53 protein-coding genes (1 of these 53 cut by a window edge) are annotated in these 57,671 nt (G+C 33.1%); 40 read left to right on the top strand and 13 right to left on the bottom strand.

The genetic code is table 11. The annotated features are described in order from the left end of the window. On the top strand, nt 1-291 hold the final stretch of the coding sequence (locus tag AABD74_RS16020) for a zinc dependent phospholipase C family protein (protein WP_232678273.1). It extends 708 nt beyond the left edge of the window; 291 of the gene's 999 nt are visible here — the last part of the coding sequence; its start codon lies beyond the left edge, outside the window; its stop codon occupies nt 289-291. 384 nt (nt 292-675) lie between these two features. Further along, a complete protein-coding gene (locus tag AABD74_RS16025; protein ID WP_406843547.1) occupies nt 676-1,761 on the top strand; it encodes an IS110 family transposase in 1,086 nt (361 codons plus the stop codon). A 323-nt stretch (nt 1,762-2,084) separates the two neighbouring features. On the opposite strand, the gene AABD74_RS16030 is transcribed toward AABD74_RS16025, so the two are convergent. Continuing rightward, nucleotides 2,085-4,175 (bottom strand): LTA synthase family protein, encoded by a 2,091-nt coding sequence (locus AABD74_RS16030; protein ID WP_406843548.1) that lies wholly within the window; start codon nt 4,173-4,175, stop codon nt 2,085-2,087. A 202-nt stretch (nt 4,176-4,377) separates the two neighbouring features. Here AABD74_RS16030 and AABD74_RS16035 point away from each other — a divergent pair, with 202 nt between their 5' ends. The 10 genes from AABD74_RS16035 (at nt 4,378) to hisIE (ending at nt 14,836) form a co-directional block, all read left to right on the top strand. After that, on the top strand, nt 4,378-5,043 hold the full coding sequence (locus tag AABD74_RS16035; RefSeq protein ID WP_232678260.1) for a response regulator transcription factor: 666 nt from the start codon (nt 4,378-4,380) through the stop codon (nt 5,041-5,043). Next, entirely contained in the window at nt 5,044-6,450 is a 1,407-nt protein-coding gene (locus AABD74_RS16040) for a sensor histidine kinase (protein ID WP_406843549.1), read from the top strand. Nucleotides 6,451-6,754: 304 nt separating this feature from the next. Beyond that, on the top strand, nt 6,755-7,612 hold the full coding sequence (gene hisG / locus AABD74_RS16045; RefSeq protein WP_053471449.1) for an ATP phosphoribosyltransferase: 858 nt from the start codon (nt 6,755-6,757) through the stop codon (nt 7,610-7,612). Nucleotides 7,613-7,812: 200 nt separating this feature from the next. Beyond that, nucleotides 7,813-9,096 carry a histidinol dehydrogenase gene (gene hisD / locus AABD74_RS16050; protein WP_232678240.1) on the top strand — a complete coding sequence of 428 codons (1,284 nt, stop codon included), beginning with the start codon at nt 7,813-7,815 and terminating at the stop codon, nt 9,094-9,096. A 116-nt stretch (nt 9,097-9,212) separates the two neighbouring features. Continuing rightward, complete coding sequence (gene hisC / locus AABD74_RS16055; RefSeq protein ID WP_406843550.1) at nt 9,213-10,262, top strand: histidinol-phosphate transaminase; 1,050 nt, start codon at nt 9,213-9,215, stop codon at nt 10,260-10,262. Between the two features lie 385 nt (nt 10,263-10,647). After that, nucleotides 10,648-11,784 carry a bifunctional histidinol-phosphatase/imidazoleglycerol-phosphate dehydratase HisB gene (gene hisB / locus AABD74_RS16060; RefSeq protein ID WP_406843551.1) on the top strand — a complete coding sequence of 379 codons (1,137 nt, stop codon included), beginning with the start codon at nt 10,648-10,650 and terminating at the stop codon, nt 11,782-11,784. 68 nt (nt 11,785-11,852) lie between these two features. After that, nucleotides 11,853-12,434: an imidazole glycerol phosphate synthase subunit HisH gene (gene hisH / locus AABD74_RS16065; protein ID WP_232678226.1), complete on the top strand. Its 582-nt coding sequence runs from the start codon at nt 11,853-11,855 to the stop codon at nt 12,432-12,434. Between the two features lie 108 nt (nt 12,435-12,542). Beyond that, nucleotides 12,543-13,268, top strand: a complete 726-nt coding sequence (hisA, locus tag AABD74_RS16070) for a 1-(5-phosphoribosyl)-5-[(5-phosphoribosylamino)methylideneamino]imidazole-4-carboxamide isomerase (protein ID WP_406843552.1) — start codon at nt 12,543-12,545, stop codon at nt 13,266-13,268. Between the two features lie 104 nt (nt 13,269-13,372). After that, the gene (gene hisF, locus AABD74_RS16075) at nt 13,373-14,128 is read left to right on the top strand and encodes an imidazole glycerol phosphate synthase subunit HisF (protein ID WP_406843553.1); all 756 of its coding nucleotides are present in this window, start codon (nt 13,373-13,375) and stop codon (nt 14,126-14,128) included. A gap of 111 nt (nt 14,129-14,239) precedes the next feature. Then, nucleotides 14,240-14,836, top strand: a complete 597-nt coding sequence (hisIE, locus tag AABD74_RS16080; RefSeq protein ID WP_232678211.1) for a bifunctional phosphoribosyl-AMP cyclohydrolase/phosphoribosyl-ATP diphosphatase HisIE — start codon at nt 14,240-14,242, stop codon at nt 14,834-14,836. Nucleotides 14,837-15,013: 177 nt separating this feature from the next. Here the strand turns inward: hisIE and AABD74_RS16085 are convergent, their stop codons facing one another. Further along, on the bottom strand, nt 15,014-15,712 hold the full coding sequence (locus AABD74_RS16085; RefSeq protein ID WP_406843554.1) for a carbohydrate-binding family 9-like protein: 699 nt from the start codon (nt 15,710-15,712) through the stop codon (nt 15,014-15,016). Nucleotides 15,713-15,827: 115 nt separating this feature from the next. Between AABD74_RS16085 and AABD74_RS16090 the strand changes: the two genes are divergently transcribed. Next, complete coding sequence (locus AABD74_RS16090) at nt 15,828-17,483, top strand: M1 family metallopeptidase (protein WP_406843555.1); 1,656 nt, start codon at nt 15,828-15,830, stop codon at nt 17,481-17,483. A 147-nt stretch (nt 17,484-17,630) separates the two neighbouring features. After that, nucleotides 17,631-19,286 carry a M1 family metallopeptidase gene (locus AABD74_RS16095; RefSeq protein WP_406843556.1) on the top strand — a complete coding sequence of 552 codons (1,656 nt, stop codon included), beginning with the start codon at nt 17,631-17,633 and terminating at the stop codon, nt 19,284-19,286. 287 nt (nt 19,287-19,573) lie between these two features. On the opposite strand, the gene AABD74_RS16100 is transcribed toward AABD74_RS16095, so the two are convergent. Then, entirely contained in the window at nt 19,574-21,118 is a 1,545-nt protein-coding gene (locus AABD74_RS16100) for a hypothetical protein (protein ID WP_073481254.1), read from the bottom strand. A gap of 155 nt (nt 21,119-21,273) precedes the next feature. On the opposite strand from AABD74_RS16100, the gene AABD74_RS16105 reads away from it, so the two are divergent. The 7 genes from AABD74_RS16105 to acs all read left to right on the top strand — a co-directional run bounded on the left by AABD74_RS16105 (nt 21,274) and on the right by acs (nt 32,153). Continuing rightward, a complete protein-coding gene (locus AABD74_RS16105) occupies nt 21,274-22,449 on the top strand; it encodes a 2-isopropylmalate synthase (RefSeq protein ID WP_073482969.1) in 1,176 nt (391 codons plus the stop codon). Between the two features lie 241 nt (nt 22,450-22,690). Beyond that, nucleotides 22,691-23,809 (top strand): 3-isopropylmalate dehydrogenase, encoded by a 1,119-nt coding sequence (gene leuB, locus AABD74_RS16110; RefSeq protein WP_232678194.1) that lies wholly within the window; start codon nt 22,691-22,693, stop codon nt 23,807-23,809. Nucleotides 23,810-24,078: 269 nt separating this feature from the next. Next, nucleotides 24,079-25,752, top strand: a complete 1,674-nt coding sequence (ilvD, locus tag AABD74_RS16115) for a dihydroxy-acid dehydratase (protein ID WP_232678192.1) — start codon at nt 24,079-24,081, stop codon at nt 25,750-25,752. A 120-nt stretch (nt 25,753-25,872) separates the two neighbouring features. Then, on the top strand, nt 25,873-27,567 hold the full coding sequence (gene ilvB, locus AABD74_RS16120; protein WP_406843557.1) for a biosynthetic-type acetolactate synthase large subunit: 1,695 nt from the start codon (nt 25,873-25,875) through the stop codon (nt 27,565-27,567). A 93-nt stretch (nt 27,568-27,660) separates the two neighbouring features. Further along, on the top strand, nt 27,661-28,182 hold the full coding sequence (gene ilvN, locus AABD74_RS16125; RefSeq protein WP_232678188.1) for an acetolactate synthase small subunit: 522 nt from the start codon (nt 27,661-27,663) through the stop codon (nt 28,180-28,182). Nucleotides 28,183-28,269: 87 nt separating this feature from the next. Continuing rightward, complete coding sequence (ilvC, locus tag AABD74_RS16130) at nt 28,270-29,739, top strand: ketol-acid reductoisomerase (protein ID WP_232678186.1); 1,470 nt, start codon at nt 28,270-28,272, stop codon at nt 29,737-29,739. Between the two features lie 503 nt (nt 29,740-30,242). Further along, nucleotides 30,243-32,153 carry an acetate--CoA ligase gene (gene acs, locus AABD74_RS16135; protein ID WP_232678184.1) on the top strand — a complete coding sequence of 637 codons (1,911 nt, stop codon included), beginning with the start codon at nt 30,243-30,245 and terminating at the stop codon, nt 32,151-32,153. Between the two features lie 291 nt (nt 32,154-32,444). On the opposite strand, the gene AABD74_RS16140 is transcribed toward acs, so the two are convergent. Together AABD74_RS16140 and AABD74_RS16145 are read right to left on the bottom strand one after the other, a co-directional pair. Further along, complete coding sequence (locus tag AABD74_RS16140) at nt 32,445-33,041, bottom strand: PolC-type DNA polymerase III (protein WP_232678167.1); 597 nt, start codon at nt 33,039-33,041, stop codon at nt 32,445-32,447. 3 nt (nt 33,042-33,044) lie between these two features. Further along, nucleotides 33,045-34,958: a DUF294 nucleotidyltransferase-like domain-containing protein gene (locus tag AABD74_RS16145; RefSeq protein WP_406843558.1), complete on the bottom strand. Its 1,914-nt coding sequence runs from the start codon at nt 34,956-34,958 to the stop codon at nt 33,045-33,047. A 337-nt stretch (nt 34,959-35,295) separates the two neighbouring features. Between AABD74_RS16145 and AABD74_RS16150 the strand changes: the two genes are divergently transcribed. The 12 genes from AABD74_RS16150 to AABD74_RS16205 all read left to right on the top strand — a co-directional run bounded on the left by AABD74_RS16150 (nt 35,296) and on the right by AABD74_RS16205 (nt 42,000). After that, nucleotides 35,296-36,504 carry a protein rep gene (locus AABD74_RS16150; protein WP_406843559.1) on the top strand — a complete coding sequence of 403 codons (1,209 nt, stop codon included), beginning with the start codon at nt 35,296-35,298 and terminating at the stop codon, nt 36,502-36,504. Further along, nucleotides 36,501-36,860 (top strand): hypothetical protein, encoded by a 360-nt coding sequence (locus tag AABD74_RS16155; RefSeq protein ID WP_406843560.1) that lies wholly within the window; start codon nt 36,501-36,503, stop codon nt 36,858-36,860. The genes AABD74_RS16150 and AABD74_RS16155 overlap by 4 nt, the downstream gene beginning before the upstream one ends. 286 nt (nt 36,861-37,146) lie before the next feature. Beyond that, entirely contained in the window at nt 37,147-37,347 is a 201-nt protein-coding gene (locus tag AABD74_RS16160) for a hypothetical protein (RefSeq protein WP_406843561.1), read from the top strand. Nucleotides 37,348-37,396: 49 nt separating this feature from the next. Continuing rightward, complete coding sequence (locus AABD74_RS16165; protein WP_406843562.1) at nt 37,397-37,564, top strand: hypothetical protein; 168 nt, start codon at nt 37,397-37,399, stop codon at nt 37,562-37,564. A 119-nt stretch (nt 37,565-37,683) separates the two neighbouring features. Then, the gene (locus AABD74_RS16170; protein ID WP_406843563.1) at nt 37,684-38,406 is read left to right on the top strand and encodes a hypothetical protein; all 723 of its coding nucleotides are present in this window, start codon (nt 37,684-37,686) and stop codon (nt 38,404-38,406) included. Nucleotides 38,407-38,409: 3 nt separating this feature from the next. Beyond that, the gene (locus tag AABD74_RS16175) at nt 38,410-38,928 is read left to right on the top strand and encodes a hypothetical protein (RefSeq protein ID WP_406843564.1); all 519 of its coding nucleotides are present in this window, start codon (nt 38,410-38,412) and stop codon (nt 38,926-38,928) included. 120 nt (nt 38,929-39,048) lie between these two features. Then, nucleotides 39,049-39,264, top strand: coding sequence for a hypothetical protein (locus tag AABD74_RS16180; protein WP_406843565.1), 216 nt, complete (start codon nt 39,049-39,051; stop codon nt 39,262-39,264). A 29-nt stretch (nt 39,265-39,293) separates the two neighbouring features. Continuing rightward, entirely contained in the window at nt 39,294-39,464 is a 171-nt protein-coding gene (locus tag AABD74_RS16185; protein WP_406843566.1) for a hypothetical protein, read from the top strand. After that, on the top strand, nt 39,445-40,005 hold the full coding sequence (locus tag AABD74_RS16190) for a hypothetical protein (protein ID WP_406843567.1): 561 nt from the start codon (nt 39,445-39,447) through the stop codon (nt 40,003-40,005). The genes AABD74_RS16185 and AABD74_RS16190 overlap by 20 nt, the downstream gene beginning before the upstream one ends. Before the next feature lie 122 nt (nt 40,006-40,127). After that, complete coding sequence (locus tag AABD74_RS16195) at nt 40,128-40,694, top strand: hypothetical protein (RefSeq protein WP_406843568.1); 567 nt, start codon at nt 40,128-40,130, stop codon at nt 40,692-40,694. Nucleotides 40,695-40,710: 16 nt separating this feature from the next. Then, nucleotides 40,711-41,316: a hypothetical protein gene (locus AABD74_RS16200; RefSeq protein ID WP_406843569.1), complete on the top strand. Its 606-nt coding sequence runs from the start codon at nt 40,711-40,713 to the stop codon at nt 41,314-41,316. A gap of 480 nt (nt 41,317-41,796) precedes the next feature. Beyond that, nucleotides 41,797-42,000 (top strand): hypothetical protein, encoded by a 204-nt coding sequence (locus AABD74_RS16205; RefSeq protein WP_406843570.1) that lies wholly within the window; start codon nt 41,797-41,799, stop codon nt 41,998-42,000. 301 nt (nt 42,001-42,301) lie between these two features. On the opposite strand, the gene AABD74_RS16210 is transcribed toward AABD74_RS16205, so the two are convergent. Further along, on the bottom strand, nt 42,302-42,718 hold the full coding sequence (locus tag AABD74_RS16210; RefSeq protein WP_232678125.1) for a hypothetical protein: 417 nt from the start codon (nt 42,716-42,718) through the stop codon (nt 42,302-42,304). Nucleotides 42,719-42,835: 117 nt separating this feature from the next. Here AABD74_RS16210 and AABD74_RS16215 point away from each other — a divergent pair, with 117 nt between their 5' ends. Next, a complete protein-coding gene (locus AABD74_RS16215; RefSeq protein WP_406843571.1) occupies nt 42,836-44,065 on the top strand; it encodes a multidrug effflux MFS transporter in 1,230 nt (409 codons plus the stop codon). Between the two features lie 422 nt (nt 44,066-44,487). Here AABD74_RS16215 and AABD74_RS16220 read toward each other — a convergent pair whose 3' ends face one another. From AABD74_RS16220 to AABD74_RS16240, 5 genes are all read right to left on the bottom strand, one after another. Next, nucleotides 44,488-45,756, bottom strand: coding sequence for an NAD(P)/FAD-dependent oxidoreductase (locus AABD74_RS16220; protein ID WP_406843572.1), 1,269 nt, complete (start codon nt 45,754-45,756; stop codon nt 44,488-44,490). A gap of 124 nt (nt 45,757-45,880) precedes the next feature. Next, complete coding sequence (locus AABD74_RS16225) at nt 45,881-46,405, bottom strand: GNAT family N-acetyltransferase (RefSeq protein WP_406843573.1); 525 nt, start codon at nt 46,403-46,405, stop codon at nt 45,881-45,883. Between the two features lie 78 nt (nt 46,406-46,483). Then, complete coding sequence (locus AABD74_RS16230) at nt 46,484-47,818, bottom strand: DEAD/DEAH box helicase (RefSeq protein ID WP_406843574.1); 1,335 nt, start codon at nt 47,816-47,818, stop codon at nt 46,484-46,486. A gap of 169 nt (nt 47,819-47,987) precedes the next feature. Beyond that, nucleotides 47,988-49,526: a DEAD/DEAH box helicase gene (locus tag AABD74_RS16235; protein WP_232678113.1), complete on the bottom strand. Its 1,539-nt coding sequence runs from the start codon at nt 49,524-49,526 to the stop codon at nt 47,988-47,990. Nucleotides 49,527-49,634: 108 nt separating this feature from the next. After that, nucleotides 49,635-50,168, bottom strand: a complete 534-nt coding sequence (locus tag AABD74_RS16240) for a DUF6155 family protein (protein ID WP_406843575.1) — start codon at nt 50,166-50,168, stop codon at nt 49,635-49,637. Nucleotides 50,169-50,271: 103 nt separating this feature from the next. Here AABD74_RS16240 and AABD74_RS16245 point away from each other — a divergent pair, with 103 nt between their 5' ends. Then, nucleotides 50,272-50,565, top strand: a complete 294-nt coding sequence (locus AABD74_RS16245) for a DUF3817 domain-containing protein (RefSeq protein WP_056209352.1) — start codon at nt 50,272-50,274, stop codon at nt 50,563-50,565. Further along, complete coding sequence (locus AABD74_RS16250) at nt 50,558-51,817, top strand: mechanosensitive ion channel family protein (RefSeq protein ID WP_232678104.1); 1,260 nt, start codon at nt 50,558-50,560, stop codon at nt 51,815-51,817. The genes AABD74_RS16245 and AABD74_RS16250 overlap by 8 nt, the downstream gene beginning before the upstream one ends. A gap of 217 nt (nt 51,818-52,034) precedes the next feature. On the opposite strand, the gene AABD74_RS16255 is transcribed toward AABD74_RS16250, so the two are convergent. Further along, complete coding sequence (locus tag AABD74_RS16255) at nt 52,035-52,463, bottom strand: hypothetical protein (RefSeq protein WP_406843576.1); 429 nt, start codon at nt 52,461-52,463, stop codon at nt 52,035-52,037. 251 nt (nt 52,464-52,714) lie between these two features. On the opposite strand from AABD74_RS16255, the gene AABD74_RS16260 reads away from it, so the two are divergent. From AABD74_RS16260 to AABD74_RS16275, 4 genes are all read left to right on the top strand, one after another. Further along, nucleotides 52,715-53,119: a glyoxalase gene (locus AABD74_RS16260; protein ID WP_406843577.1), complete on the top strand. Its 405-nt coding sequence runs from the start codon at nt 52,715-52,717 to the stop codon at nt 53,117-53,119. Between the two features lie 8 nt (nt 53,120-53,127). After that, complete coding sequence (locus AABD74_RS16265; protein WP_406843578.1) at nt 53,128-53,637, top strand: hypothetical protein; 510 nt, start codon at nt 53,128-53,130, stop codon at nt 53,635-53,637. A 10-nt stretch (nt 53,638-53,647) separates the two neighbouring features. Then, a complete protein-coding gene (locus AABD74_RS16270) occupies nt 53,648-54,226 on the top strand; it encodes a Crp/Fnr family transcriptional regulator (RefSeq protein ID WP_406843579.1) in 579 nt (192 codons plus the stop codon). Nucleotides 54,227-54,405: 179 nt separating this feature from the next. Beyond that, the gene (locus AABD74_RS16275; protein ID WP_406843580.1) at nt 54,406-55,377 is read left to right on the top strand and encodes a zinc-binding alcohol dehydrogenase family protein; all 972 of its coding nucleotides are present in this window, start codon (nt 54,406-54,408) and stop codon (nt 55,375-55,377) included. A 99-nt stretch (nt 55,378-55,476) separates the two neighbouring features. Here AABD74_RS16275 and AABD74_RS16280 read toward each other — a convergent pair whose 3' ends face one another. Continuing rightward, nucleotides 55,477-57,453 carry a thiamine pyrophosphate-dependent enzyme gene (locus AABD74_RS16280; protein WP_406843581.1) on the bottom strand — a complete coding sequence of 659 codons (1,977 nt, stop codon included), beginning with the start codon at nt 57,451-57,453 and terminating at the stop codon, nt 55,477-55,479. Nucleotides 57,454-57,671 lie beyond the last annotated feature (218 nt).

Below are 57,671 nucleotides of genomic sequence, written 5' to 3' on the forward strand. Positions count from 1 at the left end.
ATGGATGTAGATGGAAAAGTGATAAAAAGCAAATACAATACTCCAATTTTCTCTGATGAATATGCAAAGAAACTAAATGATCAGCTAAACGGAATGGTGGAAAACCAAATGAAAAAAGCCATTACTGCAACTGCAAGTTTTTGGTACACAGCATGGGTAAATGCCGGAAAACCAGATCTAAGCGATTTAGATTCACCAGAGGTTACACAAAGAAATAACCAGGCTTTAAAAGATGATTTGAAATTGTTTCAAAAAGGAGATTTATTTGGAATGAAGAATCAGAATGATTAAATAAGAGAGTTTCCAGTCTCGGTTTTCAGTTTTCAGATTTGAAAATTATATTTTAAAAAGCCTTAAATTCATTTAGAATTTGAGGCTTTTTCTTTGTGAACCCTGCGTAAACCTTTGCGTTCTCCTATGTTTGTCAAGTTAATTTACGATGAGTGATCGTTATGTTTAAATTTGCAATAATTAAGTGAAAAGGAATGAGAGTCCATTGGCGCCTAAATAGTTCAAGAAACATATTCTCGCAAAGAAATTACCTCATTCTTTTTTATCTTTTAGAGTCTGAACAGAATGTAAGGAATTATGCAATGCTTAATATCCAGAATATCCAATCAGGAGAAAAGACGAGGGAAGATTCATCACTTTATAATTAAATTTAAAAAGACAAAGATGAGTAAAGCAGTAAAACAAGTAGCAGGAATTGATGTAGCCCAAAAAGAATTAGTGGTTACCTTAGGTCGTCTTTTAGATGATTTTACTATAGAATTATTTGCCTACAGGATATTTAGGAATAACGATTTAGGCTTTAAGTCGCTGGTTGAATGGACAAATTCACTCACTGACAATCAAATCCCTGTTCGATATGTAATGGAAGCCACAGGTGTGTATCATCAGAAATTTGCCTATTATTTATCTGACAATAACCATGAAGCAAGTATTGTGCTGCCTAATAAAATCAGCAATTATATGCGGACTTTGGAGTTAAAAACTATTACAGATAAAAGCTGCTCACAAGCAATAGCCCAATTTGGGTTAGAGAGAAAATTGGATATTTGGAGCAGGCCAAAAGCTGTTTATAGGGAATTGCAGCAGCTAACCCGCGAAAGAGATCAAATAGTACAGGAAAGAAGCATTATTAAAAATCAAATGCATGCCGAAAATGCAGAAGCGGAGCCAAATCAAAAAAGTATGCAGCGAATGCAGTCAAGAATAGGATTTTTAAATTCACAGGAAAAGGAAATCAAAGAAGACATTGCAGGTCTAATAGCTGCAGATCTTAACTTAAAGCAGACCATCGATAAAATCACTTCAATACCTGGAGTTGGAGAATTGACCGCAGTGATTGTTTTGGCAGAAACAAATGGATTTGAACTCATTAGGAATAAATCACAATTAACAAGTTATGCAGGACTTGATGTAAAGGAGAAGCAATCAGGAACCTCAATAAAAGGAAAGCCCAGAATATCAAAAAAGGGAAATCGAAATTTAAGAAAAGCCATGCATCTTCCAGCATTAACTGCAGTAAAATGGGACGATAACTTTAAAGATATATACGCACGACTGGCATCTAAGCATGGCATTAAAATGAAAGCATTGGTAAGCATTCAAAGAAAAATACTAGAACTTATCTATGTTTTATTCAAAAACCAAACTCTTTACAATAAAAACTATACAACAAAAAATAGCGTGAAAACACAAATGGCTTTACACGCTATAGAGACTAGCTCAAAGACTGTCTTGAAAAAACAAAACTAATAAAAATTAAGATTTTAATTTGGAAATCAACACAGAATCTTTGCGGTTAATCAAGTTTTGGAATTAAATTTTGACTCAGATTATAGATTGTAGATTTAGATTGTGTAGACGCACTGCTGTGCGTCTCTACGATTAATTGATGTCGATCAATTCATGTCAATATATTTTATGCACAACGATTATGTAGAGACGCACAGCAGTGCGTCTACGTCCAGTATTTCACGCCGAATATAAAAACCTGTTTAAATTCGCCAAATCGGTGTGCCATTAACTGCAATTTTTAAATTGGAATTTGGAATTTAAAAAATTGAGATTTAAAAACTTTATCTCTGGTATTTCTTCTCCTTCAACAAAAACGAAGCAGATTGATAATAAGAAATCGTTTCATTAACCAAATCCATTTTGTGCTTTTTTAGCGGTGTTTCATCATACTCAATTTGAAATTCAGATGAAACACTATCTTTTGGATCTAATTTTAATGCAAATTGTTTTACCTCTTGTTTAGGCGATAAAATAGTTAAAACATTATCCTTTATCAAACCCAAATCCTGATAAGTAGCAATAAAAGCCCTTGGTTTATAGGAAGGTTTTAAAACATCCTGTCCGAAAAATTTACTGTCATAATCAAAATGCAATAATCCAAAAAGTGTTGGCATAAGATCAATTTGCGACATTAATTTACTGCATTTTTCAGGTTTTTCATTCGGCATATAAATAAAAGCCGGAATTCTGTATTTTTCAAGCGGAAGTTCTGTCTTTCCTGCACTCGAAGCACAATGATCGGCTACAATAACAAAAACTGTATTGTTGAACCAAGGCTGTTTTCGGGCCATATCAAAGAATTTTTTGAGAGCATAATCAGTATATTTTACACCGCCGTCACGAGATTTAATATCGCCTGGAATATCAATTTTATTATTTGGGTACGTAAAAGGCCTATGATTACTTACAGTCATAATATGATTAAAGAAAGGTTTGTTCTGCCTTGCTTCAGTATTCATAATTTTAATTGCTTTGTTGTACATATCCTCATCGCAGACACCCCAAACGTTTGAAAATGTTATTTCTTCTGGAGAAAAACTAGATTTATCTACAATTTGATAACCATTACCAGAATAGAAATCCTGCATATTATCAAAAAAAGCATCTCCGCCGTACATGAATTTTACATTGTATCCCTTTTGTTTGAATATAGCTCCGGTAGAAAATTTATTTTTATTGTCTTCTCGTTTTACAACACTTTCTCCTGCAGTTGGCGGAAGACATAAGGTAACAGCTTCAAGTCCGCGGACAGTTCGGTTTCCGGCAGCATACAAATTGGTAAACTGCAGGCTTTTTTGAGACAAACTGTCTAAAAATGGTGTTATATTTCCATGATTACCATAAGTTTTCATAAAATCGGCACTTAGGCTTTCAATCGTAATTAAAACCACATTTTTATGACTCTCCAGAGAATCACTGGATATTTTTTGAATTGTATTTTCTCCGGTAATAGTTGGAAGTTGTTTTTTCAAAATACTAAAAGCTTCCTGGTTAGACAGTGTTTTATAAAATTTAAAATAATCTAACTTATTGTTTTGAAAAGCTAAATAGAACTTATACAATCCATTAGACTGCAATTCGTTTACAAATACATTTTTAGAGTTTTCGGTCTTTGCCAAAGCAGGAATCGCAAAAAGCGAAATAGCAAATAAGAGCCAGTAAACTGCAGAAATTTTTACTTTTTCAGTAAAAGTCGGAATCTCATTAATGTAATCCTTAGAATTTTTTACAATAAAATAAGTAACAATACCGCTTATTAGAAATAAAGCCGAAAATAAAGGAATTACAGGATAAGACTGCATAATATTTCCGATAACTTCATTGGTGTAAATCAGGTAATTAACAGCAATGAAATTATATTTTACGCCAAATTCATTCCAAAAGAAATATTCACTTAATCCGTTTTGCAGAATTAGTAAAACATATAGAAAAACGACAAATGAAAAGAGCCAAAATCTAAGTCTCGCTCTGTATTTTGGCAGTAAAAGAAAAATTGTAAATAAAATTGTTTTTAAACCTATAAAAACCAAAACAATTCTGGGTAAAGCACCTCCGTATTCATCAAAAATGCTTTTTCCTGAAGCCGCATAGAGAAATAACGCAGTTAACAATCCTGAAATAATATAACCGTAAGGTTTACTATATTTGGATTCTGAAAGGAAAATGAGATACAGCCATAGAAAAACACCTGCAATCAGGAAAACAAAACAATCTGAAATTAATCCTAAACCAAAAATTTTCAAACTTTCTAAAAAATTAAATGAGCTTTGCGTTATTGGATGAAAAATCAATACAATTCTCAATATAAAACTTACAGAAAAATAGAAAATGGCCAGATTATAAAACGGAGAAATTTTTTTGCAGGAAGTCATGGTATTTTATTTTCTGCAAAATTAATTTCGATTAATTAACAATAGATGAAGTTACGCTTTTACCTTACTTAGTCTATACTTAATGTTTGCTTAAGGTTATTTTTTTTAACTTATTGTTGTGATTTTTAGTGGTTTCTAAGCTTTAAAAGCTATATCTTTGAAATATAAAAGAGACATTAATGTTGTATCAAAATAATACCATATGCATATTTTAATTGTTGAAGACGAGTTAGGAATCGTTCAGTTTTTAGAACAGGGACTGCGGGAAGAAGGGTATAAAATTACAACCGCAAATGATGGTTCAAAAGCTTTTGAACTAACTCAGAATCATAAATTTGATTTGATTTTGCTTGATTGGATGATTCCTAAAATCAATGGTTTAGACTTATGTAAAGCAATCAGGATCAAGGATCAAAAAACACCAATAATTTTTTTAACAGCAAAAGATACAGTTCGGGAAACTATAGAAGGCCTGAAGGCAGGTGCAAATGATTATATTAAAAAGCCTTTTAGTTTTGAGGAATTGGTTGAAAGAATTAAAATTCATTTTAGAAACAAGGGCGGAAGCGAAGCCCTTTCATTGGGAACTATTAAAATTGACCTTTCTAAACATATAGTTTTAAAAAATGATGAAGAGATAGCCTTGACACAAAGAGAATTTGAATTGTTGACCTATTTAATACAAAATAAAGGAAAAGTATGTACACGAAATCAGATTTTAAAAGACGTCTGGGATATTAACTTTGAATACGATACAGGCGTAATTGATGTTTTTATGAATGCTATTCGTAAAAAGCTCAAATTAAAAATTGAAGAAGACTATATTAAAACCATCCGAAGTGTAGGTTATATTGCTAATGACTTATAAATGAACCAGCTTTCCTTTAAAAACAGAATTGCCTTAAACTATATTATAACCACGGGTTTATTGATTTTAGTAGTTTTTTCGGTTATATATTCTATTGTAAAACATACCGTTTACAGCCACATTGACGAAAATATTAAAGTCGAAATTCAGAACCATTTAAAAGAGATTAAAGTTGAAAATGGCAAAGTAATCCTTATTGATGAAGAAGAATGGGAAGAGCGTGAACACAATACTGTTGATGTAAATCCTGTATTTGTTGAATTTTTAGATTTGAATAAAGGAATCATTGAAAAAGCACCTAATCTAAAAACACAAACACTTGATTTTCATGATTCTGTTGGGAATTACGAGTTGTTTGATACCAAAATGGGAGATCACGCCATTCGACAAATTCAGGTTGAATTAAATATTCAGAATAAAAAAATTGGCTATATCATTATCGCAATGTCGCTGGCCGATTCTAAAATGGTATTAAACAATTTGTTTGATATCATGTTTTTGTCCTTTTTAGCGATTTTAATATTGTTATTCTTTTTAGCCAGATTTTTTGCAGGCAGAAGTATTAAGCCAATAAACGCCATAATAAATACTTCAAAAATTATTACAAAAGATAACCTGAAAGCGCGTATTCCGCTGCCTAAAACACGAGACGAGTTGTATACGCTTTCAAAAACCATCAATAATTTATTAAACCGAATTGAAGATGCCATTGAACGTGAAAAACAATTCACCTCAGATGCTTCACATGAACTAAGAACACCGCTTACAGTTATTAAAGGAACACTTGAAGTACTTATACGTAAACCCAGAGATAATAAAGAATACGAGGATAAAATAAACTATTGTATAAACGAAGTCGATCATTTAAATATGCTCGTAGATCAGCTTCTGACAATGGCCAGATTCGATAACCAAAAACAACATATAAATGCAGAAAATGTTTATTTAAATGCTATAATTTTAGATGTTTTAACCCTGAATTCAGAGAAAATAAAAGGTAAAAAACTCGATGTGAAATTTGATGCCGGAACAGATTTTTACATTCAGTCAGACAATTTTTTAATTATAACCATTCTTAGAAATATTATTTCAAATGCTGTTAAGTATACAAATTCTGCTGGAGAAGTTTCGATTTTACTTTTTAAAGAAGGCGATAAAATAATCTGCAAAATTTCAGATAGCGGAATAGGTATTGCAAAAGAAGATTTAGAAACAATATTTAATCCTTTTTTTAGATCTAATTACACCGAACATCCTGAAATTAAAGGCGTTGGTTTAGGTTTGTCAATTGTAAAAAGAATTACCGAACTGCTTAATATTAAATTTAAAATCGAAAGTCAGATAGGAGTAGGGACAACAGTAATTTTAGCTTTCAATAAGGATTTAGAAAACGTTTTCGTAAATTGAAAATTTTCAATAAAAACAGCTCTCCATATTTTTTTTAACAATAAACTATCGTTAAGTTATATTAAAAATTGCTTTTTTATGAAATTAACTAGTATATTTGCAACCGAATCAAAGAATTATAAAACAAACCAAACAATGATTTCAAATCAATTACATCATCATCATTTTCATTATTGCTCTCAAGCGATGTGTTAATGGTATGCATGTAAATCATCATATTTTAAAACCCGTTTGAGTACATCAAGCGGGTTTTTTAATTCCAATTCTTTGTACTCAAACTATTAATCAGCAAAAAAACTAAAAAATGAGTACTTTAAAAATTGCAATTCAAAAATCTGGTCGTTTAAACGAAGACAGCATTCAAATCCTTAAAGACTGTGGTATTTCAATCAACAATGGAATCGATCAGTTAAAAGCCGAAGCTTCAAACTTTCCTCTTGAAGTTTTGTATCTAAGAAATTCTGACATTCCTCAGTATTTGATTGACGGAGTAGTAGATTTAGCCATCGTTGGCGACAATCTTTTAGTAGAAAAAGGAAAAGAAATTGAAGTTGTACAGCGATTAGGATTCTCAAAATGCAAAGTTTCTGTTGCTGTTCCTAAAACCTTTGAATACAATTCTATACAGGATTTAGCAGGTTTAAGGATTGCAACATCTTACCCAAATACAGTTAACGAATATTTCAATTCTTTCGGGTTAACAGTAGATATTCACCAAATTTCTGGTTCTGTAGAAATCGCACCAAACATTGGTCTTGCCGATGCAATTGTAGATATCGTTTCAAGCGGAAGCACTTTATTCAAAAACAATCTAAAAGAAGTTGAAGTGATCCTGAAAAGTGAAGCAGTTTTGGCTGTTTCGCCAAAAGTTTCACCGGAAATTCAAAAACACATCGATACTTTAAAATTCAGAATACAATCGGTTTTAAGAGCGAGAAATTCAAAATACATCTTGATGAACATTCCAAATGAGAAAATCGATGCAGTTGGAAAAATTCTTCCGGTTTTAAGAAGTTTAACCGTTCTGCCATTAGCGCAGGAAGGCTGGAGCAGTGTACACTCTGTAATTGACAAAGACACTTTTTGGGACGTAATCGATCAATTAAAAGAAGTTGGGGCCGAAGGAATTTTAGTTTGCCCAATTGAGAAAATGGTTCTTTAATATGCTTTGCACGCTGTAGGCTTTAGGCAATAGGCTTTAAGCTTTAAAAAATATTAAATTCCAATTCTCGACAACAGCTTTGCGAACTTATCGTTTTCTAAGCCAAAGAACAGAAAAAACCTTGCGAACTTTGCGGTAAAATAAACACAACGTTAATAAAGCCTAAAGCCTGCTGCTTAAAGCTTAAAGCAAAAAATAAAATGAATAAAATAGACAATCCAAAACCAGATACCTGGTCTGAAATATTAAAAAGACCAACCCAAACGATTGATGATATTGAAGTTACGGTAAAAGAAATCTTCAGAGAAGTTCAGAAAAAAGGAGATGAAGCCGTAGCAAAATATACTTCGATTTTTGACGGAATTACATTAGATAATTATCAAGTTTCTGCAGAAGAAATTAAAGAAGCAATTGAATTGATTCCGAATGAATTAAAAGAAGCAATTCAACTGGCAAAAGACAATATCTACAAGTTTCACAGCGCTCAAAAAACAGAAAGAATAGAAGTTGAAACTATTGAAGGTGTAAATTGCTGGCAGGAAAAAAGACCAATTCAAAAAATTGGATTATATATTCCGGGCGGAACGGCACCTTTATTTTCAACAGTATTAATGCTGGCCGTTCCTGCTGAAATTGCAGGCTGTAAAGAAATTGTATTATGCTCGCCTCCGGATAAAACAGGAAAAATAAATCCGGCAATTTTGTACGCTGCTAATTTATGCGGCGTAACTAAAATATTAAAAGTAGGCGGAATTCAGGCAATCGCAGGAATGACCTTTGGAACAAAATCGATTCCAAAAGTGTATAAGATTTTCGGACCTGGGAATCAGTTTGTAACTGTGGCAAAACAATTGGCAACACAATTTGGAGTTGCAATCGATATGCCGGCCGGCCCATCAGAATTGTTAATTGTAGCCGATGATACAGCAGTTCCAGCCTTTGTAGCTTCAGATTTATTGTCTCAGGCAGAACACGGAACAGACAGTCAGGTAATTTTAGTTTCGACTTCAAGAAAATTAATTGACCAAGTTGAAAAAGAAATTCAATCGCAAATTGAAGTACTTCCAAGAAAAGCCATCGCCATAAAAGCAATCGAAAATTCGAAATTAATTTATGTCGAAACTGATCAAATCGCATTAGATTTAATCAACGAATATGGCCCGGAACACTTTATTATCTGTTCTGAATATGATGATTTCTACTGTAACGGAATCGTAAATGCAGGTTCAGTTTTTATTGGAAATTATACGCCGGAAAGTGCCGGAGATTACGCATCTGGAACTAATCACACGCTGCCGACAAACGGTTATGCTAAAAATTACAGCGGTGTAAACCTTGATAGTTTTATGAAATCGATGACTTTTCAAAAAATATCAGAAAAAGGAATTCAAAACATTGGAAAAGCGATTGAAATTATGGCTGAAGCCGAAGGTTTACAAGCGCATAAAAATGCAGTAACGCTAAGATTACAATCATTAAAATAGAGGGTAATCCTGCAAGGTTTTCAAAACCTTGCAGGTTTAAATTTGATCCTGATTATAAAAGCTAAACAATAATACCTACAAGGTTTTGAAAACCTTGCAGGAGCAAAACTTAGAAAATGAATACTTTCGATATAAATACAATTACACGTGAAAACGTAAAATCTTTAAAACCGTATTCGTCTGCAAGAGATGAGTTTGAAGATTTTGATACCGCCGAAATGATTTTTTTAGATGCCAATGAAAATCCGTTTCAAAATGGCGTAAACCGCTATCCGGACCCACAGCAGAATTCAGTTAAGGCAATTTTGGCTAAAAATAACAATACAAAGCAAAGTCAGATTTTGTTAGGAAACGGAAGCGACGAAGTTTTGGATTTGATTTTCAGAGCTTTTTGCGAACCAAAAACAGATAATATTATCACTTTACCGCCAACATACGGAATGTACAGTGTTTTGGCGAATATAAATGCAATTGAAAACAGAGAAATTCTGCTGACAAATGATTTTCAGCCACAAGTTGAAAAGATTCTGGAAGCTGTAGATGAAAACACAAAAATCATCTTTTTATGTTCTCCAAATAATCCAACCGGAAATTCTTTTTCTGATGAAAGTGTGGTAAAACTGCTTAAAAATTTTAATGGATTAGTGGTTATTGACGAAGCCTATATTGACTTTTCGGAGAAAGAAAGCTGGTTAATTGAAATTGACGAATATCCAAATTTGATTATTACACAAACACTTTCAAAAGCGTATGGTTTAGCTGGAATTCGTTTAGGAATCTGTTATGCGTCAGAAGCTGTTATTTCGGTTTTAAACAAAATAAAGCCGCCATATAACGTAAACGAACTGACACAGAAAAGAGCTAAAGAACGTTTAAAAGATTCTGAAAAAATAAAACAGGAAATATCTTCTATTGTTGAGCAGAGAGAAGAATTACTTAAAGTTTTGCTTGAAGTTAATTTTGTAGAAAAAGTGTATCCAACAGAAGCTAATTTTATTCTAGCAAAAGTGGATGACGCGAACAAAAGATACAATCAATTAATTGAAAAAGGAATCGTAATTCGAAACAGAACAACACAGCCTTTATGTGAAAACTGCCTTCGTTTTACAATTGGGACAAAAGAAGAAAATGCTGTTGTAATTAGAGAATTAAAGTTGTTGAAGTAAAAAAGATATAGGCCACAGATTACACAGATTAAACGGATTATTTTTGTTGGATTTATTATGATGATTCTTAGTAAGTATAGTCCCTACGGGACAAATATTCATTTGGAGTTTTTTTACCGATATCTAACTCCTAACGGAGTTCTTTTAAAAGATTAAATATTTCTAATTCTTTAATCGAATTATCTCGTAGAGATTAAATGTCGGTAGAAAAAAGAATTAATACCATCAACAATTGTCCCGTAGGGACTACACCAATGTGGATGAAATTAAATTTTTAAATTAGTGAAAATTAGTGACTCGAGCGATAGCGAACAGGCGAAGCAAATTCGTGACAAAAGAAAAATCCATTTAATCCTTTTAATCTGTGGCAGAAAAAATATAAACCATGAAAAAAGTACTTTTTATCGATCGTGACGGAACGATTGTTTTAGAACCTGAAAATTACCAATTAGACAGTTTAGATAAACTGGAGTTTTACCCGAAAGCCTTTCAATATCTGGCTAAAATCGCCAATGAATTAGATTATGAACTGGCAATGGTAACCAATCAGGACGGATTAGGAACAGATAGTTTTCCTGAAAATACGTTTTGGCCAACGCAGAATTTTATCTTAAAAGCTTTTGAAAACGAAGGCGTTGTATTTGATGAAATCTTTGTTGACAGAACTTTCCCAGAAGAAAATGCACCAACACGCAAACCAAGAACTGGATTGTTGACCAAATATTTAAATAATCCTGAATATGATTTAGAAAATTCTTTTGTTTTAGGAGATCGTTTAACCGATGTTGAATTGGCTAAAAATCTTGGTGCAAAAGCCATTTTTATGAATGACACGGATGGAGTAGGAAGTAATGAAATTTCGTCTAAACGAGAGGAATTGAACGAAACGATTGTTTTGCAGACTATGGATTGGAAAAAAATCTATGAGTTTTTGAAACTAGAAGCACGTTCAGCATCGATAACCCGTAAAACAAACGAAACGGATATTTACATCAATCTAAATCTTGACGGAACTGGAAAAAGTAAAATAGAAACCGGAATTGCTTTTTTTGATCATATGTTAGATCAAATTTCGCGTCACGGCCAAATGGATTTAGAAATTCTGGTAAAAGGCGATTTAGAAGTAGATGAACACCACACGATTGAAGATACTGCAATTGCTTTAGGAGAAGTTTTTGCAAAAGCATTAGGAAATAAATTAGGAATTGAACGTTACGGGTTCTGCCTTCCAATGGACGATTGTTTAGCGCAGGTTGCAATTGATTTTGGCGGAAGAAACTGGTTAGTTTGGGAAACTGAATTTAAACGCGAAATGGTGGGTAAAATGCCAACTGAAATGTTCTATCATTTCTTTAAATCATTTTCTGACGGAGCAAAAGCCAATTTAAATATCAAAGCAGAAGGAATTAACGAACATCATAAAATCGAAGCCATTTTTAAAGCTTTCGCAAAAGCCATAAAAGTAGCCGTAAAAAGAGATACCGAAAAAATGATTTTACCTTCGACGAAAGGAATGTTGTAAAACGCTATAAGCTATAGGCAATAGGCAATAAGCCTAAAGCTTACGGCTTAAAGCTTAAAGCTTTTTTAATGAAAATAGTAATTATAAATTACGGAGCAGGAAATATTCAGAGCATTATGTTTGCTATTGAAAGATTGGGTTTTAAAGCTGTTTTAAGTAATAATCCAGAAGAAATTCAGGCGGCAGATAAAGTGATTTTTCCTGGAGTTGGCGAAGCAAGTTCAGCAATGACGAAACTTCGTGAAAGCGGTTTAGACAGTTTGATTCCGAATTTGAAACAGCCTGTTTTAGGAATTTGTCTTGGAATGCAGTTGATGTGCAATTCATCTGAAGAAGGAAATACAAAAGGTTTAGGAATTTTTGATGTTGATGTTGTAAAGTTTTCAAATCAGGTAAAAGTGCCGCAAATGGGCTGGAATCAGATTTATAACTTAAAATCAGATTTATTTGCAGACATTCCAGAAAATGAATTTATGTATCTGGTTCACAGTTTTTATGCTCCAAACTGTGCAGAAGCCATTGCAACAACAAATTACGATTTAGAATATGCATCGGCTTTACAAAAAGATAATTTTTACGGAACTCAGTTTCACCCGGAGAAAAGCGGTGCAGTTGGGGAGAAGATTTTAGAGAATTTCTTAAAAATGTAAATTTTAAAATTTCAAATTCCAATTGCAATATCAAAAATCAATTTCAATCAAAATATCAGTTTAGAAAATAATCTAAAATCTAAACTCTTAAATCTAAAATATCAAAACATGAGAATAATACCAGCCATAGATATCATTGACGGAAAATGTGTTCGTTTATCAAAAGGTGATTATGATACCAAAATAATTTACAACGAAAATCCGCTTGAAGTGGCAAAGTCATTTGAAGCGCACGGAATTGAATATCTGCATTTAGTAGATTTAGACGGTGCAAAATCTAGCAAAATTGTCAATTATAAAATATTGGAACAAATTGCAATGCAAACAGGCTTAAAAATTGATTTCGGCGGTGGATTAAAATCGGATGATGATTTGAGAATTGCTTTTGAAAGTGGTGCAAATCAAATTACTGGCGGAAGTATTGCGGTAAAAAACAGAACCATTTTCGAAAAATGGATTTCAGAATATGGTTCAGATAAAATTATTTTAGGAGCTGACGCAAAAGATAAAAAAATCGCAGTTTCAGGCTGGTTAGAAGATTCAAATGAAGATTTGATTCCGTTTATTCAGGATTATCAAACTAAAGGAATTCAGTATGTTATTTGTACCGATATTGCCAAAGACGGAATGCTTGAAGGCCCAAGTTTTGATCTTTACGGGAAAATTTTAGAAGAAGCAAAAGGAGTAAAACTAATAGCTTCGGGAGGAATTTCAACTTTTGATGAATTACCAAAATTAGCCGAATTAGGCTGTGAAGGAACAATCATCGGAAAAGCGATTTACGAAGGAAGAATTACATTAAAGCAACTTGAAAATTATATTTTAAATAAATAAGATTATTTCGCAAAGAAGCACGAAGTAAAACACAAAGATTCACTAAAAAAAATCTTTGCGAATCTCTGCGCTATCTTTGTGAATCTCTGTGAAACAACAAAAAAATGTTAGCAAAAAGAATCATACCCTGCTTAGATATAAAAAACGGAAGAACCGTAAAAGGCGTTAACTTTGTTGACTTGCGTGATGCAGGAGATCCTGTAGAACTAGCAGAAATTTACTCAGCAGAAGGAGCAGATGAATTGGTTTTTCTGGATATTTCGGCAACCGAAGAACGACGTAAAACGCTGGTTAATATGGTACGAAGTGTGGCGGAAAAAATCAATATTCCGTTTACCGTTGGCGGCGGGATTTCGTCTGTTGAAGATGTTGAAATTCTGCTAAATAATGGTGCAGATAAAGTTTCGATAAATTCATCGGCAGTAAAAAATCCGCAGTTAATTAATGATTTGGCGCAGAAATTCGGAAGCCAATGCGTTGTAGTCGCAATTGATGCCAAACAAATTGACGGACAATGGATTGTGCATTTAGTAGGCGGAAAAGTACCAACAGAACTAAATTTATTCGATTGGGCTGTGGAAGTTGCAGAACGCGGTGCCGGCGAAATATTATTCACCTCAATGGATAACGACGGAACTAAAAACGGTTTTGCAAACGAAGCTTTAGCTAAATTATCAACCTTAATCAATATTCCGATAATTGCTTCTGGCGGTGCGGGAAATATACAGCATTTCGTAGATTCATTTAAAGAAGGAAAAGCAGATGCGGCTTTGGCTGCGAGCGTTTTTCACTTTAAAGAAATTGAGATTAAGACTTTGAAAGAAGAGCTTAGGAGTAACGGTATTGAAGTTAGACTTTAAAAGAAGCAAGAAACAAGAACAAAGAGATTAAATCTATAATAATAAGATTTCAGAGAATCAAAATCTAAAATCTAAAATCTAAAATCTAAAATCTAAAATCTAAAATCTAAAATGGAAATTGATATAAAAAGCGCACACGGATTGATTCCGGCGATAATTCAGGATTCAGAAACAAAAAATGTTTTGATGCTGGGTTATATGAACGAAGAATCGCTTCAAAAAACAATAGAAACACAAAAAGTAACATTCTTTAGCCGATCCAAACAAAGACTTTGGACAAAAGGTGAGGAGAGTGGCAATTTTTTAAATTTGGTAAGTATTAAAAATGACTGCGACGGAGATACACTTTTAATTCAGGCAAAACCTGTTGGGCCAACCTGTCACACGGGTGCAGATACTTGCTGGCAGGAGGAAAACAAGGAAAATTATGGTTTCATTTCTCATTTAGAAAACACAATCAAAATCCGTAGAGAAAATGCCGATTCGGAGAAGAGTTATGTTGCTTCATTATTCGAAAAAGGAATCAATAAAATTGCTCAAAAAGTAGGCGAAGAAGCGGTAGAAGTTGTCATCGAAGCAAAAGATGATAATGATGATTTATTCCTTAGCGAAAGCGCTGATTTGCTTTTTCATTATCTGATTTTATTGCAGGCAAAAGGTTTTCAGTTGAATGATGTTGTTGATGTTTTGAAGAAGCGCCAAAAGTAACACAAAGTTTGTCATTTCGAGGAACGAGAAATCGCACTAGAAATTCCGCAAAGCATATCTCCAATCTTTGTCGATTACCTAGTGCGATTTCTCGTTCCTCGAAATGACAAAAAAATCCGTATAAATCCGCGCTTTCGCATAGCGAATCCGTGTCATCTGTGTGCCATCTCGCAACACTCACTCCATAAACTCAAAAACCGCAAATTCTTCCGGGTGATGAAATCCAAACCTTAAACTTTTATAATCCTGTAATGCAAGATATTCGGTTGTGTTACCGTAATCAATTCTAAAAGTATTAGCTTTCCATTTTGTACCAATTTTTGGCTTTAAGAAATTTCCGTTTTCAATTTTTTCCAAGCTCGTAAAAGGGATTTTAATTTCGGTATCAAAACCTTCAGGAGTTATTTTGCTGACAGCTTCTAATCCTTCTATATCAAAATTCATTGTCGTTTTCCAGCCTCCGCATTCAGGAGAAATACATTTTATAAGCATATCATAATTGGTAGAAAAAGCATTTACACCAATTTCAAGATAATTTTTTCCGTCACCATCCGGATCAATAAATACTTCAATTAAATCATCAGCTTCATATATTTTAGAATCTTTTTTCTGAGACTTTCCAACTATTTTCGAATCTACGGAACGATAAGCGATATAAAGGTTTTCATCATTCCACGAAAGTGAAACCATTGTATTTTGTGTTGCTTTTTCGCTTGAATTATGAACTACAAACGGACCTAAAAAAGGTGTTTTCCAATCGGTTAAATCTCCGTCAATCGTTATTTTCTCGCTTGTTTTATGAACAGGAAATGTCTGGGAATAATTATTTAGTGAATACAGGAATGTCAAAAGATATAAAAAAGAACAATATTTCATAAAACTGGTAAATTTTAGCTAAAATAAAAAAACAATACTGTATTGGAATACAAATCTGTAACAAAAAATAAAAATTTATACTAATATTATAACTAATTCAAAAACTTAATTTATAATGAAAAAATACGTTGGAAGTGTTATAATAGCTTTTCTAATTGGTTTTGCTGCCAATGCTCAAGGACTTATGAATAAGTCTGAAACGGTTTTTACACATCAGGATACTTTACGCGGAAGCATTACAAAAGAAAGAGCCTGGTGGGATTTAAAATATTATCATCTGGATATAAAAGTAAATCCTGCAGATAGAACAATATCAGGTTCAAATACGGTTCGTTATACTGTTTTAACGGAGAATAGTAAAATGCAGATCGATTTGCAGGAACCTATGAACATTACGAAAGTAATGCAAAACGGAAAAGAATTAAAATTTGAAAGAGACGGAAATGCGTTTTTCATTACTTTAACTGAAAATCAAAAAGTTGGCGAAACTAAGGAAATTATAATTTCTTTTGGCGGAGTGCCTAAAGAAGCTGTTAGACCGCCGTGGGACGGAGGAATTACATGGCAGAAAGATAAAAACGGAAAAGATTTCATTGCTTCATCTTGTCAAGGTTTAGGCGCGAGTGTTTGGTGGCCTTGTAAAGATCATATGTATGATGAAGTGGAAAATATGTTGATCAGCGTGAATGTTCCGGGACATTTGACTGATGTTTCTAACGGAAGATTACAAAGCGTTAAAAAACAAAAAGACGGAACGAAAACCTTTAATTGGTATGTTTCGAATCCAATTAATAATTATGGAGTAAATATTAATATTGGAGATTACGTTAATTTCTCTGAAAAGTTTAAAGGAGAAAAAGGCGATTTAGACTGTAATTATTATGTTTTGAGAGATAACCTTGAAATTGCTAAAAAACACTTTCAGGATGCACCAAAAATGCTGAAAGCTTTTGAAAACTGGTTTGGACCTTATCCGTTTTACGAAGACAGCTATAAATTAGTTGAAGTTCCGTATTTAGGGATGGAACATCAAAGTTCTGTGACTTACGGAAATGACTATCAAAATGGTTATAAGGGAAACGATCTAAGCGGAACAGGCTGGGGATTAAAATTTGATTATATTATTATTCATGAATCCGGACATGAGTGGTTTGCCAACAATATAACATATAAAGACATTGCAGATATGTGGATTCATGAGAGTTTTACAACTTATTCTGAATCACTTTTTATTGAGTATTATTACGGAAAAGACGCCGCAAACGAATATATAAGAGGGATTAGAAAAGTGATTACCAATAAAAAACCAATTATTGGTTATTATGATGTAAATGTTGAAGGATCTGGCGACATGTATCCAAAAGGCGCGAATATAATTCACACCATTCGTCAGGTTATAAACGATGATGCAAAATTCAAATCGATTTTGAGAGGAATGAATAAAACTTTTTACCATCAAACAGTTACTACAAAGCAAATTGAAGATTATATAAGTAAAGAATCCGGAATCAATTTTAGTTCGGTTTTTGATCAATATTTAAGAACGGCTCAGGTTCCAACTTTTGAATATTATATTAAAAATCAAAAATTGGTTTATCACTGGATCAATTGTGTAGAGAATTTTGATCTTCCTTTAAAAGTTACTTTAAACGGTGTTGAAACATGGTTAAAACCAACAACAGACTGGAAAGCAGAAAATGTAAAGGATGATAAATCAACTTTGGCTGTTGATAAAAATTTTTACGTGACAGAATTTAATATCACCAACTAAACTTCGGAAATAATTAAAATTGAAACCCAATAAATTGGATAGTTTATTGGGTTTGTTTTTTGATGAAGAAATCATAAAATTTTAGAAATCTTAATTCGAATGTTTACATTTGTTACAGATTGATTTCAAAATAATACCATTTTACTAATGAAAAATTACTTCGGAAGCATTTTTACTGCTTTTTTAATTGGTTTTACTGCCAATGCCCAGGGACTTCTTAATAAAGGAGAAACAGTTTTTACACATCAGGATACTTTACGCGGAAGCATTACAAAAGAAAGAGCCTGGTGGGATTTAAAATACTATCATCTTGATGTAAAAGTTAATCCTAAAGAAAAAGCCATTTCGGGTTCTAACACAGTTCGTTATACTGTTTTAACAGAGAATAACAGAATGCAGATTGATTTGCAGGAACCTATGAAAATTACGAAAGTAACACAGGATAAGAAAGAATTGAAATTTGAAAGAGACGGAAATGCGTTTTTCATTACTTTAACTGAAAAGCAGAAAGTTGGAGATACTAAAGAAATTGTAGTTTATTTTGAAGGAAAACCAAAAGAAGCGGTAAGAGCGCCGTGGGATGGAGGATTTTCCTGGAAAAAAGATAAAAACGGAAAAGATTTTATTGCTACATCTTGTCAGGGTTTAGGTGCCAGCGTTTGGTGGCCAAACAAAGACCATATGTATGATGAAGTAGAAAATATGTTAATCAGCGTGAATGTTCCGGGAGATTTAACAGATGTTTCTAACGGAAGATTACAAAGCGTTAAAAAAGAAAAAGACGGAACAAAAACATTTAATTGGTACGTTTCGAACCCAATCAATAATTACGGCGTAAACATTAATATTGGTGATTACGTTAATTTTTCTGAGGTTTATAAAGGAGAAAAAGGCGATTTAGACTGTAATTATTATGTTTTAAGAGATAATCTAACTTTGGCAAAAGAGCAGTTTAAAGATGCTCCAAAAATGTTGAAAGCTTTTGAAAACTGGTTTGGACCTTATCCTTGGTATGAAGACAGTTATAAATTGGTAGAAGTTCCGTATTTAGGAATGGAACACCAAAGTTCTGTAACGTACGGAAACCAATATAAAAAAGGTTATTTAGGACGTGATTTAAGCGGAACTGGCTGGGGATTAAAATTTGATTTTATCATTATTCACGAATCTGGCCACGAATGGTTTGCTAACAATATTACGTACAAAGATATTGCTGATATGTGGGTTCACGAGAGTTTTACAAATTACTCTGAAAGCCTTTTTGTTGAATATTATTACGGAAAAGACGCTGCAGCTGAATACATAATTGGATGCAGAAAAAACATTCAAAATGATACGCCAATTATAGGACATTATGATGTAAATAATGAAGGATCAGGAGATATGTATCCAAAAGGTGCAACTATGCTTCATATGATTCGTCAGGTAATTAATGATGATGCCAAATGGAAATCGATATTGAGAGGTATGAATAAGACTTTTTACCACCAAACGGTTACAGGTAAACAAATTCAGGATTATATTAACGAGCAATCTGGAATTAATTTCAACAGGGTTTATGCGCAATATTTGACTACAACTCAAGTTCCGGTTTTTGAATACATGTTTAAAAACGGAACATTCGGATATCACTGGACAAATTGTGTTGCTAAATTTGATATGCCGGTTAGAGTAAAATTAAACGGTGTTGAAACGTGGTTAAAACCAACAACAGAATGGCAGTCTGAAAAAACGACTAATGAGGACAGAAAAGTAGAAGTTGATAAGGATTTTTATGTTACTACTTCTAATATAATCGAATAAAAATTCGATAAATTTCAATTTTTAAAAACCCAAATTCCAATTATGGAGTTTGGGATTTTTTTATTGATTTGAATTTTTTCGTGTAGTATGTCATTTCGACGAAGGAGAAATCGCACTAGAAACTCCGCAAAGAAATGTCGTCTAACTTTGTCGATCAACTTGTACGATTTCTCCCTTCGGTCAGAAATGACAAAAAAGCCTGAAAGATTTAATCTTTCAGGCTTTTTTATTGGAATTTGGACCCGAGCGATAGCGAACAGGTGAAGCAATTTAAAAAATTGGAATTTTTATCTGCTGTTAAGCTTCGCCTTTTCCTTAATTATATCCGCAATTTTTCGATTCTCAATTTTACTTTCAAGCCATGAAATAATATCAAGATACAGGAAAGCCCTTTTTTCGTAAGTATTCTTTTCAAGCTCTACAAAACGAGCGTGCATTTTCTTGAATTCCTTCTTAATATCAGCAGGGTAGAAGTTGTTCAGGTTTCTTAAAAACTTAATGATTTCCTTTTGAACTTCATGCAAATCATTCATTTTCAATAAAAACTTATAGGTGCTTTTAAGATGATTTTCTAAATAATAATCTTTTCCTAATTCATAATGTGCAATCAAAGATAAAAGTCTTGCGAAGCACATTAAATCCTCGCGCATGGTTAAGTTCTTATTATTGATAATTTTATCTAAATAAAGGATACATTCGTTATATTTCTCATTTCCAAAATAAATAGAAGCAATTTTATAGAAAAACAACATTTCGTGATGTTCATCAAGATGTTCGCTGTGTAATTTTAATTTTTCTAAAATCTCTGGAATTAAATATTCACTTTCGGCAAAAGTACCTTCCAGAATATGTAAATTCAGTTTATTATTATAGATGTAAAGAAATGATAGTGATGCAATGTTATCGTTTACCGGAAATTTTGGATCCTGGATGGTTTCTTCTAAAAGCGAAAGATATCTTTTGAAATTCGACGTATATTTCAGCATATAAAGCGACTCTAGAAAATAGTGGTTTCCTTTTAAGAAAAATACCGGATTCAGATAAATCATATTTGGGTTGTCGTAAAAAAGCTGAACCCATTTATAAGCAAACTTATAACTTGCTAAAAAGTCCTGAACCAGGAAGCTTCGCCATAAATTAGCATTGTAAAACCAGTATTTTTCGCGAAAACCAAATTTACTTTCGTCTAGTTTTGCAATATGTTTGTTGAAATAATCATCAATATATTTATACTCTTCATCGCTTTTTACGTAACCCGTTTTCAGCATGATTCCGTATAATTGAAGCGAAAGATTTGATAATTTACTTGAAATAGTATTTCTGTAATTTAATTCTTTGGCCTGAATAACCAGCTCGTCGGCGCGGCCCTGAATACTTCGGGTAATATATTGTGATTCGATTAGTTTTTCAAATTCTACAATTTCATAAGCCATTAATTTTTCGTCGTTTTCTAAAGCCTGCTGTTTTGTTTTGTCCAGAATTTTTAAACTCTGTTTATACAAACCTTTATTATATAATATAACAGCAAAATCAATTTGTTCACGTAACTGATAACGAATGTTCTGGCTGGGAATATTCAAACGAATACTTACCAAAATTTGTTTGTATAAGTATGATTTTAAGTTAGATAACTGTACTTTTTTGATACTTCCGCTCTTCAAAATCAGCTTTTCATCATAGGTTTCAGATTTATCTAAAATATTGAATAATTCAATGAATTTAGTATTCGAACTTGTCTCTAATCGGCTTGCAAAAATTTTAAACTGTCTCTTTTCAGATTTGGAAAGTGATTTTATCAGAACAAATAAGGAATCTTTTTGATGGTTAGCCATTGTAAAAAATAATAATATAACTTATTGGTTGTTAGTATTTTAGCTTGTTATAAATTGCGTTATGAACAGTATAATTTCATTAAAATGAATTTCGTACTGAAGAAGTACAATATATATTTGTTATCAAGATGTGAAATTACATTAAATAAATGAATATGAATAGAGAGAAAGTTCAAATTTTTGACACCACATTACGCGACGGTGAACAAGTTCCAGGATGTAAGTTAGATACTAAGCAAAAATTAGTTATCGCAGAACGACTAGACAAAATGGGAGTTGATATTATCGAAGCCGGTTTCCCTGTGTCAAGTCCGGGCGATTTTTTATCGGTCTCTGAGATTTGTAAAATTGTAGAAAATGCAACCGTCTGCGGATTGACAAGAGCCGTAAAAAATGACATTGATGTTGCTGCAGCTGCTTTAAAGCACGCTAAAAGACCTAGAATCCATACCGGAATCGGAACTTCAGAATCTCATATACTCCATAAATTACAAACTACCCCGGAAGATATTATTGCAAGAGCAAAATTTGCAGTAGCTCACGCAAAAACATATGTAGAAGATGTTGAATTCTATGCAGAAGATGCTGGTAGAACAGACAATGCTTTCCTTGCAAAAGTCTGTGAAGAAGTAATTAAATCTGGTGCAACCGTATTAAACATTCCTGACACAACAGGATATTGTCTTCCTGAAGAATACGGGGCGAAAATTAAATATTTAAAAGAAAACGTAAAAGGAATCGAAAACGTAATCCTTTCATGTCACTGTCATAATGATTTAGGAATGGCAACTGCAAACTCTATCGCAGGAGCTATAAATGGAGCAAGACAAATCGAGTGTACTATTAATGGTATTGGAGAAAGAGCAGGAAATACAGCACTTGAAGAAGTGGTAATGATTTTTAAACAACATCCATATTTAAACTTAGATACAAACATTAATACAAGAGAATTAAACGAAATGAGCCGTTTGGTTTCTGAAAGTATGGGAATGATTGTACAGCCAAATAAAGCTATCGTAGGAGCAAATGCTTTTGCACACAGTTCTGGAATTCATCAGGATGGTGTTATCAAAAACAGAGCGACTTATGAAATCATGGATCCGCTTGATGTTGGGGTTAACGAATCTTCAATCATTTTGACTGCAAGAAGCGGAAGAGCGGCTTTAGCTTACCGTGCTAAAAAAGTAGGTTACGAATTGACTAAAGTACAATTAGATATTGTATATATTGAGTTCCTGAAATTTGCAGATATCAAAAAAGAAGTTGTAGATGCAGATATTCACCAGATTATCGAAGCTTCAAAAATTGAAGGGGATTTAATCAGAAGCTAGTCGAAAAGATAATAGAGAATAGAGCAAAGAGAAAATATTTTAACACATAGAATCATAGATTTTGAATGTGTAAAAGAATATAAAAAGAAACTAGTTTCTAACACATAGCTATGTTTGTTAATGCAAGTGAAACGCCTTATTAAGCTTGCAATCCCGATGCATCGGGACTATGTGTTTAAAAATAATTGCAACGAAAAGAAAAAAAATAATAAAGATTTAAATACATAAAGAACGAGACGTTATGAATTTGAAAATAGCAGTTTTACCAGGAGACGGAATTGGACCAGAGGTAATTTTACAGGCCAAAAAAGCATTGCACGCTATTGGCGAAGTGTACAATCATGAATTTGTTTTTGAGGAAGCACTCATGGGAGCGGTTGCTATTGATAAAACTGGAAACCCGTTACCGGAACAAACTTTAAATCTTTGTTTAAATACTGATGCCGTTTTATTTGGAGCAATTGGTGATCCTAAATACGATAATAATCCAAATGCAAAAGTTCGTCCGGAGCAGGGATTATTAAAACTTCGTAAAGAATTAGGATTGTTTGCCAATATCCGCCCGATAAAACCTTATAAAGCATTAGTTGAAGCATCCCCTTTAAAAAGAGAAATTATTGAAGGCGCAGATTTTACTATTTTCAGAGAATTAACAGGCGGTGCTTATTTTGGAGCTAAAACATTAAATGAAGAAGGAACACATGCTTCAGATTTATGTGAATATTCAGAAGAAGAAATAACAAGAATCGCACATTTAGCTTTTAAATCGGCACAAAACCGACGCAAAAAATTAACAATGGTTGACAAAGCTAATGTTTTGGAAACTTCAAGATTGTGGAGAAAAGTAGTTCAAAAAGTGGGTGAAAGCTATCCTGATGTTCTTTTAGACTTTTTATTTGTTGATAACGCAGCAATGCAAATCATCTTAAATCCGAAACAATTTGATGTGATTTTGACAGAAAATTTATTTGGAGATATTTTATCAGATGAAGCCAGCGTAATTACAGGTTCAATTGGTTTATTGGCTTCCGCATCTTTAGGAGAAAAAAATGCGCTTTTCGAACCAATCCACGGATCTTATCCTCAGGCAAAAGGAAAAAATATTGCCAATCCAATTGCTTCCATTTTATCTGCAGCAATGTTGTTGGAACATTTCGGATTGTTTACAGAAGCAAATGTGATTTATAAAGCTATTGAAAAAGCAATTGAATATAAAGTTGTTACAGTTGATTTAAAACCGGATTCAAAATTTGGTACAAATGAAGTAGGAGAGTTTGTTTCTAATTTTATTTTCAGCAAAGATGATTTGTTATATTTCAGAAATGACAACGTTTATATTGGACAATCGACAATAGTTTAGAGTTTTTATTAAAATTATAGATTAAATAACAAGAAGTATTGAAAATGTTGAGATTTTATTTTTTTAGTTCTTAAAGTTTCCGTACTTTTGTAACACTAAAAAATTAAATGATGCAAATCTCAATTATTATTACTTCTGTCGTTGTTGTCAATGTGTTTTGCACATCTGCATCGGGAATGGTATAAATATAATTGAAAAACTATATTACAAACCTTCCAAATACTGGAAGGTTTTTTTTTGAATAAAAATTAAAAAAAAATAATACAATAATGGAATTAAATAAGTACAGCAAAACCATCACTCAAGATCAAACACAGCCAGCGGCGCAAGCTATGTTGTATGGTATTGGTTTAACTGAAGAAGATTTGAAAAAAGCACAAGTAGGGATTGTGAGCATGGGTTATGATGGTAACACGTGTAACATGCACCTGAATGATTTAGCAAAAGATGTTAAAAAAGGTGTTTGGGATGCTGGTCTGGTCGGGCTTATTTTTAATACCATTGGTGTAAGTGATGGAATTTCTAACGGTACAGAAGGAATGCGTTATTCATTAGTATCTCGTGATGTAATTGCAGACTCTATAGAAACAGTTGCAGGAGCACAATGGTACGATAGTATCATTGCAATTCCCGGCTGCGATAAAAATATGCCCGGAGCATTAATCGCAATGGGAAGATTAAACCGCCCGTCGATGATGGTTTATGGAGGTTCAATTCACTCTGGAAAATGGAAAGGTGAATCTTTAAACATTGTATCAGCTTTTGAAGCTTTAGGAAAAAAAGTAAAAAATGAAATTACTCCTGAAGATTTTAAAGGTGTTATTCAAAATGCCTGCCCTGGAGCTGGTGCCTGCGGTGGAATGTATACTGCAAACACGATGTCTTCGGCAATTGAAGCATTAGGAATGAGTTTGCCATACAGCTCTTCAAACCCTGCTTTGAGTCAGGAAAAAAGAGATGAATGTCTTGCTGCCGGAGCTGCTATTAAAATTTTATTAGAAAAAGATATTAAGCCAAGAGATATTATGACTCGTAAAGCTTTCGAAAATGCTATTACAATTGTAGCAGTTTTAGGGGGTTCTACAAATGCTGTTATGCACTTAATTGCTATGGCACATTCTGTTGGTATCACAATTACTTTGGATGATTTTCAAGCTATTAATGACAGAACTCCGGTTCTTGCTGACATGAAACCAAGTGGTAAATATATGATGGAAGATATTCATGAAGTTGGAGGAATTCCGGGAGTAATGAAATATCTATTAAAAGTTGGATTGATTCACGGAGATTGTTTAACGGTAACAGGAAAAACAGTTGCTGAAAATTTAGCTTCAACTCCGGATTTACAAGACGGACAAGAAGTTATCCATGAAATACAAAAAGCATTAAAACCAACAGGAAATATTCAGGTTTTATACGGAAACCTTGCTTCTGAAGGTGCTGTAGCAAAAATCAGCGGTAAAGAAGGGGAATATTTTGAAGGACCGGCTGTTGTTTTTGAAGGAGAATTTGAAGTAATTCCAGGTCTTCAGGCCGGAAAAATTAAACCGGGTAATGTAGTCGTCATCAGGGGTTGTGGGCCAAAAGGTGGTCCGGGAATGCCTGAAATGCTAAAACCTACATCTGCGATTATTGGAGCTGGATTAGGAAGCAGCTGTGCGTTAATTACAGATGGTAGATTCTCCGGAGGTTCACACGGATTCGTGGTAGGACACGTTACACCAGAAGCATATGATGGGGGTGGTATTGCTTTAGTAAAAGATGGAGATATGATCGCTATCGACGCTGTAAAAAATACAATCGACCTGAAAATATCTGACGAAGAATATGCAGCTCGTAAAGCGGCTTGGGTTCAGCCAGAGCTAAAAGTTGACAGAGGAGTTTTACTTAAATATGCAAGATCAGTTTCAAGCGCATCAACAGGATGTGTTACCGATAACTAGCATTCAATTACAATTTCAAAAATCAATTTCAATAAAAATGAAAAAGATTCTTGAATAAACTATAAAAGTGTAAATCTCTATTTCTTAAAAAATAGAAATAAGAGAGAAAAAAATATACAAATGGGAACAATTAGGATATCAGGCGCCGAAGCCGTTATTAGATGTTTATTAGAAGAAGGAGTAGACTTAATTTATGGTTATCCGGGAGGAGCTATAATGCCGGTTTACGACGAATTATATAAATTTCAGGATAAGTTACACCATGTTTTAGTACGTCATGAACAAGGTGCAACGCATGCTGCTCAGGGTTATGCAAGAGCGACAGGAAAAGTAGGGGTAGCAATAGCTACTTCTGGACCAGGAGCAACAAACTTAGTTACCGGAATTGCAGATGCTCAAATCGATTCAACTCCAATGGTTTGCATTACCGGACAAGTTGGAAGACATTTATTAGGATCTGATGCTTTTCAGGAAACGGATATAATTGGAATTTCTACTCCGGTTACAAAATGGAATTTTCAGGTAACTGAAGCTTCACAAATTCCTGAAATTATTGCGAAAGCATTTTATATTGCTCGTTCCGGGCGTCCGGGACCAGTATTAATCGATATTACTAAAAATGCTCAGTTTGATGAGTTTGATTTTAGTTATGAAAAATGTACTGGAATTAGAAGTTACAATCCGGTTCCGAAATTAAATTTAGATAAGGTTGCCGAAGCTGCAGCTTTAATTAATAGTGCTAAAAAACCTTTTATAGTTTTCGGTCAGGGAATTATTTTAGGTCAGGCCGAAGCTGAATTTAAAGCGGTTCTTGAAAAATCAGGAATTCCGGCTGCATGGACAATTTTAGGGCTTTCGGCTCTGCCAACAGATCATCCTTTAAATGTAGGTATGTTAGGAATGCACGGAAATTACGCCCCAAACCTGCTTACTAACGAATGCGATGTTTTAATTGCTTTCGGAATGCGTTTTGACGACCGTGTTACAGGTAAATTAAGTACTTATGCTAAACAGGCAAAAGTAATTCACTTCGAAATTGATCCAGCCGAAATCGACAAAAACGTTAAAACAGAAGTAGCGGTTTTAGGTGATGTAAAAGAATCTTTAACTGCTTTGTTGCCATTACTTGATGCAAAATCGCACGATTTATGGCATAATGAGTTTAAAGAATTGGCTAAAATAGAATATGAATCTGTTATTAAAGATGAGCTAAACCCAAAAACAGCAGGACTTTCAATGGGGGAAACTATCGAAATGATTAACAAACACTCAAAAGGTGATGCGATTATTGTTTCAGATGTTGGCCAGCACCAAATGTTTGCGTGTCGCTATGCTAAATTCAATTCAACAAAAAGTAATATTACTTCCGGCGGATTAGGAACAATGGGATTTGCGCTTCCGGCTGCAATTGGAGCTAAAATGGGAAAACCAGATCGTGAAGTTGTAGCTATTATTGGTGATGGAGGTTTCCAGATGACAATTCAGGAATTGGGAACAATTTTCCAGACTCAGGTTCCGGTAAAGATTGTTATTCTAAACAATGAATTTTTAGGAATGGTGCGCCAATGGCAGGAATTGTTTTTTGACAACAGATATGCATCAACAAAAATGATTAATCCAAATTTTGTTGCAATTGCTGAAGGATATCATATTAAATCAAAGAAAGTTACACAACGCGAAGATTTAGATGCTGCAGTTGCTGAAATGCTGGCTTCAAAAGATTCTTATTTCTTAGAAGTTATGGTTGAAAAAGAAAATAACGTTTTTCCAATGATTCCAACAGGAGCATGTGTTTCAGAAATTAGATTAAGCTAAAGAAAAAAGTTTAAGGTTTCAGGTTAAAAGTTTCAATCCCGATAGCTATCGGGAGTAAAACCTGAAACAAAAAAAACTTTAAACAAAAATTACATGGAAGATAAAACATTTACCATATCGGTATACTCAGAAAATAACGTGGGTTTATTAAATAGGATATCAGGAATATTCTTAAAGCGCCACATTAACATATTAAGTCTAAATGTTTCAGAATCAGAAATAGAAAATGTTTCAAGATTTATCATTGTAGTAAATACAACAGAGAAATGGGTTCAGAATATTGTGGGACAGATTGAAAAACAAATCGAAGTTATAAAAGCATTTTATCATACAGATGAAGAAACCATTTATCTTGAAACTGCATTGTTTAAAATCGCTTCAAGCTTGTTGTTTGATGAAAAACAAATTCAGAATATCATCAAAGACAGCCAGTCTACGATTGTAACGGTTTCTCGTGATTTCTTTGTGATTTCAAAATCAGGAAGACGTTCAGAAATTGAAGAATTATACCAAAAATTCAAACCTTACGGCATAATGCAGTTTGTACGTTCGGGAAGAATTTCGGTTTCTAAAGAAAAAATGGAGATTTCATCATTGTTAGAAACCTTCAAATAAACAATTAATATGTGATATTACACGATCACAACCAATTATAAATAAATTAATTACTAAATTTCATTTCATTAAATATTTTAAAACAAAATGGCAAATTATTTCAACACATTACCACTTAGATTACAATTAGAGCAACTTGGAGTTTGCGAATTTATGGAGCAGTCAGAATTTGCAGACGGAATTTCAGCATTAGCAGGAAAAAAAGTTGTTATTGTTGGATGTGGTGCACAAGGTTTGAATCAAGGTTTAAACATGAGAGATTCAGGTTTAGATATTTCTTACGCATTGCGTGCAGATGCAATTGCTGAAAAGAGAGCTTCATATAAAAATGCAACTGAAAATGGATTTAAAGTAGGTACTTATGAAGAGTTGATTCCAACTGCTGATTTAGTTTGTAACCTTACTCCGGACAAACAGCATACATCTGTTGTTACTGCGATTATGCCATTAATGAAACAAGGATCGACTTTAGCTTATTCTCACGGATTTAATATTGTTGAAGAAGGAATGCAGATTCGTAAAGATATTACAGTTATTATGTGTGCTCCTAAATGTCCTGGTTCTGAGGTTCGTGAAGAATATAAAAGAGGTTTTGGTGTACCAACACTTATTGCAGTTCACCCTGAAAATGATCCAAACGGATTTGGTTTAGATCAGGCAAAAGCTTACGCTGTAGCAACTGGAGGACATAAAGCAGGAGTTTTAAGATCATCTTTCGTTGCCGAAGTAAAATCAGATTTAATGGGTGAGCAGACTATTCTTTGCGGATTGCTTCAAACTGGATCTATTTTATGTTTTGATAAAATGGTTGAAAAAGGAATCGATAAAGCATATGCTTCAAAATTAATTCAATATGGGTGGGAAACTATCACAGAAGCTTTGAAACATGGTGGTATCACAAATATGATGGATCGTTTAAATAATCCTTCTAAAATTGAAGCTTACGAATTAGCAGAAGAATTAAAAGACATCATGCGTCCGTTATTCCAAAAACACCAGGACGATATTATTTCTGGAGAATTCTCAAGAACTATGATGATTGACTGGGCTAATGACGATGTTAATTTATTGAAATGGAGAGCTGCAACCGGAGAAACTAACTTCGAAAAAACAGCTCCGCAAGAAGCTCCAATCTCTGAGCAGGAATATTTTGACAATGGAGTTTTAATGATTGCAATGGTAAAAGCTGGTGTTGAGTTAGCTTTTGAAACAATGACAGAGGCTGGAATCATTGAAGAATCTGCATACTATGAGTCATTACACGAATTACCATTAATTGCAAACACAATTGCAAGAAAGAAATTATTCGAAATGAACCGTGTAATTTCTGATACTGCAGAATATGGCTGTTATTTATTTGATCATGCTTGTAAGCCATTATTGACTGAATTCATGAAAAAAGTTGAAACTAATATTATTGGTAAACCGTTTTCAACTTCAAATGGAGTAGATAATAATGTTCTAATTGCAGTTAATAAAGAAATTCGTCAGCATCCTATCGAAGAAGTAGGAGCTTGGTTAAGAGAGTCTATGACGGCAATGAAAAAAATTGTATAATAAATTTGGGAATTTCCACGCATTCCGAATGTAGTGGAATTTGCTCTGTATCAATGTTTTAAATTAATATTTTGAATTAGTAAGCACTTATTAAGAAAATAGATATAGATGCATATTGCATTCACTTAACTTCTGTGAGACAAGCAAGTTAAGTGAAGCTAATCCCTAAAGTTGGGGTATGTTTTTAATCAAAAAATATACTTGTTGAAATTTCTATTTTAATTAATAAAGATGCTGCTATTTTCAAAATAGGTAAAGTATTGTAATGCAGAATTGCAAAATTAATTGTTATTGAAATTTGTTAAATAAAAAGGTGTGATAATTTGTTTGTCATGCCTTTTTTGCGATTTACATTTTTCTTTAAAAAGTGTTTTTTTAGAATAACTTTAAAAAAAACGTATATTTTATTTATTATATGTTTTTTTTATATAAAATTTATGAATTAAATAATTTTAAGAATAGAAGCAGATTTAATACATTTATAAAAAAAATTCCACAAAACTATGAGTTATTATAAAATTGAAAATTTAGAACAATATTTTAAACATTACAATAAGTCAATAAGAGAGCCGAGAAAATTTTGGGGAAAAATTGCTGAAGAAAATTTTACTTGGTATCAACAGTGGGAAAAAGTTGTTGATTTTAACATGGCCGACGCCGAAGTAAAATGGTTTACAGATGCAAAAGTTAATATTACCAAAAACTGTATTGATAGACATTTAAGCAAAAGAGGAGAAAAAACGGCTATTATTTTTGAACCGAATGATCCGTCTGAAAGTGCTTTACATATAAGTTATAACGAATTATACGAACGAGTTTCAAAAATGGCAAATGTTCTGCGTGAGCAGGGAATTCGTAAAGGAGACCGCGTTTGTATTTATTTGCCAATGATTCCTGAACTTGCCGTTGCAGTTTTGGCTTGTGCCAGAATTGGGGCCATTCACTCTGTAATTTTTGCCGGATTTTCTTCTTCTGCAGTTTCTGCAAGAATTATCGACAGCGAATGTAAAATGGTTATCACATCTGATGGAGGTTACAGAGGAAATAAAACAATTGATTTAAAATCTATTGTTGATGAAGCCTTAGATACTTGCCCATCTGTTTCTAAAGTTTTAGTGGTAAAAAGAACAAAAACAGAAGTTGCAATGAAAGAAGGCCGTGACATTTGGTTACAGCCTTTACTAGATGCTGCCCTTGATAACAGCGTAGCTGAAATTATGGATGCCGAAGATCCTTTGTTTATTCTATATACTTCAGGATCAACAGGAAAACCAAAAGGAATGGTACATACAACAGCTGGATACATGGTTTATACGGCGTATACATTCAAAAACGTTTTCAGTCACGAAGAAAATGATATCTTCTGGTGTACGGCAGATATTGGATGGATTACAGGACACTCATACATTTTATACGGACCATTACTAAATGGCGGAACAACCGTAATTTTTGAAGGAGTTCCTTCGTATCCAGATTTTAGCCGTTTTTGGGATATTATCGAAAAACATAAAATCACACAATTCTATACAGCGCCAACGGCAATTCGTTCATTAGCAAAAGAAAGCTTAGATTATATTCAAAAATATCCTCTAAAATCTCTTAAAGTTATTGGATCTGTTGGAGAGCCAATCAACGAAGAAGCTTGGCACTGGTTCAACGACCACGTAGGAGATAAAAGATGTCCGGTTGTAGATACTTGGTGGCAGACAGAAACTGGAGGAATTATGATTTCACCAATTGCTTTTGTAACGCCAACAAAACCAACTTACGCAACGTTGCCATTACCGGGAATTCAACCAGTTTTAATGGATGAAAAACGTAATGAAATTGAAGGAAACCAAGTTGTTGGAAGTTTATGCATTAAATTCCCTTGGCCTGGAATCGCCAGAACTATCTGGGGAGATCACCAGCGTTATAAAGACACTTATTTCTCTGCTTTCCCTGGAAAATACTTTACTGGTGACGGAGCTTTAAGAGACGAAGTTGGTTATTACAGAATTACGGGTAGAGTAGATGACGTTGTAATTGTTTCTGGACATAATTTAGGAACTGCACCAATCGAAGATGCAATCAACGAACACCCAGCGGTTGCAGAATCTGCTATTGTTGGATTCCCACACGATATTAAAGGAAACGCTTTATACGGTTACGTTATTCTGAAAGAAACAGGAGAAGTTAGAAATAAAGAGAATTTATCAAAAGAGATCAATCAATATATTTCGGATCACATTGGGCCAATCGCTAAATTAGATAAAATCCAATTCGTTTCTGGTTTACCAAAAACACGTTCTGGAAAAATCATGCGTAGAATTTTACGTAAAATAGCGGAAGGTGATAATTCTAATTTTGGAGATACTTCAACATTATTGAATCCAGAAATTGTAGATGAAATTATTAAAGATAGAATTTCTTAATTCTTGATTTGTATTTATATAAAAAATGCCTCTTAATTTTTTAAGAGGCATTTTTTTATGTTTTGTTGTGAAAAATATTCACAGTATTGTCAGGCTGAGAGAAGTCGAAACCTCTCATGCAGAATCACTTTGCGGGGCTTCGACTTTGCTCAGCCTGACAATCATATGTATTTTGTCATTTCGAGGAAACGAGAAATCGCACTCGTAATTCTACAAAGATTGGTGACATGCATTGCCGAGTTTCTTGTGCGATTTCTCGTTTTCTCGAAATGACAAGATTGTGTTTAGGATTTATCTTATTCCCAATCTCGACTTCAACTTCAAAAATAAAAGCCCAATTTTATAAGCATCCTCGGCAGAAGAATTTCTGTCGCTTTTTGGGATTTTATAAATTTCGCATAAATCATTTAAAGAGAACTGCTTATCATTAATATCGGTTAATTTTCGATACATGACATCAATATCGAGAGCTTCATTTTTTAATCTTCCGCAGTCCAGTCTTTCTAAGGCAGCATTAAGCATTTCAATGTCAAAATTAATATGATGGCCAACGAGAACAGCATTTCCAATAAAATTTATAAAAGCTTCTAAAGCCTCAGCTTCAGGCATTTTATTCATTTTACTTTCAATAATAAATTCATTAGAAATTCCGTGTTCTTCTAAAAATTTATACTGAAGTAAAACCGCTTCAAAATTCTCCTTAATTACAACACTGTCGTCAATAACAGAAAAAGCCCCTAAAGATAAAATAACATCTTTATTAGGGTTTAAGCCAGAAGTTTCGGTTGACAGAACCACATATTTGTTGGGTTTTGCTTCTAATTTGGTTAAGTAATCTTTCCAGAATTCCGGGTATTCCTTATTAATATTTTTAATCCAGTCTAGCATATTTTACGAGAATTGTGTAAGTTGAAATTTACTCTTTATTAGTTCCTCAAGGTCTTTCATCGGGGTCAAAGCATTTTTTAACTTCTCTTTGTCTGTTTTAGACATTTCTCTTAAATTAATATATTGTCCGGAATCGTCATTTTTTAAGCCTTCAACAGTTCTAAATTTTGAAAGTGTTAAAAATGCTTCGGCACAACTTAAATATATTTCGGCATTTTTAGAATCGGTAATGGCTAATTGTTTGAATCTTAAGTAGGTATTTTTAATTCCTTTGATATTCGCATTCAAAATTAACAAACGTGCACTATCAATAAGCGGCATTAAGGCACGGGTTTTAATATCAAATTTTCCTTTTTGCGGACCTTCTTCCTCAACAATGAATTTTTTAAAGAAACTCAAAGGAGAATTTCTCTTTAAGGCATCGTTCCCTAAAAAGTCAAAGAATAAAGTATTATTTACAGCATTTTTAAATACCACATTTTCTATAACTTCTTCAATTTTTGCCTCACCAATTACGATTTCATAATCAAAGAAAATACTGCTCAAATCATTGCTGTTTTCACCTGGAGTATTCATCCAGCTGTTGTATTGTTTTGTCCAGTCACTCAATGATTTACACCATAACATATTGCTTCCCATGTGACCATTTGGGCAATATTCATAACCAACTTTTTCAAGTATGGCAGTTGTTCTTTTTGCCAGTCTTAAAAAGTAATCTTTTACCTCGCGATATTTTTCAGGGGCAACATCTTCAAAAATTAAAATGCTATCCTGATCTGTCAATAAAAGCTGTTCTTTACGACCTTGACTGCCAATGCTTAACCATGCAAATCTGGCAGGAGGGGAGCCTAGATCTAAAATTGACAGCTCAACAGCACGTTTTATGATGGCCAGGTTAATTTCGCTTGCAATATTACTAACATGAGAAATTGGTATATTTTTTTGAATCGAATTCTGAATCAAATCTGATAAACGATCACGAATTTGTTTTAAATCTTTTGGAAGCTGCGAACGCTTAATTTCTTTAATTAAAACACCAGGGTTACTAGCTTGTGCTACAATTAAATCATGCTCAGAAATAATTCCTTTTACAGCAGATTTACTTGTACCGTCTTTAGTTACGCACAGGTGAGAAACATTATGTTTCAGCATAAGAAGCTGGGCTTCGGCCAAAGAAACATTTTCAATTACCGTAACAACCGGTGAAGACATTATTTTGTCAATCGTTTCAGTAATAGGGTAACGTCCAGTTGCAATTTTTGAAGATAAGTCGGCGTGGGTTACAATACCAATCGGGTTATTTTTTTCACAAATAACAATATTATCCACCATAGATTCTGTCATCAAAATGGCAACATCTTTTACAATATGATGAGATTCAGTTGTTAACGGAGAATTATTATAAGAAAGAGACTGAATATATTGCATCTCATTCTGCTGGTCCATAAAATTACTATCGGGATCTAATTTTCCGTTAGAACGTGCATTATCTCTGGTATGCCTTGAATTTATGGCAAAACTTTCCAGTAAAAAATTTAAAACATCCGAATTATTAGCCACAAATGGACGAAAAACAGCAATTGGAATCGCATAAACAATACTTTCTTCACGCGCTTTTGCCGTCATCATATAGTTATTTTTAGCAAAAAACGGACGTAAACCAAAAATATCTCCTTCGTGGCATTTGTTTATAATGGTTTCTTCGGCATCAGCAATTGTTGTTAAATTAATAACACCAGAAGCCACAACATAAAAACTGTCGTGAAGCGGATCATTATTTTGGAACAATACTGCATGTTTTTCTAAATTGATAACACGAATATTTGTAGCGATATCTGATAATTCCTGAAAAGTTAAGTTATCAAACGGCGGGTATTCTTTTAAAAAGTCTGCAATATGCTCAGCAATTGTATTCATATATGTTTAATATCTTTTAGAATATTGAATGTAAAAATAATAAAATAAACTCTTACAATGAAACCATCTTGGTCAGAATCTAATTATTTTAAAGAAATGTTAAGATTTACTGAATTCAAGGCTTCAAAATGTTTTTTTTAAATTAAAATTCTGATAATTACTTGAATTTCATTGTTATATGAACAATAAATTATGATTTTAAAATCTGATTTTTTATTCTGTACAGTTTGAGGTTAGAGGAATGCATTTATGAGTTTATTTAAAATAATAAATCTTGAAGCCGGAGCATTTGTCATAACTTTCTATTTTACATAATATAAATTATGGGTCAGAAGAATTGGCGCAAATATTTGATAATCAGTACTTTAGAACTGAGCGTTACAAACTGGCGAAGCCCCTTGATAATGATACGGTTTTGGTTGGCCACATAATGCATCAAACGGATATATCTTCGGTATATAAAACATTATTACACCGTATGAGAAATATTGCAAAAAAGAATTACACATTGAAAGAAACAAAAGAAAATCGTAAGCCTAGAATTCAATTTTGTGGCTATGCCGTAAATGCGAATCTTAATCAGCCGATTAAGTTATGCAGGAATGACAAAGGCGGATTGTTTTTTAACGGCGTAGCCAATTGTGGCGGTTATTGGCGTTGTCCAGTCTGCGCGCTTAAGATTTCAGAAAACAAAAAAGAACTCTTAAGCGGGCTTATCGGTGCGCACCAATCGAAAGACCTTTCGATTGGATTTCTAACCCTCACAGTTAGGCACTCAAAATTTGATACTTTAAAGAAAACGCTTGATAAAATCTCGAATAATTATAGAAAATTTCAGCAATCGAGATTTTGGAAATCTGATAAAGGTATTATTGGGCAAGTAAAAACTTTAGAAATTACTTATTCTGATAATAATGGTTGGCATCCGCATTTACATATTTTGTACTTCTATAATAATTCTGATGGTAAACAAAATGAAAAATTTCAAAAAGAAGTTCTTAAAAGATGGGTTTCTTTTCGTGATAATAATAGTTTAATAAAAGCACAAAATCAAAAAATGTTAACGAACGACATTTCCGATTATATGGCTAAATACGATATCACCTCGGAAATGACAAAAGGACAAATAAAAAGTTCAAAAGGACTTACTCCATTTACAGCGCTTGCAAAAATTGCTTGCGGTGATTACTCTGATGAGTTTGAAAAACGTCGGTTATATGGTATTTACAGTTGTTACGTAGAGCAGACACAAGGTAAACACTTTGTAAATATCTCAAATTCATTGCGTAAAGAATACAGCGAGTTTATGGCTGAATTCAACAAAACCGATGAAGAAATTGTAAATGAAGTCACTATAGATGAAGTTCTTTTAAAGATTTCTCTTCCGATCTGGAAGCTTATCTGTAAAAATGATTTACAGCCTTTAGTGCTGAATAAATATAAAGAAAATGGTTTAGAGGGTGTTTACAATCTTCTGACCTACTTCAGAGATTTTAAAGATTTAGAAATTGAAATAGATAGTAACCAATTCACATTATTAATATGAAAAATTTGTATCAAGATTATGAAATGTTATCTCCGCTTTTACAGGCTCAACTACCAAAAGCAAAAATTGAAACCCGCTATTTACCTGATTTTATTTGCGCAAGCTGTGGTAACTGCGAAAGAAATTATCATAAGGATGAAGCTAGTAACGAAAATAACGGTTTCTGTATGAAATTCTTTCAAAATGTACCATTAGAAGAAAAAAATGTCAATTGCTGGACTTCTAAACAACACACTTATTTTGAGGATTTATCAAAACTTAGACCAGCGGAAAAAATGAAAGATTTACATATAAGAAATAAAAGAGCTGATCAGCTTAAGATCGAATTAGAAAATAATCAACTAAACCTATTTTAATTATGAAAAATCAAAAAATTAATGCTTTCCTATTTGTAATCGTTGTAATTGTTGCAACAATAATTTTGAATGTATATGGAAAAGTTTAAAAAGTTAAATAGAAAATTTAGGTTTTCTATAGCGTATTTAGTGTTTTTATACCTTTTGTGCTTGTTTGGATTATTTATATCATTAATAATTGAATCATGCTGAGTTTATTTATTGGAGCAGTTTACTTTATCGCTTGGGTAATTGCTATTATTGATGTTACAGGCGAATATAATGATAACGATATAAATTTTTAATTATGAAAAAAATGTCAGATTTAGTGAGCGGTGCTTATTTTTCTTTTGGAGAAGAAAAAAGCGTTTATCATGTTGATAGAATTGTTTATTCAGGTAATAGGAACGGTGATTTTATTGTATACTATTATAATATCGATACTTTAAAAGATTTCATTTGGAATACAAAACAATACAATTCTGTAATTTACATCTATCCAAATTAAGGAGGGGCTTGCACCCCCCTCCTATCAAAAACCCAAAACTCTTAATCGTATGGAAACTTTAAAAGTTGTTACAGCTAAAGAATTAGCTAATTTAATGGGTGTTAGTGAAACATCTGCTAAAAGATATCTTAAGGATATCAAGTCGGAATATCAATGTAAACGTGTTTTAGGTGAACATGTAAATAAGTATTTCAAAATTGATACCAAAAATACCTAAAAAGTGTCAAAAAGTGCCAAAAAGTTTCAGCCCTCGTTTTGAGGGCTTTTTTATGCCCAAATTTGACATGTAAATAAATAATAATTGTCGGATAAAAACCGACCTAATTCTTTGAAAGTATGGAAATATACAAAGCTACAGGCTTAACTGGCACGGGTACAATTCCAGTTACAAAAAGTATCAGTACGATCATTATTGCAAGTACGTTGGAATACGATGAACTTACAAATGAGAGTATTCGAGTAGAAATTGAGAGAGCAAACGGCTCTAATTTCGAGGTCACTAAAGGTTCAATGAATCTAAAAGATTTCATTTTGGCAAATACCTACGGGGATGATGCTATTACTTCAGACCTTGCAAGAGGTTATAAAATTGTAGCGGTTTGTGAAATCTGTAAAGATGGCTCTATTCATTTATTTGAGAAAGATGTTATCAAAATCGAGTTAAAAGGTTTAGATGTTACAGAAACTTATGTTTTGAATTGTTTAGAAGAGCCTGAAACTAGTACAGAAATTTACTCATTTGAGCATAAAAGCATGGCTCCTGAGGACACAAACAAAGATTTCAATGTTGCCGGTTATGATATTGCTATTTTAGATAAGCATAGCAGTATAGAAGAGATCAATTACACATTCGCAAACGGTCAGGTAGTAAAATACACGCTGTTCGAATTGGAAGCTATGAGCAAAGCTATCGATCCAGTCGCTTACGTTAAGACGGATGGAACTGTTAGAAGTGCTTTCACTGGAAAAATTCAGTTACCTCTTTTGGCTGTTTCGAATTTAAATATTCGTAAATCACAAGGTACTGTTATCAATTTAACATTAAGAAATCATATTTAATTTATGGGATTTTTCAAAAAAATTGGTAAAGCCATTAAAAAAAATGTTTCGTTCAAAAATTTAGTGAAAGTTGCTACTCCTTTGATGGGTGCGATTCCTATCGTTGGCGGTCTTGCTCAAAACATTTCCGAAAATGCTCAGGCAGCGCATCAGGCTAAAAAGGATGCTCAGGCATTAAAAGCGCAAGGTGACTATCAAGCGGCACAAGATGCTGAAATGAGAGCGCAAGCCCTACAGGTTCAGGTTGCAAGTGTTGCAGGGCAAGGTGCTGGTGCGGTAATGAAGTCAGCGGGTGAAGTTTTTACAAAGGCTGTAACGGATGGTGCTTATGATGGTGTCTCGAATGGTGTAAAGCAAAGTTTGGGCAATGCTGGGGCTGATATTGCAGACCATACCATTAGTGCATGGTTCAAAAAGCATTGGAAACACATTTTAATTGGTCTTTCGGTAATCGGGCTTATTTATCTGATCTATAAACAGATGAATAACAATAAAAGACGTCGTCCGTATGGGCGAAGATAAATTCAAAGGGAAGTGCTATCGAATTTACGGATTGATTTTCCTGATAGATACGGTAGTACTTCTTTTAAAAAAAATCGGCGATTTGATCGCAATTGTAAAACACTTAATAAATTAGAAAAAATGGCAAGACAAGCTAGAATTAGTACAGATAGATTCGGAAATCCGTTTCAATTGATTGGTTGTAAAGACAAAAGAGGAACAGGTTTCTTTTCGGGTTATTGTGAATTAGGCGGTAAGCTTTACAAAATTGAACCTTCTGAGGCTCAAAAAGAAGGTGTAGGTTACTGGGTTAAGATCACACTCGTTAAAAAAAGAAGTCAGGCTTCATCAATGTAATTGTATAACTACTCTAAACACTAAAAAAAATGAAAGGTATTTCAACAATTACGAATGTTCTTAAAATTATTGTCAAATATGGGGCTATCATTGCTGTAGCTGTGAAAGTTATTAATTATGCTTATGAGGAGTTCTCTAAGCTTGAATTAGGAGATGATCCCAAAAAAATAGACGTGAAAGATGGCGAAGTCGTTTCTTAACAACAAAAATGTTGCTCTCGGATTACGAAATAATAATCCGGGCAACTTAATCCGAACTGTTTTAACATGGCAGGGAAAGATTCCACATGCACAGAGTACAGATAAAAAATTTGAACAGTTTGAAAATGTTCATTACGGTCTGAGAGCAATGTTCAAAGATTTGATTAATGATATCAATAAAGGTAAAAACACCGTTAAACTTTTAATTACAGAATATGCGCCTCCAAAAGAGAATGATACCGTGGCTTATATTAATTCTGTTGCTAAGAATCTTGGGGTCGCACCGACTGCAAGACTTTCGCAGATTGATTCTACCTTCTTGTTGAAGCTTGGCAGAGCAATTTTACAGGTTGAATTAGGTAAAGATCATCGTTTGATTACTGACGCTGATATCATTAAATCGCTTACAATGTTAGGCAATGTTTCAACAGCAAATTTGACAGTTAAGATCGACAAATTTGCATTAGCAAGGCAGTATATTATTCCTGTTTTGATCACAATCGGTCTTTTTTTTTATTCATACGTAACAATAACAATTTAAAACGAAAATTATCATGGAAAAGATAAAAGAATTTTATGAGAAAAATAAAAAAGTAATTTTAATCGTGGGTGGTGTGCTTGCAGCGTACTTTATTTTCACAAAAATGAAAAAATAATAGCAATATGAGATACACTCCTAAACAAAGTGGCTCAGTAGGTTCAGCAGTAATCCCATTCTTGAAAAAGTATGGGATTTATATTATAGCACTTTTTCTACTTTTTCCTTACTTGTATAAGTATTTTAAAAATATGGTTGAGAGTGTTAAAAACACAAATCTTGAAGCTGAACAGACAAGAAATTCTAATGAGAATTCGAGAGCAAATCCTGAAATAATTAAGCAGAAAGTCAGGGATATTAAAATTAAATATCCAAAAGTATCAAGTTCAGTAATGGATGGTATTGTAGCTTCTGCTTTTAAAATTGCTGACTCTTTTGGTGTTGGTGTCCATGACTATAGTACTTTTTTAGGTATTAAGTGGTTTAATCCAACTGACATGACTGAGGATGAAAAGTCTGCAATGAAATTTTTGAAAAAACATACTGGTACTTTTTCAATTTTAGAAGATGTTTATTATAAAACGGCGACTAAATCGAGAAATTTGAGGGAAGATCTTATTGAGTACCTTTCTAATGAACAGTATGACGAATTAGCAAAGTTTTATAAATCAAAAGGCTATAACTGGCTTTAATTTAAACAAAATAATTATGTATACATTATACTACTTAAACAGAAATTTTCAATTGAGAACAATTGAAACGCCAACTATGGATGTTCCGATCAGGATTCCAGAAGAGTTGGTTTTTTGTAATTTAAGGCAAGGAATTTCATTTATAAGAGAACCGCATAGGTGTATTGATTTTACACATACAGAGCGTTTAATTATGGTTTCTGAATTTACAGATACGGAATTGCTGAAAGATGCTGATTTCAGGAAAGAAAATACATATCTGAGTCCATTGTGTCAAATTGAGGTTTACAATTTTGTTTTAGCTGATGCAGATGTAAAATATTTTTATGATGAAGGTAATGTCTTAATTTTTCCTTTAAATGTAGGTATACCAAATATGCTTACAAATGTATGGTTGAGTTATGACGGCATAAATTGGCAGAGAGCGGGCATTGAACATGATACAAATGGTTTTGAATGGACCGGTACAGAAAATAGGCTTTATTATTCTGCAATAAATGGAATATTATTTCCTTCGGTAGATCTTGTAAACGCACCATTTATTGATCTTCCTAAATATGCTTTCTTCGAAAATGCAGAAACTTTAGGACGTTCAAAAGTCCACACAATTACAATAGTTTAAAATTTTAACACTTAAATAAAATAAAATATGTATATTTGGGCAAACTTCAAGGAGAGATAAAAGAACGGCAAATTCTTCTCTCGGCGATAAAAATCCGATATCATGCAACAATCATCTTTATATACAGGAGATAGTGCCGTTTTTTCGGTACTATCTTTTTTTTGTTTTCATTTTTTTTTATCTCTTACCCTAAAATAATATGTCAGGGTTTAGTAATAAAAATGATTATTCGGTGCAGGTGTATCTGAATAATGAAAAAAGGCTTTTCACTGAGTATGTACATTCAATTTATGCTTATACTCATTGGTTGAAAAAACAGTCTATTTCATGGGATTATCTATTGGTCTATGTGAGACGTACTCGAGCAGTCTTGTGTTATTATAAGAATGGTGATTATATTGATTCGAAACCAAATTTCAACACTCGAGGTAGAACAAAACAAGGTTGGTAAATTTTTTAGCTGCTAAAAACTCTTAAACTATGAAAACACGACATACTTGTATTTTTTGCGGAAAGAAGCGGTTCCAAGAGCGCATGACTTCCTTTACTTTTGTTTCTTGGACTACACCAGTAGCAAAATCAAGGGTTAAGCATTGGGCTTGCAGTAAAAATATTCGTCCACAAGAGCAAGATTGCTTCAAAAAATTGCTTGAAATTGATTTTAACCCTGTAATTATTCCATAATTTGGATTTTACTGAAGTAAAAATGTCAGGTCAGGTCGGACAATTTGTAGCAAACATTAACGCATAAAAAAAAGAGCCTCAAACGGTACGGCAAATACCTCGGCTCTCATTGATAAAAATCTATGACAAATATAAGAAAAAATATTAATTCTGCAACACATACTATAAATTATAGGTCATTTTAATATGTGTTTAAATACAGCTAGATTATTGTTTGTCAGATGTCTATGTGTTTCATAAAAAAGCATCACATAATGCGATGCTCTTATTTTGGAAAATATGATATTTTAAATTGTTATATTTAAATTTTATTTTGGTAAACAGATTTTCCATTTAATGAAACTTCTATAGAATTATTTTTCTCAGAAAAAGTTGTTCTCAAAACATTTCCTTTAAAAATTGAAACATCACCATAAACTTTTCCGGTTTCTTCAGAAACATATTCAAATAATAATTTTTTATTGTCTGGTTCAATTCCCAGTTTATAACTTGTAAATTTTGTTCCTTTTAAATCAAATTGCTGCTGTGAATCGATAATTTTTCCATCAGCATAAAAATTTGTAATCGTTTTGTTTAAAGTAATATCTGGATAATATTGATTTACTTTTGTTAGTAATGCGTATTGCTCAACATTTGCATTTTCTTGTTTTGATGAAATGGTTTGAGCGAAAGAAATTGTTGTAAAAAGAATGGCAAATAATAAAATGTACTTTTTCATAATTTTTATTTTTTAAGATTACTAATGTTACGTTTTTGATATTAAATGTATTTGATATCTACTACAAGGTATGAAATCTTTACCTTTGCAAAAAATTATAAGCCTTTTTTTAAGAAAATGACAACAAAAAAATATATCCAGCTTATTCTCATTCTTGGTTCTTTAACAGCACTTGGTCCTTTTTCAATCGATATGTATCTGCCTGGTTTCTCTGGTATTGCTAAAGATTTGAATACATCTGTGGCAAAAGTTTCAATGAGTTTATCGAGTTATTTTATCGGAATTTCTGCCGGGCAATTACTTTACGGGCCGTTATTAGATCGATTTGGGCGTAAAAAACCACTTTTTATCGGTTTGATGGTTTATATTTTGGCTTCTTTTGGCTGTATATATGTTGCTGATATTGATTTATTTATCTTCTTGCGTTTCATTCAGGCTATCGGAAGCTGTGCTGCAACAGTTGCTTCTGTTGCAATGGTTCGTGATTTGTTTCCTGTAAAAGATATTCCAAAAGTATTCTCTCTTTTAATGCTTGTTTTAGGGCTTTCGCCTATGCTTGCTCCAACAATTGGTGGTTATGTAACAGAAGATTATGGCTGGCATACCGTATTTTTTATACTATTTTGTATGGGAATCGCTATTTTAATTGCCTCTCAAGTTGGTTTGCCAAATAGTTATAAACCCGATACTTCTATTTCATTAAAACCAAAACCTATTATTTCTAATTTTTTAAAGGTTTTAAAAGAACCACAATTTTACACCTACGCATTTACGGGAGCGATCGCTTTTTCGGGATTATTTACTTATGTAGCAGCCTCGCCTATTATTTTTATGGATATTTACCACGTTGATGCCAAAACATACGGATGGATTTTTGCTTTTATGTCAGTTAGTTTTATCGGTTCGAGTCAGTTTAATTCAGTTTTATTGAAGAGATTTTCCAGCGAACAGATGATTTTTGCAGCCTTAATTTTGCAATCTCTAATTGCCATTATATTCCTGATACTTTCGCTAAACAATTTATTAGGATTGTATACGACTATTGTGATGCTTTTTTTATTTCTGGGCTGTTTAGGAATTTCAAATCCAAATACTGCCAGACTTACAATGGCTCCATTTGCTAAAAATGCCGGAAGTGCTTCAGGTTTAATGGGTGCTATTCAATTAGGATTGGGAGCTTTAGCTTCATTTGCTGTCGGGATTTTTGTAAAAGATTCTGCAGCACCAATGGTTCTTATTATGACAGTTACTACAATTATTGCTTTTGTAGTTTTAAATATCGGAAAACGTTTCATTAAAAATAAAGTCGAAATCGCTGAAAATGATGATGTGGTAGTTGGACACTAGATATTAATTCCAATTTATGTTCAACAGTTTGTTATTTCGACCGAAGGGAGAAATCGCACTAGAATGTCGACAAAGATTAGCGATTTAGATTAGCGATTTAGATTAGCGATTTAGATTAGCGATTTAGATTAGCGATTTAGATTAGCGATTTAGATTAGCGATTTAGATTAGCGATTTAGATTAGCGATTTAGATTAGCGATTTAGATTAGCGATTTAGATTGGCGATTTAGATTGGCGATTTAGATTGGCGATTTAGATTGGCGATTTAGATTGGCGATTTAGATTGAGGAGTTTCGTGTGCGATTTCTCCCTTCGGTTGAAATGACAATAGTTTGAGGATAAAAGCTACAGTAAACTCAAAAAAAAATCCAAACTCCGGTAATTGGAATTTGGATTTTTAAAAATTTTGGAGTTTAAAAATTTACTCCAATTGTTGTCTCTTGTCAGGTCTAATAATCATTCTAAGAGATTGATCTCTTGCGAAATATGCTACCATCCAATTCCAGAAAGTGTTCAGTCTGTTTCTATATGTAATTAAAGAAATTAAGTGAATAAACAGCCAAATGATCCAGGCCAAAAAGCCTTTAAAATGCCATTTTGGGCTTGGTAAATCTACTACAGCCTTATTTTTTCCAATGATGGCCATCGAACCTTTATCTTTATAAGCAAATGATTTCAAAGGTTTGTTTTGAGCCATTGCTTTAAAGTTTTTGGCTAAATTTAATCCTTGCTGAATAGCAACCTGAGCCACCTGCGGATGTCCGTCGGGAAAGTTTTTATCTCCGGCTAAAATTGCGGTATCACCAATTGCATATATGTTTTCTAAACCATTTACCTTATTATATTGATCTGTAGCCATGCGTCGGCCGCGGCCGTAGCTTTCCTTCGGAATTCCGTCAAAAAGTTTGGCAGAAACTCCTGCTGCCCAAATTAAGTTTTTGGTTTTAATCGTATCTCCGTTTTCAAAAAATACCGTATCATCAATATAATCGACAACACGAGTGTGCAGTTTTACTACAACGCCAAGTTTTGTAAGAGCTTCGAGAGTGTCTTTTTGAGAAGCTTCGCTCATTGGCGACAGTAAAGCATCACCTCCATCAACAAGGTAAACGTTACTGGCAGATGTTTCTAATTCAGGGTATTCTTTTAATAGAATATTTTTTCTCATTTCGGCAAACATTCCAGAAACTTCAACTCCAGTTGGTCCGCCTCCGGCAACAACGATCGTTAACAATTTACGACGTTTACGAATATCTTTGGTAATAGCTGCTTTTTCAAGATTTTTAAGCAATGCATTTCGCATTTCGATGGCATCATTTAAGGTTTTCATCGGGATCGCGTTTTTCATTACGTTTTCCATTCCGAAATAACTCGTTTCGGCACCCGTTGCAAAAACTAAATAATCGTATGTTAATTCGCCGTTGCTCAAAATGATTTTATTTTCGGCAGGAACTACAGAAAGTAATTCGCCTAAACGAAACTGAAGGTTCTTTTTACCTGCAAAAAATTTTCTAAAAGGATAACTAATACTTGAGGGTTCTAAAAAAGCAGTTGCAACCTGGTATATAAGCGGAGGAAAAAAATTATAATTGTTTTTATCTACAAGGGTTACTTGTATTTGAGGATGATTTACAAGTTCTTTTGCGAGATTTATTCCTGCAAAACCGCCTCCTATAATGACTATATTCATATGTGTTGTTTTATAATGTAGGATTTATGAGTAAAATTGTTTTTGCCTTAGCAGTTCCATAAATTTAACATTTTAATTCCAGATACGAAACCCAAACCTGAGTTTTGTTTTCCTTTTTTGAGAATTATTCAGTCAATTTAAGTTTCATCATAATATCTGTTTGTTCATCATTTCCAAGTTTAAAAATGTGTTTGTCAAATTCAACAAAACCATTTTTTTTATAAAAACTTAAAGCTCGATGATTTTCTTCCCAGACACCTAACCAAACATAGTCAGCGTTCTTTTCTTTGGCTGTTTGAATCGCTCTTTCATAAAGTAATTGTCCGACTTTTTTTCCGTGAAATTCTTTTGAAACATAAATACGTTCGATTTCAAGGGATTTTTCGTCCTGCAGTTCAGTCTGCGATTCTCCGAAGTTTATTTTTAAATAACCGATTACGTTATTATCAAGAACAGCAAAATAAAATTCAGAATTTTTATTCGTTAGTTCTTCCGTTAATTTTTCTGTAGAAAAACCTTTCTCTAAATAATCTTTCATATTTTCTTCAGAATTTGATTCTGAAAAAGTCTCCTGAAAAGTCTGCCTCCCAATTTTTTGCAATTGTTCAATCTCGTCAAGCGTAATCTTGTTAATTTGAATATTTTCCATTCTGGATTATGTTATTTTAGGATTTAAATTTCCTCATAAATTTACAACATAAATCAGCAGATTCAAAAGCTTGAAGTATTACTTTTTGAATTTTTTAACAGGCTTTTCTGTTACTTCAATTTTGTTTTGTAAAACATAATTGGCCAGCAATTTCTCAATCAGTTCGTCTTTTGTAAGATGGTGAAAAACGGTTTTTACCTTAGTTTTCAAATCAGTCGAAATGTCGTGGTTTGGTTTAGTTTTGAAGATTTGTTTTGCCCATAAAAGCGTATTGTTTTCTTCAATACTTAAGGCCGAAGGTTTTTGAAATTTGGTGAATTTAAGCCCCAGTTCTCTTTCAAAATCTGCAATTTCTGCCACTTCTTCTTCCTGCAAAACGGTTAAAGAAAGTCCCTTTGCCCCTGCTCTGGCAGTTCTTCCGCTTCGATGAACATAAGTTTCGTAAGCGTCAGGCAAATGGTAATTTACAACATAAGAAATTTCTTTTACATCAATTCCTCTAGCGGCTAAGTCGGTGGCAACTAATATATTGATATGTCCTTCTCGGAATTGTTCCATAATTCTGTCACGAATCCCCTGTGTTAAACTCCCGTGAATTGCTCCCGAAGAAAAACGGTTAATCGCCAGATTTTTGGCTAATTTATTAACAGCAGCTTTTGTTTTGCAGAAGATAATACCGCGTTCTCCATCTTTTGAATTTAGAAAATGCATTAAAATGTCTAATTTTTCAATTGGATCAACTACAATATATTCGTGATCAATTCCTTGGTTACCAACAGTTTCCATATTGGCACTTACCTGAACTACATTTTTGTTTAAGTAATTCTGAACCAATTGTTTAATTGTTCCCGGTAAAGTAGCCGAGAATAATAATGTGCGGTGTTTTTTAGGGACTTCAGCCAGAATTTCGTCCAGGCTTTCTTTTAAGATTGAAACCATTTCATCGGCTTCATCTAAAACTAAAAATTGCGTTTGTTTTAAATCAACGGCTTTTCTTTGGATCAAATCGATTAAACGTCCCGGAGTAGCCACAATAATATGCGTTGGCAATGTAAGGCGCTCAATTTGAGGTTTTATCGGAATTCCACCGCAAGTTGCTGCGATTGAAATATTTGGAATATATTTTGAAAAATCTTCTAAATTTCTAAAAATCTGATGTCCTAATTCTCTTGTTGGAACTAAAATTACAGCCTGAACTACAGGAGATTCCGTGTCAATTAATTGTAATAGCGGAAGTCCAAAAGCGGCAGTTTTTCCGGTTCCGGTTTTGGCTAAACCCACAACATCGTGGTTTTCGGACAATAAAAGCGGAATTGTTTTTTGTTGAATTTCAGTAGGTTCAACAATGTTTAATTCGCCTAAAGCTTTTAAAATTGGCGCTGAAAGTCCTAATGTTGAGAATTGTTTAGACATGTTTTATTTTTAGATTTTAGAGTTCTGATTTTAGATTTGCTTCAGATTGCTTATTATACAAACTGAAACTAAAAATCTTTGTCAAAGTTTCAAATTTTGACAAAGATCATGCTTTTTTATATAGTTCAGGGGTACAACTTGAAACCTGAAACTTTTTTAACCTTTATTCTCAATCCGGTTCGTTCATGATTTTTTCGCGGTATTTTTTACCTACTAATAAGGTCAGTCTTTGTTTGTAATCGTCAAGAAGCCATTCGCGGTAGTTTTTACTGCACTGGCTTAAACATTTTGCGTAACGTTTAATTCGGCATTCGATATCGTCTTCTAATTCTCTCGACAAAGCTTTTGCTTCCTGAAGTGTCTCCGTATTATCAACACACATTGCGGCATGCTGTTCAAGCGATTTATCTAAAACAATTTTTGAACGTAAATTTTGTTTTATCGCCAGTTTGTGTTCTTCATCAACATCAAAAGTAACATCGGCAGTTTTGCTGAATTTTGCTCTTAATTCCAGCGGCATGCTGTATTTAAAGAACATTTCGATCTCAGTATCGTCTCTTAGGTTTTCAAGATAAAATTCTGGAGATTTAAAAATATGCTGCCAGTTTACCGGTTCGCTCCATAAACCGAAACGAGCGGCGTTGTTTCCTAAATCAATTACCGTAAATTCGTCTTTACCAGGTAATTTACGGGATCCGCGGCCAATCATCTGGAAATATAAAGTTAATGACTTCGTTGCTCTGTTTAAGATAATAGTCTCAACAGTTGGCTCATCAAAACCAGTTGTTAAAATTCCGACAGAAGTCAAAATTGCATCCGGAGTTTTCTTAAACCACTGTAAAATATCTTTACGTTCTTCAGAACTGCTCGTATTATCAAGGTGCCTGATATCGTAACCTGCTTCTCTAAAAGTATCATATACATATAATGAGGTATGAATACCATTATTGAAAATTAAAGTTTTCTTGCCCAAAGAACGTTCTGTATACGCATGAAGCAATTTTTCCTGCATTAATGAATTGGTATACAAATCATCAGATGATTTTACGGTATAATCTCCGTTGATACCCACTTTTAATGAAGTCAAACCAACATCGTAACTGTATGTTGTTGCTCTGGCCAAAAATCCTTTGTCGATCAATGAACCAATAGTGTCCCCAACGATAAGTTCGTCGTAGCTTTGGTGCATTGGTAATTTTATGTTTGAACTCAAAGGTGTTGCTGTTACTCCAAGAATAAAAGCATTTTTAAATGAGTTTAATAGTTTTCTAAATGAGTTGTAATGAGCCTCATCAATAATCACCAAACCAATATTGTCAAGGTGTAATTTTTCGTCGTTGATACGGTTTTTTAAAGTCTCAACCATAGCCACGAAACAAGAATAATCATTTTGATCCGGTAATTCTTTTACTTTACTGTTGATTATTTTATTGCTTACGCCAAAGCCCTTCAACATTTTTGAAGTTTGTTTGCAAAGCTCAATTCGGTGTGTTAAAACAACCACTTTTTTGTCATTATTGGATAAATAACGACGCACAATTTCAGAGAAAATTACTGTTTTTCCGCCTCCGGTTGGCAATTGATACAATAAATGATGTTTAGAAGGAGCATTGTCTAAGCGGTCAAAAATGGCGTCGATATCACCCTTTTGGTATGCATAAAGTTCTTTTTTCTCTTCTCTTTCTATTTCTAAAGTGTTTTGAAGCATTGTTTATTTTTGGATTTTTGCAAAAATACATCTAAAAAACAGTTATTCATCTTATTTTAACCTAAAATAAATGATTTTTTTAAATAAGATTTTTTATAGGAAGTGTTTTTAAAAGTCAATTTTATCCAGAATTGCTTCAAAATCATACTTGTTTTTCCATTTTTGCTGCAAAATCTCTTGATGAATGCCTTTAATCCTTGCTTTAAATTCAGTCAGGATTCCGTTAGAAATTACAAAATTTACCGCCTGTTCAAACGAGCTAAAGATACTTTTGTAAAACAATTCCTGCTTAATTAAATTATTAGAAGAATAGGTTTGCGCAATTTCGATATTATAAAACATCAAATCGGCAATAATAAACGAATCAACGCCTAACATTATGAAATGTTTGATGATTTTTTGTGCCACAGAACGACGCATTTTTGCTTTCGGGCGCCGTTTTGTATTGGGCTTTTTAACCGGAAAATATTCATGAGAAATCTTAACCTTTGATTCCTGTAGAAGTTTGTCTTCTTTTGGGTTAAAAACAAAATCATAATACACTTTTACGGGACTGAATTTTTCATACAGCTCAATAAGCTGTTCTTCTAGTTGTTCTTTGCTTAGTTCGGTTAAATATTTTTTTAAATCGCGTTTGCTCATTATCAAAGTTTAAGATTACAAAAGTAAATTACTTTCCTGACACATAACTTAAAAACCAATCCTAATACTTAATTTTGTGCCTATAATCTCAAAATATATCTACATGCTTAAGATTTTTAAAGTTACCGCTATTTTAGAAGGAATCTCTTATTTAGTTTTATTTGCCAATATGCTTATTATTAAAACTAACAATCCTGAACTTTATCATACATTATTAAGACCGTTAGGAATGACACATGGTGTGTTATTTATAGGTTATATTATTTTGGCCTTTTTATTGAAAAAATCTCAAAACTGGGATTTAAAAACATTTGCAATTATACTAATCGCTTCTCTTATTCCGTTTGGAACTTTCTACATAGAGAAAAAATACTTAGAAACTAAAGCAAATGCTTAAGCTTTTGGATAAAATATTCAATTTTTTATACCCGCTTTTCAGGGATTGGGGAATGAGTCGCAACTTTGCGTCTTATATCAGCCTGATCTTTAATATTGCCATTATGCTGGCTTTGGCTTACGCCATTTATTATATTGCAAAATTTGTTTTGGTAACACTTACTGCCATATTTGCACAGCGTACCAAAACAAAGTTTGACGATTATTTAATTCACAATAAGACCACAAAATATACAGCGTATTTAATTCCGTTTTTCTTCATTTATAAAGCTGTTCCTATTATTCTGGACAAATACGAATATTGGGAACTACTTTTCGGAAAAATCGTTGGCATTTATATTGTTCTGATCAGTTTATGGATCATTAGAACAATTTTTAATGCTTTACGAGATTATTTAAAGCAAAAACCCGAATACAGCGACAAACCTATCGACAGTTTCGTTCAGGTTATTATGATTGTGCTTTGGATTTTTGGAGTCGCCATGATTATTTCGACTTTATTCGGAATAAAAAAAGGTGAATTGCTAACCATTTTAGGAACTCTTTCGGCCATTATTATCTTAATTTTCAGAGATACTATTTTAGGATTTGTTTCGAGTGTTCAGGTTGCTATAAATGATATGGTTCGCATTGGTGACTGGATTACAATGGATAAATTTGGTGCCGATGGCGATGTAATTGAAATCAATTTAACGACTGTAAAAGTTCGAAATTTTGATAACACCATTACAACGATTCCAACTTATGCTTTAAGTTCAGATTCTTTTCAGAACTGGCGCGGCATGCAGAATTCTGAAGGAAGACGTATCAAAAGACATATTTTGATTAAAAGCAGCAGTATTCGTTTCCTGAATAATGATGATTTAAATCACATGAAAGGAATACAGCTTATCACTTCTTACATTGAAACCAGACAAGCAGAAATTGAAAAGTATAATGATCTTAGGGGAATTGATAAATCACTTGCTCTTAACGGACGTAATATGACTAATTTAGGTTTGTTTAGAAAATATATTATGCAGTATTTATTAGACCATCCTGGATTAAATAAAAACATGCATATCATGTGCCGCCAGCTGCAGTCGACCGCACATGGAGTTCCGTTAGAAATTTATGTTTTCTCAAGCGATAAACGCTGGGCAAACTACGAATATATAATGTCTGATATTTTTGATCACATTATGGCGTCGGTAATTTATTTCGATCTTGAAATATTTGAACTGCCTTCGCAGATTGGGGTTTTAGATCGATAGTTTTTGTTTCAGGTTTTCTTTGTTTCATGTTTCAAGGTTCTCGCTGTGTTTGTCATTTCGAGGAACGAGAAATCGCACGCGTATATCGACAAAGATTGGCGACAAACTGTACGGAGTTTCGTGTGCGATTTCTCCTTTCAGTCGAAATGACAATACTTTATGGAAATACTTTGCGCTAGGAAACTAAAGACAAAGTTTAAAAACTTGAAACCTGAAACTATTTCCCCACTTTTTCAAAAACAAACTTTGGATCGTTATAATTCAAAGTCCCATTAATAAAGCACGGGAGATTCATGTAAGTGCCAATTACACCATTTCCTAAGATCAATTTATTTTCTTTTTTCAGCAACGCTAAAGGAATTCTTTTCCAGCTTCCGCCGTTAGAAATAAAATGAAAATCACCTCTAAAAGTGTCTCCTTTTATATCCCCTCTTACATCGCCGGAATCCTTTCCTGTTTTGTAATAAGATATTTCATAACGGCCGTAAAAGCGTTTGTCGCTTATGTTTATGGCTAAAATTGCGGTATCTTTATTGTTTACAGCACGATACAAAACTTCGTGATAACCTTTTTTTTCCTCTTTAGAATTGCAGGAAAGTATGGTAACCAATATCAGCAGAAGAAAAATAAAAAATTTTATATTCATGAGTGTGTTTTTTGAACCATATAAGAGTTATGTAAATTCATTTAAATTAAAGCATAATCTTGACTATACATGTAATTTAGTTTGTTAAGAGAGAACTTAAATTTCCTTATATAACTTATATGGTTTAAACTAATTTATTTTATAACATAAGCAATTTCAGCTTGTTAAGAATAAAACTTAAATTTTCTTATATCACTTATATGGTGAAATTATTTTTGCATTATATTTTTTTCTAAATTTAAATAAAAAACATGGCGGATAGAGACACTTTTTTAAGAGAATTAAGAGGCGAAACTTTAGGAACTGTAAGTGCTCAATCTTCTTCAGATGAGATCTTTCAAAATCAGACGATTAGGCCTATTTTAAAACTTCAAAACGATTTGTTTATTGCGGTTTTTATTAATTATGTAAATAAAAACAAAGCTGATTTTTATTCGTATACAGTCGAAAAAAAACTGCAGACTATAGAAAATTCCATTCAAAAAGATATTAAGTTCAGAAATTCTCTAAAAGGAATTGTAATGGCGCTTTTTACCATTGAAGAATACGAAACCTATATTAAAAATTCATCGAGTTTAAACAAACGAATGATGAATTTATTGATTGAGAGATTGAAAAGTCAGGTGCAGTTGTTTGAAGTACAAACCAATAATTAAATATTTAAATGTCAATTAGAACTTTTTGGGTGATCTTAATTAAGATTCTTGGTTTATTATTAATTTCTGGAGCTTTAACTGTTATACCGCAATGGTTTACGTCAATTTTTTACACTTATCAAAGCGGTGATGTTTATAATATGGCAATTCTTGCCTCACTCCTTTTGATCATTCTATTTGTTTATTTTTTTATATTTAAGATTTGTATGTATAAAACATCTTGGATAATCGATAAGTTAAAGCTGGATAAAGGTTTTGATAATGAAACTCTTGAATTAAACTCAAGCGAAAATAAAATAATTTCAATTGCGGTAATCGTTATTGGAGGATTAATGTTTGTTGAAAATATTCCTGTTTTATTACGAGAGATGTTTGTTTTTTTTCAAGATAAAAACCTATTCAAAGATTATCCAAAAGCCGGATGGATTATTTTTGATTTTTGTAAAGTAATTTTAGGATATCTATTAATGACAAATAGTTTTCGAATTACAAACTTTATAAGGAGTAAAAAAGAATAAAGCCTTTATTATGTTTAGCCAATTCCGAAATAAATTCCCTTTAACCGATGAAAAATGGAACGAATACACAAGTTGTTTTAATCGTATTGAAGTTCCTGCCAAAACAGTTCTGATTGAAGAAGGCGAAGTTTCTAAAAAGCTTTTTATAATCGAAAAAGGCTGTATCAGGGTTTGGTTTAATAATAACGGAAAAGATTTGACTTCGCAGTTCTTTTTCGAAAATCAAAGCGTTGCTTCTATCGAAAGTTTCATTAAAAAATTTCCGAGTCCGGTTGTGGTGGAAACAATCGAACCTTCTGTTTTATGGTGGATTTCTAAAAATGATGTTGATACAATTTTGGAAGAAATAAAAGAAATTCCAGAACTTCGGGATCGGTTAATCAATATGCTTTTTCAAAGAACATTTGATTATATGAAACACTTTTTTTCTTTCATAAAAGACTCCCCTACTCAGCGTTACCTTGATTTAATTGAAGAAAAACCTCAAATTGTTCAGCGTGTTCCGCAGCATTATATTGCATCTTACCTTGGCGTGAGCACTGTTCATTTAAGCCGAATCAAAAGTAAACTGGTTCACAAAAATAATTAAAATTTCACCATATAAGTTATATAAGTTAATTTAAGCCTAGCTTATAATTTCTTATATAACTTATATGGTTTAAAAAAAACTTGATAATTGTTTCTTATTTCATTTGATAACAAATGTTATCGTCTGCCCATAAACGGCTCTATAATTTTGCTTCATAAATTTAATATTTATAAAAAATTATGAAAGCAGCAGTAGTTTACAAAAAAGGCGAATTGCCAAAATATGCAGAATTTCAAGAGCCAGTCTCAGCAAATGAAAATGAGGTTTTAATTTCGGTTAAAGCCGTAGCGATTACCAATCTGGATAAAGGAATTGCAAGTGGAGAACATTATTCTTCAGAAAATGAAAATCAAAACGGATTTGTAATTGGCAGCGACGCCATTGGTTTACTTGAAAACGGAACCAGAGTTTATGCCCGAGGAATTTCCGGAACAATAGCCGAAAAAGCTTTAGTCGAAAAAAACAGAATGGTTGCATTGCCAGACGGAATTGAAGATGCAACGGCGGCAGCAATGCCAAATGCAGTTGCAGGTTCGGCAATGGCGCTTCGTTTTAGAGCCGGAATAAAACCGGGAGAAACGGTTCTAATTAATGGCGCAACTGGTTTTACAGGTCAAATAGCCATTCAGATTGCGAAACATTATGGAGCGAAGAAAATAATTGTTACGGGAAGAAACGAGAAAACACTTCAAAGTCTTTTAGAATTGGGTGCTGACGAAATTATTTCTTTAAAACAGAATGATGAAAACTTTATTTCGCAGCTTAAACAAATTCATCAAAATACACCAATTGATATTGTTTTGGATTATTTGTGGGGGCATTCGGCAGAACTGATTCTTTTTGCTTTAAAAGGAAACGGGAATTTTACACATAAAACACGTTATGTTTCTGTGGGTTCAATGTCTGGTGATACGATTCAATTATCAGCTCAAATTTTGCGAAGTGTTGATTTGCAATTGTCTGGCTCTGGTTTAGGGAGCTGGACAAAAGACGAAGTAAAATTGCTATTTTTAGAAATGCTTCCTGAAATGTTTCTTTTGGCTTCTCAAAACAAACTAAAAGTAAATATAGAAAAAGTGAATTTAGTCGATATCGAGAAAATGTGGGACACAGACGTTCCTGATGGTAAAAGATTAGTGGTTCTTATTTAAAGTTGCTAAGGTTCTAAGATGCTAAGATTCTAAGTTTTTTTTTAAACTCAGAACTAATCTTAGCATCTTAGAACCTCAATATCTTAGCAACTTAGAATCTTAGTATCTCAGTAACTCGAATAAAACTTCTTCAAAACGATTTTTAGCTAAAAACTGATCTTCAAGAGCTTTTGTAAACGGAATTGGCGAATCTAAACTGGCCACTCTTTTTACAGGACCGTCTAAATATTCAAAACATTCTTCCATAATTAAAGCCGAAAGATCACTTGCAATTCCGCCAAACATAGTATCTTCCTGATATATAATTGCTTTTCCGGTCTTTTTAACCGAAGCAAAAATAGTTTCCGTATCAAGCGGCTGTAATGTTCTTAAGTCAATTAAATCAGCTTGGATTTCAGGATTTTTGGCTAAAGTTTCTAATGCCCAGTGAACAGGAGCTCCAAAAGCTATAATGGTTACTGCATTTCCTTCTTTTAATAAAGCAGCTTTTCCAAACGGAATGGTATAATAATCTGTTGGAACGTCTTGATAAATGCTTCTGTACAATTGCTTATGTTCAAAAAACAAAATTGGATTTGGATCGTTAATGGCAGTATTCAATAACCCTTTTGCATCATAAGGAAATGCCGGATAAACGACTTTTAAACCTGGAGTTTTAGTAAACCAGGCTTCATTTGTCTGCGAGTGAAACGGTCCGGCTTGTGTCCCGCCGCCGCAAGGCATTCTAACGACAACATCGGCTTTTTCGCCCCAGCGATAATGTGATTTTGCTAATAAATTGACAATTGGGTTAAAACCTGTCGAAACAAAATCAGCAAACTGCATTTCGACAATTGCTTTATAATTATTGATGGATAATCCCATTGCGGTCGAAACTACGGCGCTTTCGCAAATTGGTGTATTTCGTACTCGATCTTTTCCAAAAGCATCAGCAAATCCTTCTGTAATTTTAAAAGCACCGCCATATTCAGCAATGTCCTGCCCCATAATGACTAAGTTTCTATTACGCCACATAGATTGCTCTAAACCATTTCGGATAGCATCTATAAAACGAATATTTTTTACTTCTTCACCATGAGTATATTCTTCATATTCAAAGCCTTTATAAACATCATCTAATTCTCCGCTGTAAGTTGGTTCTATTTCAGGTTCAGCATTTGCCATTGACCAGTTTTCATCAATTTCCTGCTTAATTTCAGCATGAAGCTGTTCGTCAAGTTCTGCAGTAAGAATTCCATTTTCAGTTAGATATTTTCTATAATTCGTAACCGGATCTTTGGCTTCCCATTCGTCCATTAATTCCTGCGGAACATATTTCGTACCACTCGCCTCTTCATGGCCGCGCATCCTGAATGTTTTAAATTCTAATAAAACCGGATGCGGGTTTTCGATCATTTCTTTTTTTAACTGCGATAATTTGTTGTATACTTCAACAATATTATTTCCATCAATAATCCAGCTTTCCATGCCGTAACCAATTCCTTTATCGGCAAGGTTTTCGCATAAATACTGTTCGTTTGTTGGTGTAGAAAGTCCGTAGCCATTGTTTTCGATAATAAACATAACCGGAAGTTTCCAAACAGCTGCAATATTTAATGCTTCATGAAAGTCTCCTTCACTTGTTGCCCCTTCTCCGGTAAAAACAGCAGTAATTTTTTTATTGTTCTGAAGTTTATTAGCAAGCGCAATTCCGTCAGCAATACCTAATTGCGGACCTAAATGCGAAATCATTCCTATAATATTGAATTCTTGTGTTCCAAAGTGAAAACTTCTGTCACGGCCTTTTGTAAAACCATTTGCTTTTCCCTGCCATTGTGAAAAAAGTCTATGTAAAGGGATATTTCTGGTTGTAAATACACCAAGGTTTCGGTGCATTGGCAATACATATTCAGATTCGTCTAATACGGACGTAACTCCTACTGCAATGGCTTCCTGGCCAATTCCTGAAAACCATTTTGAAACTTTTCCCTGTCGAATCAAAATGAGCATTTTTTCTTCGATCAGGCGGGGTTTCAGGATTTTTTTATATAAATCTAGTAATTTTTCGTCAGTAAGGTTTTCTCTGTAAAAGATCATTGCACTATTATTTTTTAGTCAAATATATAAAAATATAACAATTTTAATGTTATTTGTTAAATAATTAAAAACAGTTATTAGTTAGCATTTATAAAAATAGAAAAAATAATCTGCTGTTTTCTATTTAAAAAAATGAAGACAAATATAATGGGATTTTTTTGTAGGCGAAATGTTTTTTATCTTATTTTAGCCACAAAAAAATAATGTATTAATTTTTC

Origin of the sequence: Flavobacterium soyae (assembly GCF_045348165.1) — a bacterium.
Lineage (GTDB): Bacteria > Bacteroidota > Bacteroidia > Flavobacteriales > Flavobacteriaceae > Flavobacterium > Flavobacterium soyae.

Bases quoted from the DNA above. Each gene is read 5' to 3' on its own strand.
- AABD74_RS16025 (WP_406843547.1), top strand. From the start codon at position 676: ATGAGTAAAGCAGTAAAACAAGTAGCAGGAATTGATGTAGCCCAAAAA.
- AABD74_RS16030 (WP_406843548.1), bottom strand. From the start codon at position 4,175: ATGACTTCCTGCAAAAAAATTTCTCCGTTTTATAATCTGGCCATTTTC.
- AABD74_RS16035 (WP_232678260.1), top strand. From the start codon at position 4,378: ATGCATATTTTAATTGTTGAAGACGAGTTAGGAATCGTTCAGTTTTTA.
- AABD74_RS16040 (WP_406843549.1), top strand. From the start codon at position 5,044: ATGAACCAGCTTTCCTTTAAAAACAGAATTGCCTTAAACTATATTATA.
- hisG (WP_053471449.1), top strand. From the start codon at position 6,755: ATGAGTACTTTAAAAATTGCAATTCAAAAATCTGGTCGTTTAAACGAA.
- hisD (WP_232678240.1), top strand. From the start codon at position 7,813: ATGAATAAAATAGACAATCCAAAACCAGATACCTGGTCTGAAATATTA.
- hisC (WP_406843550.1), top strand. From the start codon at position 9,213: ATGAATACTTTCGATATAAATACAATTACACGTGAAAACGTAAAATCT.
- hisB (WP_406843551.1), top strand. From the start codon at position 10,648: ATGAAAAAAGTACTTTTTATCGATCGTGACGGAACGATTGTTTTAGAA.
- hisH (WP_232678226.1), top strand. From the start codon at position 11,853: ATGAAAATAGTAATTATAAATTACGGAGCAGGAAATATTCAGAGCATT.
- hisA (WP_406843552.1), top strand. From the start codon at position 12,543: ATGAGAATAATACCAGCCATAGATATCATTGACGGAAAATGTGTTCGT.
- hisF (WP_406843553.1), top strand. From the start codon at position 13,373: ATGTTAGCAAAAAGAATCATACCCTGCTTAGATATAAAAAACGGAAGA.
- hisIE (WP_232678211.1), top strand. From the start codon at position 14,240: ATGGAAATTGATATAAAAAGCGCACACGGATTGATTCCGGCGATAATT.
- AABD74_RS16085 (WP_406843554.1), bottom strand. From the start codon at position 15,712: ATGAAATATTGTTCTTTTTTATATCTTTTGACATTCCTGTATTCACTA.
- AABD74_RS16090 (WP_406843555.1), top strand. From the start codon at position 15,828: ATGAAAAAATACGTTGGAAGTGTTATAATAGCTTTTCTAATTGGTTTT.
- AABD74_RS16095 (WP_406843556.1), top strand. From the start codon at position 17,631: ATGAAAAATTACTTCGGAAGCATTTTTACTGCTTTTTTAATTGGTTTT.
- AABD74_RS16100 (WP_073481254.1), bottom strand. From the start codon at position 21,118: ATGGCTAACCATCAAAAAGATTCCTTATTTGTTCTGATAAAATCACTT.
- AABD74_RS16105 (WP_073482969.1), top strand. From the start codon at position 21,274: ATGAATAGAGAGAAAGTTCAAATTTTTGACACCACATTACGCGACGGT.
- leuB (WP_232678194.1), top strand. From the start codon at position 22,691: ATGAATTTGAAAATAGCAGTTTTACCAGGAGACGGAATTGGACCAGAG.
- ilvD (WP_232678192.1), top strand. From the start codon at position 24,079: ATGGAATTAAATAAGTACAGCAAAACCATCACTCAAGATCAAACACAG.
- ilvB (WP_406843557.1), top strand. From the start codon at position 25,873: ATGGGAACAATTAGGATATCAGGCGCCGAAGCCGTTATTAGATGTTTA.
- ilvN (WP_232678188.1), top strand. From the start codon at position 27,661: ATGGAAGATAAAACATTTACCATATCGGTATACTCAGAAAATAACGTG.
- ilvC (WP_232678186.1), top strand. From the start codon at position 28,270: ATGGCAAATTATTTCAACACATTACCACTTAGATTACAATTAGAGCAA.
- acs (WP_232678184.1), top strand. From the start codon at position 30,243: ATGAGTTATTATAAAATTGAAAATTTAGAACAATATTTTAAACATTAC.
- AABD74_RS16140 (WP_232678167.1), bottom strand. From the start codon at position 33,041: ATGCTAGACTGGATTAAAAATATTAATAAGGAATACCCGGAATTCTGG.
- AABD74_RS16145 (WP_406843558.1), bottom strand. From the start codon at position 34,958: ATGAATACAATTGCTGAGCATATTGCAGACTTTTTAAAAGAATACCCG.
- AABD74_RS16155 (WP_406843560.1), top strand. From the start codon at position 36,501: ATGAAAAATTTGTATCAAGATTATGAAATGTTATCTCCGCTTTTACAG.
- AABD74_RS16160 (WP_406843561.1), top strand. From the start codon at position 37,147: ATGAAAAAAATGTCAGATTTAGTGAGCGGTGCTTATTTTTCTTTTGGA.
- AABD74_RS16165 (WP_406843562.1), top strand. From the start codon at position 37,397: ATGGAAACTTTAAAAGTTGTTACAGCTAAAGAATTAGCTAATTTAATG.
- AABD74_RS16170 (WP_406843563.1), top strand. From the start codon at position 37,684: ATGGAAATATACAAAGCTACAGGCTTAACTGGCACGGGTACAATTCCA.
- AABD74_RS16175 (WP_406843564.1), top strand. From the start codon at position 38,410: ATGGGATTTTTCAAAAAAATTGGTAAAGCCATTAAAAAAAATGTTTCG.
- AABD74_RS16180 (WP_406843565.1), top strand. From the start codon at position 39,049: ATGGCAAGACAAGCTAGAATTAGTACAGATAGATTCGGAAATCCGTTT.
- AABD74_RS16185 (WP_406843566.1), top strand. From the start codon at position 39,294: ATGAAAGGTATTTCAACAATTACGAATGTTCTTAAAATTATTGTCAAA.
- AABD74_RS16190 (WP_406843567.1), top strand. From the start codon at position 39,445: ATGGCGAAGTCGTTTCTTAACAACAAAAATGTTGCTCTCGGATTACGA.
- AABD74_RS16195 (WP_406843568.1), top strand. From the start codon at position 40,128: ATGAGATACACTCCTAAACAAAGTGGCTCAGTAGGTTCAGCAGTAATC.
- AABD74_RS16200 (WP_406843569.1), top strand. From the start codon at position 40,711: ATGTATACATTATACTACTTAAACAGAAATTTTCAATTGAGAACAATT.
- AABD74_RS16205 (WP_406843570.1), top strand. From the start codon at position 41,797: ATGAAAACACGACATACTTGTATTTTTTGCGGAAAGAAGCGGTTCCAA.
- AABD74_RS16210 (WP_232678125.1), bottom strand. From the start codon at position 42,718: ATGAAAAAGTACATTTTATTATTTGCCATTCTTTTTACAACAATTTCT.
- AABD74_RS16215 (WP_406843571.1), top strand. From the start codon at position 42,836: ATGACAACAAAAAAATATATCCAGCTTATTCTCATTCTTGGTTCTTTA.
- AABD74_RS16220 (WP_406843572.1), bottom strand. From the start codon at position 45,756: ATGAATATAGTCATTATAGGAGGCGGTTTTGCAGGAATAAATCTCGCA.
- AABD74_RS16225 (WP_406843573.1), bottom strand. From the start codon at position 46,405: ATGGAAAATATTCAAATTAACAAGATTACGCTTGACGAGATTGAACAA.
- AABD74_RS16230 (WP_406843574.1), bottom strand. From the start codon at position 47,818: ATGTCTAAACAATTCTCAACATTAGGACTTTCAGCGCCAATTTTAAAA.
- AABD74_RS16235 (WP_232678113.1), bottom strand. From the start codon at position 49,526: ATGCTTCAAAACACTTTAGAAATAGAAAGAGAAGAGAAAAAAGAACTT.
- AABD74_RS16240 (WP_406843575.1), bottom strand. From the start codon at position 50,168: ATGAGCAAACGCGATTTAAAAAAATATTTAACCGAACTAAGCAAAGAA.
- AABD74_RS16245 (WP_056209352.1), top strand. From the start codon at position 50,272: ATGCTTAAGATTTTTAAAGTTACCGCTATTTTAGAAGGAATCTCTTAT.
- AABD74_RS16250 (WP_232678104.1), top strand. From the start codon at position 50,558: ATGCTTAAGCTTTTGGATAAAATATTCAATTTTTTATACCCGCTTTTC.
- AABD74_RS16255 (WP_406843576.1), bottom strand. From the start codon at position 52,463: ATGAATATAAAATTTTTTATTTTTCTTCTGCTGATATTGGTTACCATA.
- AABD74_RS16260 (WP_406843577.1), top strand. From the start codon at position 52,715: ATGGCGGATAGAGACACTTTTTTAAGAGAATTAAGAGGCGAAACTTTA.
- AABD74_RS16265 (WP_406843578.1), top strand. From the start codon at position 53,128: ATGTCAATTAGAACTTTTTGGGTGATCTTAATTAAGATTCTTGGTTTA.
- AABD74_RS16270 (WP_406843579.1), top strand. From the start codon at position 53,648: ATGTTTAGCCAATTCCGAAATAAATTCCCTTTAACCGATGAAAAATGG.
- AABD74_RS16275 (WP_406843580.1), top strand. From the start codon at position 54,406: ATGAAAGCAGCAGTAGTTTACAAAAAAGGCGAATTGCCAAAATATGCA.
- AABD74_RS16280 (WP_406843581.1), bottom strand. From the start codon at position 57,453: ATGATCTTTTACAGAGAAAACCTTACTGACGAAAAATTACTAGATTTA.